The 55700-nt window shown below is 73.7% G+C and carries 48 protein-coding genes, 1 tRNA gene and 5 pseudogenes (1 of these 54 cut by a window edge); 17 read left to right on the forward strand and 37 right to left on the reverse strand.

The genetic code is table 11. The features are described from left to right. Positions 1-89: 89 nt before the first annotated feature. Positions 90-701, reverse strand: coding sequence for a hypothetical protein (locus ACFXI4_RS12750; RefSeq protein ID WP_384989913.1), 612 nt, complete (start codon positions 699-701; stop codon positions 90-92). Between the two features lie 226 nt (positions 702-927). Here ACFXI4_RS12750 and ACFXI4_RS12755 point away from each other — a divergent pair, with 226 nt between their 5' ends. Further along, the gene (locus ACFXI4_RS12755; protein WP_384989915.1) at positions 928-1623 is read left to right on the forward strand and encodes a glycoside hydrolase family 75 protein; all 696 of its coding nucleotides are present in this window, start codon (positions 928-930) and stop codon (positions 1621-1623) included. A gap of 51 nt (positions 1624-1674) precedes the next feature. Here the strand turns inward: ACFXI4_RS12755 and ACFXI4_RS12760 are convergent, their stop codons facing one another. Continuing rightward, positions 1675-2376 (reverse strand): SDR family oxidoreductase, encoded by a 702-nt coding sequence (locus tag ACFXI4_RS12760; protein WP_362729968.1) that lies wholly within the window; start codon positions 2374-2376, stop codon positions 1675-1677. Positions 2377-2467: 91 nt separating this feature from the next. Further along, a complete protein-coding gene (locus tag ACFXI4_RS12765) occupies positions 2468-3421 on the reverse strand; it encodes a class I SAM-dependent methyltransferase (RefSeq protein WP_384990042.1) in 954 nt (317 codons plus the stop codon). A gap of 123 nt (positions 3422-3544) precedes the next feature. Here ACFXI4_RS12765 and ACFXI4_RS12770 point away from each other — a divergent pair, with 123 nt between their 5' ends. Further along, positions 3545-4321: a phytanoyl-CoA dioxygenase family protein gene (locus ACFXI4_RS12770; protein ID WP_384990044.1), complete on the forward strand. Its 777-nt coding sequence runs from the start codon at positions 3545-3547 to the stop codon at positions 4319-4321. 27 nt (positions 4322-4348) lie between these two features. Here ACFXI4_RS12770 and ACFXI4_RS12775 read toward each other — a convergent pair. Then, positions 4349-5038: pseudogene (locus ACFXI4_RS12775) on the reverse strand (glycoside hydrolase family 6 protein); the annotation flags it as partial. Positions 5039-5174: 136 nt separating this feature from the next. Next, on the reverse strand, positions 5175-6221 hold the full coding sequence (gene selD / locus ACFXI4_RS12780) for a selenide, water dikinase SelD (protein WP_384989917.1): 1047 nt from the start codon (positions 6219-6221) through the stop codon (positions 5175-5177). Between the two features lie 85 nt (positions 6222-6306). Between selD and ACFXI4_RS12785 the strand changes: the two genes are divergently transcribed. Then, positions 6307-6399, forward strand: a tRNA-Sec gene (locus ACFXI4_RS12785). Positions 6400-6422: 23 nt separating this feature from the next. On the opposite strand, the gene ACFXI4_RS12790 is transcribed toward ACFXI4_RS12785, so the two are convergent. The 11 genes and pseudogenes from ACFXI4_RS12790 to ACFXI4_RS12840 all read right to left on the reverse strand — a co-directional run bounded on the left by ACFXI4_RS12790 (position 6423) and on the right by ACFXI4_RS12840 (position 20888). Then, positions 6423-8204 carry a SelB C-terminal domain-containing protein gene (locus ACFXI4_RS12790; RefSeq protein WP_384989918.1) on the reverse strand — a complete coding sequence of 594 codons (1782 nt, stop codon included), beginning with the start codon at positions 8202-8204 and terminating at the stop codon, positions 6423-6425. Between the two features lie 3 nt (positions 8205-8207). Next, on the reverse strand, positions 8208-9563 hold the full coding sequence (selA, locus tag ACFXI4_RS12795) for an L-seryl-tRNA(Sec) selenium transferase (RefSeq protein WP_384989920.1): 1356 nt from the start codon (positions 9561-9563) through the stop codon (positions 8208-8210). A gap of 237 nt (positions 9564-9800) precedes the next feature. Beyond that, positions 9801-10802, reverse strand: a complete 1002-nt coding sequence (gene nrfD / locus ACFXI4_RS12800) for an NrfD/PsrC family molybdoenzyme membrane anchor subunit (RefSeq protein WP_384989922.1) — start codon at positions 10800-10802, stop codon at positions 9801-9803. Further along, on the reverse strand, positions 10799-11827 hold the full coding sequence (locus ACFXI4_RS12805; RefSeq protein ID WP_362727026.1) for a 4Fe-4S dicluster domain-containing protein: 1029 nt from the start codon (positions 11825-11827) through the stop codon (positions 10799-10801). The genes nrfD and ACFXI4_RS12805 overlap by 4 nt, the downstream gene beginning before the upstream one ends. Beyond that, the gene (fdh, locus tag ACFXI4_RS12810) at positions 11827-15138 is read right to left on the reverse strand and encodes a formate dehydrogenase (protein ID WP_384989924.1); all 3312 of its coding nucleotides are present in this window, start codon (positions 15136-15138) and stop codon (positions 11827-11829) included. The genes ACFXI4_RS12805 and fdh overlap by 1 nt, the downstream gene beginning before the upstream one ends. 70 nt (positions 15139-15208) lie before the next feature. Then, a complete protein-coding gene (locus tag ACFXI4_RS12815; protein ID WP_384989926.1) occupies positions 15209-16417 on the reverse strand; it encodes a cysteine desulfurase family protein in 1209 nt (402 codons plus the stop codon). Positions 16418-16491: 74 nt separating this feature from the next. Beyond that, positions 16492-17700, reverse strand: coding sequence for a ferritin-like domain-containing protein (locus ACFXI4_RS12820; protein ID WP_384989927.1), 1209 nt, complete (start codon positions 17698-17700; stop codon positions 16492-16494). Next, positions 17697-18551, reverse strand: coding sequence for a phosphate/phosphite/phosphonate ABC transporter substrate-binding protein (locus tag ACFXI4_RS12825; RefSeq protein ID WP_384989929.1), 855 nt, complete (start codon positions 18549-18551; stop codon positions 17697-17699). Before ACFXI4_RS12825 ends, ACFXI4_RS12820 begins: the two co-directional genes overlap by 4 nt. Further along, complete coding sequence (locus tag ACFXI4_RS12830) at positions 18551-19693, reverse strand: acyl-CoA dehydrogenase family protein (RefSeq protein ID WP_384989930.1); 1143 nt, start codon at positions 19691-19693, stop codon at positions 18551-18553. Before ACFXI4_RS12830 ends, ACFXI4_RS12825 begins: the two co-directional genes overlap by 1 nt. 166 nt (positions 19694-19859) lie before the next feature. After that, a pseudogene (locus ACFXI4_RS12835) lies at positions 19860-20577 on the reverse strand (class I SAM-dependent methyltransferase). A 5-nt stretch (positions 20578-20582) separates the two neighbouring features. Next, positions 20583-20888, reverse strand: a complete 306-nt coding sequence (locus ACFXI4_RS12840) for a 4a-hydroxytetrahydrobiopterin dehydratase (RefSeq protein ID WP_384989932.1) — start codon at positions 20886-20888, stop codon at positions 20583-20585. A 128-nt stretch (positions 20889-21016) separates the two neighbouring features. Here ACFXI4_RS12840 and ACFXI4_RS12845 point away from each other — a divergent pair, with 128 nt between their 5' ends. From ACFXI4_RS12845 to ACFXI4_RS12875, 7 genes and pseudogenes are all read left to right on the forward strand, one after another. Next, positions 21017-21847 (forward strand): helix-turn-helix domain-containing protein, encoded by an 831-nt coding sequence (locus tag ACFXI4_RS12845; RefSeq protein WP_384989933.1) that lies wholly within the window; start codon positions 21017-21019, stop codon positions 21845-21847. A gap of 86 nt (positions 21848-21933) precedes the next feature. Further along, entirely contained in the window at positions 21934-22797 is an 864-nt protein-coding gene (locus tag ACFXI4_RS12850; RefSeq protein ID WP_384989935.1) for a helix-turn-helix domain-containing protein, read from the forward strand. A gap of 12 nt (positions 22798-22809) precedes the next feature. After that, a pseudogene (locus ACFXI4_RS12855) lies at positions 22810-23220 on the forward strand (SAM-dependent methyltransferase); the annotation flags it as partial. 53 nt (positions 23221-23273) lie between these two features. Continuing rightward, positions 23274-23555: pseudogene (locus ACFXI4_RS12860) on the forward strand (SAM-dependent methyltransferase); the annotation flags it as partial. A 247-nt stretch (positions 23556-23802) separates the two neighbouring features. Next, positions 23803-24243 (forward strand): annotated as a pseudogene (narY, locus tag ACFXI4_RS12865) (nitrate reductase subunit beta); the annotation flags it as partial. Next, on the forward strand, positions 24243-24737 hold the full coding sequence (narJ, locus tag ACFXI4_RS12870; RefSeq protein ID WP_384989936.1) for a nitrate reductase molybdenum cofactor assembly chaperone: 495 nt from the start codon (positions 24243-24245) through the stop codon (positions 24735-24737). The pseudogene narY and the gene narJ, both read left to right, overlap by 1 nt. Continuing rightward, positions 24734-24859 (forward strand): respiratory nitrate reductase subunit gamma, encoded by a 126-nt coding sequence (locus ACFXI4_RS12875; RefSeq protein ID WP_384989937.1) that lies wholly within the window; start codon positions 24734-24736, stop codon positions 24857-24859. Before narJ ends, ACFXI4_RS12875 begins: the two co-directional genes overlap by 4 nt. Positions 24860-25127: 268 nt before the next feature. Here the strand turns inward: ACFXI4_RS12875 and dnaK are convergent, their stop codons facing one another. The 6 genes from dnaK to ACFXI4_RS12905 form a co-directional block, all read right to left on the reverse strand. Beyond that, positions 25128-26975: a molecular chaperone DnaK gene (dnaK, locus tag ACFXI4_RS12880; RefSeq protein WP_384989939.1), complete on the reverse strand. Its 1848-nt coding sequence runs from the start codon at positions 26973-26975 to the stop codon at positions 25128-25130. 137 nt (positions 26976-27112) lie between these two features. Next, positions 27113-27538 (reverse strand): OsmC family protein, encoded by a 426-nt coding sequence (locus ACFXI4_RS12885; protein ID WP_384989940.1) that lies wholly within the window; start codon positions 27536-27538, stop codon positions 27113-27115. A 69-nt stretch (positions 27539-27607) separates the two neighbouring features. Then, positions 27608-29419 carry a hypothetical protein gene (locus ACFXI4_RS12890; protein ID WP_384989942.1) on the reverse strand — a complete coding sequence of 604 codons (1812 nt, stop codon included), beginning with the start codon at positions 29417-29419 and terminating at the stop codon, positions 27608-27610. After that, positions 29416-30477, reverse strand: coding sequence for a MoxR family ATPase (locus ACFXI4_RS12895; protein WP_362726814.1), 1062 nt, complete (start codon positions 30475-30477; stop codon positions 29416-29418). The genes ACFXI4_RS12890 and ACFXI4_RS12895 overlap by 4 nt, the downstream gene beginning before the upstream one ends. Before the next feature lie 184 nt (positions 30478-30661). Further along, positions 30662-32662, reverse strand: coding sequence for an alkaline phosphatase family protein (locus ACFXI4_RS12900; RefSeq protein WP_362726820.1), 2001 nt, complete (start codon positions 32660-32662; stop codon positions 30662-30664). A 131-nt stretch (positions 32663-32793) separates the two neighbouring features. After that, a complete protein-coding gene (locus ACFXI4_RS12905) occupies positions 32794-33225 on the reverse strand; it encodes a hypothetical protein (RefSeq protein ID WP_384989944.1) in 432 nt (143 codons plus the stop codon). 96 nt (positions 33226-33321) lie between these two features. Between ACFXI4_RS12905 and ACFXI4_RS12910 the strand changes: the two genes are divergently transcribed. Both ACFXI4_RS12910 and ACFXI4_RS12915 read left to right on the forward strand, forming a co-directional pair. Beyond that, entirely contained in the window at positions 33322-34095 is a 774-nt protein-coding gene (locus tag ACFXI4_RS12910) for an MBL fold metallo-hydrolase (RefSeq protein ID WP_384989946.1), read from the forward strand. A gap of 8 nt (positions 34096-34103) precedes the next feature. Continuing rightward, entirely contained in the window at positions 34104-34730 is a 627-nt protein-coding gene (locus tag ACFXI4_RS12915) for a DedA family protein (RefSeq protein WP_384990046.1), read from the forward strand. Between the two features lie 26 nt (positions 34731-34756). Here the strand turns inward: ACFXI4_RS12915 and ACFXI4_RS12920 are convergent, their stop codons facing one another. The 3 genes from ACFXI4_RS12920 to ACFXI4_RS12930 all read right to left on the reverse strand — a co-directional run bounded on the left by ACFXI4_RS12920 (position 34757) and on the right by ACFXI4_RS12930 (position 38052). After that, a complete protein-coding gene (locus tag ACFXI4_RS12920; RefSeq protein WP_384989948.1) occupies positions 34757-35914 on the reverse strand; it encodes an MBL fold metallo-hydrolase in 1158 nt (385 codons plus the stop codon). Next, a complete protein-coding gene (locus tag ACFXI4_RS12925; protein ID WP_384989950.1) occupies positions 35911-37191 on the reverse strand; it encodes an aminotransferase class I/II-fold pyridoxal phosphate-dependent enzyme in 1281 nt (426 codons plus the stop codon). Before ACFXI4_RS12925 ends, ACFXI4_RS12920 begins: the two co-directional genes overlap by 4 nt. 114 nt (positions 37192-37305) lie before the next feature. Continuing rightward, a complete protein-coding gene (locus tag ACFXI4_RS12930) occupies positions 37306-38052 on the reverse strand; it encodes a hypothetical protein (RefSeq protein ID WP_384989952.1) in 747 nt (248 codons plus the stop codon). A gap of 210 nt (positions 38053-38262) precedes the next feature. Here ACFXI4_RS12930 and ACFXI4_RS12935 point away from each other — a divergent pair, with 210 nt between their 5' ends. Both ACFXI4_RS12935 and ACFXI4_RS12940 read left to right on the forward strand, forming a co-directional pair. Beyond that, the gene (locus ACFXI4_RS12935; protein WP_384989953.1) at positions 38263-38643 is read left to right on the forward strand and encodes a DUF2795 domain-containing protein; all 381 of its coding nucleotides are present in this window, start codon (positions 38263-38265) and stop codon (positions 38641-38643) included. 61 nt (positions 38644-38704) lie between these two features. After that, complete coding sequence (locus tag ACFXI4_RS12940; RefSeq protein WP_384989954.1) at positions 38705-39241, forward strand: type 1 glutamine amidotransferase domain-containing protein; 537 nt, start codon at positions 38705-38707, stop codon at positions 39239-39241. Positions 39242-39256: 15 nt separating this feature from the next. Here ACFXI4_RS12940 and ACFXI4_RS12945 read toward each other — a convergent pair whose 3' ends face one another. The 3 genes from ACFXI4_RS12945 to ACFXI4_RS12955 form a co-directional block, all read right to left on the reverse strand. Beyond that, positions 39257-39514: a DUF6158 family protein gene (locus tag ACFXI4_RS12945; RefSeq protein WP_384989955.1), complete on the reverse strand. Its 258-nt coding sequence runs from the start codon at positions 39512-39514 to the stop codon at positions 39257-39259. 82 nt (positions 39515-39596) lie between these two features. After that, positions 39597-41216, reverse strand: a complete 1620-nt coding sequence (locus tag ACFXI4_RS12950) for an ABC-F family ATP-binding cassette domain-containing protein (RefSeq protein WP_384989957.1) — start codon at positions 41214-41216, stop codon at positions 39597-39599. Between the two features lie 125 nt (positions 41217-41341). Then, complete coding sequence (locus tag ACFXI4_RS12955; protein ID WP_384989958.1) at positions 41342-42001, reverse strand: histidine phosphatase family protein; 660 nt, start codon at positions 41999-42001, stop codon at positions 41342-41344. A 70-nt stretch (positions 42002-42071) separates the two neighbouring features. Here ACFXI4_RS12955 and ACFXI4_RS12960 point away from each other — a divergent pair, with 70 nt between their 5' ends. Then, positions 42072-43556: a bifunctional phosphatase PAP2/diacylglycerol kinase family protein gene (locus ACFXI4_RS12960; RefSeq protein ID WP_384989960.1), complete on the forward strand. Its 1485-nt coding sequence runs from the start codon at positions 42072-42074 to the stop codon at positions 43554-43556. A gap of 125 nt (positions 43557-43681) precedes the next feature. Continuing rightward, positions 43682-44497 (forward strand): class I SAM-dependent methyltransferase, encoded by an 816-nt coding sequence (locus ACFXI4_RS12965; RefSeq protein ID WP_384989962.1) that lies wholly within the window; start codon positions 43682-43684, stop codon positions 44495-44497. A gap of 57 nt (positions 44498-44554) precedes the next feature. Here the strand turns inward: ACFXI4_RS12965 and ACFXI4_RS12970 are convergent, their stop codons facing one another. The 3 genes from ACFXI4_RS12970 to ACFXI4_RS12980 form a co-directional block, all read right to left on the reverse strand. Then, positions 44555-45247, reverse strand: a complete 693-nt coding sequence (locus ACFXI4_RS12970) for a GvpL/GvpF family gas vesicle protein (protein WP_384989964.1) — start codon at positions 45245-45247, stop codon at positions 44555-44557. Positions 45248-45311: 64 nt separating this feature from the next. Then, positions 45312-47159 (reverse strand): transketolase, encoded by a 1848-nt coding sequence (locus ACFXI4_RS12975; protein ID WP_384989966.1) that lies wholly within the window; start codon positions 47157-47159, stop codon positions 45312-45314. A gap of 259 nt (positions 47160-47418) precedes the next feature. Further along, positions 47419-47880 carry a phage holin family protein gene (locus tag ACFXI4_RS12980; RefSeq protein WP_384989968.1) on the reverse strand — a complete coding sequence of 154 codons (462 nt, stop codon included), beginning with the start codon at positions 47878-47880 and terminating at the stop codon, positions 47419-47421. A gap of 87 nt (positions 47881-47967) precedes the next feature. On the opposite strand from ACFXI4_RS12980, the gene ACFXI4_RS12985 reads away from it, so the two are divergent. Further along, a complete protein-coding gene (locus tag ACFXI4_RS12985; RefSeq protein WP_384989970.1) occupies positions 47968-48318 on the forward strand; it encodes a VOC family protein in 351 nt (116 codons plus the stop codon). Here the strand turns inward: ACFXI4_RS12985 and ACFXI4_RS12990 are convergent, their stop codons facing one another. The 6 genes from ACFXI4_RS12990 to ACFXI4_RS13015 form a co-directional block, all read right to left on the reverse strand. Then, on the reverse strand, positions 48319-50292 hold the full coding sequence (locus tag ACFXI4_RS12990; RefSeq protein WP_384990048.1) for a DUF5107 domain-containing protein: 1974 nt from the start codon (positions 50290-50292) through the stop codon (positions 48319-48321). It abuts the gene before it with no gap. Between the two features lie 74 nt (positions 50293-50366). Continuing rightward, positions 50367-50921: a GNAT family protein gene (locus ACFXI4_RS12995; RefSeq protein WP_362731156.1), complete on the reverse strand. Its 555-nt coding sequence runs from the start codon at positions 50919-50921 to the stop codon at positions 50367-50369. Between the two features lie 31 nt (positions 50922-50952). Next, entirely contained in the window at positions 50953-51876 is a 924-nt protein-coding gene (locus ACFXI4_RS13000; RefSeq protein WP_384989972.1) for an LD-carboxypeptidase, read from the reverse strand. Next, positions 51873-53807 carry an LpqB family beta-propeller domain-containing protein gene (locus ACFXI4_RS13005; protein ID WP_384989973.1) on the reverse strand — a complete coding sequence of 645 codons (1935 nt, stop codon included), beginning with the start codon at positions 53805-53807 and terminating at the stop codon, positions 51873-51875. Before ACFXI4_RS13005 ends, ACFXI4_RS13000 begins: the two co-directional genes overlap by 4 nt. Positions 53808-53815: 8 nt before the next feature. After that, positions 53816-55120, reverse strand: coding sequence for a M20/M25/M40 family metallo-hydrolase (locus tag ACFXI4_RS13010; protein WP_384989974.1), 1305 nt, complete (start codon positions 55118-55120; stop codon positions 53816-53818). Further along, positions 55113-55700, reverse strand: partial view of a M55 family metallopeptidase gene (locus ACFXI4_RS13015; protein ID WP_384989975.1) — the 3' portion only. It continues 246 nt past the right edge of the window; the window shows 588 of its 834 coding nt (coding positions 247-834); its start codon lies off the right edge, out of view — the gene reads right to left on this strand; its stop codon occupies positions 55113-55115. The genes ACFXI4_RS13010 and ACFXI4_RS13015 overlap by 8 nt, the downstream gene beginning before the upstream one ends.

Genomic DNA, 55700 nt, shown 5'->3' on the forward strand with positions numbered 1-55700 from the left:
CCGCCCCCCGCCGCGCCGCCCCCCGCCCGCCGCGCCGTGGGGGGGCGGCCCCCCCCGTCCGCGTTCCCCGACGCCCGTGCGGGGGACCGTCAGTCGGAGTGCATGTCCGCGTGGACGACCTCGAACTCCTCCAGGGCGATCACGGTCACATGCGCCTTGGCCACGTCCTGTCGCCGCGCGGCCGCCTGGCAGCCGCGGGACGCGGCCATCGAGGCGCGGTCGACGAAGAGCACACCGGCCAGGCCCCGGCCCAGCTCCCGGTCCACGAACAGGGCGCACCGTGCGAACCCGGGCAGCGTCTCCAGGCGGGGTATCGCCGACGCGCGGAACGTCTCGACGAACAGGTCCGCGTCGGACGGGTCGAACTCCACCCTGGTCGTCCGCACTCCGCCGCCCACCCTCGGCGGCTGCGCCGAGCGGAAGACGGCCACCTCGTAGTTCTCGACGGTGACGGTGCCCGCGAACGGCTCCAGCATCGGCCCGCGCCGCTCGCGCATCACCTGGTCGCTGTTGCGCCGTGCCTCCTCGGAGCCCCACCAGCTCACCGCCAGCAGCTTGCCCAGCTCCCGGTCGACGAAGACGCCCGCACCCCGGTACCCGGGGCGCTCCTCCAGCAGACTGCGCCCCTCGCTGTTCAGCGCCCGGACGGCCGCGTCGATCCGCGCCGGATCGCCGGTGACGTACACGGTACGTACGAACATGACCCCTCGTCTCCCAGGAGCCACCGGAGCCACCACCCAACCCGCGCGCGGCTCCTGCGTAAATGTTCGGAATGTCCTGCACCACCAGTGTTCCCCGGGGCTCATTCGCCCGCAATGCATGACAATTCCCCGAGTTCACACTCAGGGGTTGACGCGGACATGCAGCTGGGGCCACCTTGTACGGCACCCGGTCAGGAAACTTTCCTAACAGAAGGGGACCCCCACAGTGCGCATCCGAACACTGACCCTCGCCGCGGCCTCCGGGGCCGCACTGCTGGCCGCCGGAGTGCTTCCCGCGAGCGCGTCCGGCGCCACCGTCCCGAAGTCCGCCCAGGAGGGCTCGGTCAGCGCGGCCGACCTGCTCGCCAAGGTGACCTCCTGCTCCCAGATCTCCAACGGCAAGTACCGGACCGACGACGAGACCTCGGCCACGGTCCCCGTGTGCGGCAAGAACGGCGCGGTGTTCTGGAAGTCCGACATGGACATCGACTGCGACGGCCAGCGCACCACCAACTGCAACGAGGACCGCGATCCCTGGTACCAGGACGACACGGCCTTCCACCAGTCCGACGGCAGCCCGCTGAAGGCGGAGACCCTGCCCTACGTGGTGGTGCCCAGCTCCAGCAGCATATGGAACTACTCCAGCGCCGGCATCAAGGGCGGCGGCGTGGTGGCCGTCATCTACAACAACAAGGTGGAGTACGCGGTGGTCGGCGACACCGGCCCCACGCAGATCATCGGCGAGGCGTCCTACGCCACCGCCCAGGCCCTGGGCATCGACCCCGACCCGGAGACCGGCGGCACCGACTCCGGCGTGACCTACATCCTGTTCAAGAACTCCAAGGTCTCCCCCATCGAGAGCCACAGCGCGGCGGTGTCTCTAGGTGACCAGTTGGCGAAGCAGTTCCTGAGCGCCAACTGACAGGCCGGGAGCGGGCTGGTCCCGGACAGGCCGGGACCAGCCCTGGACAGGTCAGTTGGGCTGCCCCAGCGGCCGTACGACGAGGGTGTTGACGTCCACGCCGGCCGGCTGCCGGATCGCCCACACCACCGAGTCGGCGATCTGGTCGGCGGTCAGCAGAAGACCGGGCGGCAGGCTGCCGTTGGCCTCCCAGAACGGGGTCTCCACCCGGCCCGGCGCGACCAGCGTGACGCCGATGCCGAAGTCGGTGACCTGGCGGCGGGTGTTCTCCGCGAGCCCGGTGACCGCCCACTTGGTCGCGCCGTACAGGTTGCCGGGCGTGTTCACGAACCCGGCGACGCTGCCGACCAGCACGATCCGGCCCCGGCTCGCCTTCAGGGCGTCGACGGAGGCCCGGATCAGCAGGGCGGGGCCGAGGACGTTGGTGAGGATCATCTCGGGCCAGCCCGCCGGGTCGCCGTCCACCACGGTGTCATGGGTGGCGAAGCCGGCGTTGGCGACGACTGTGTCGAGCCTGCCGTACGTCTTGAGCGTGCGCTCGACCGCCGCCTGCACGTCGGCGTACTCGGCGGTGTCCCCCACGACGGTCAACAGGCCGTCCGGGTCGCCGAGTTCGCGGGCGAAGGCGCGCAGCCGCCGCTCACCGCGGCCGGTGACGGCCACCCGGTGACCGGCGTCGAGCAGTTGCCGTGCGACGGCGGCGCCGATGCCGCTGCCGCCACCGGTGACGAGCGCGACCGGAGAGTCGGTCATGATGTTTCCCCCTGGTGACTGGACGATCGACCCGGAGTCCATCACTTCGAGTGCTCTCGATGTCAACCGCCGTCCGCGTCATGGGCGTTGCTCAATCCGGCACCGCGGCTTCCCGAAGCCTCCGGGCCGGCGCGGCCCGCCGCCGCCGGACGGGCCGTACCGCCGTGTGCACGGTGCGGGCGCCCAGGACGAACACGTCCGGCCTGCGGTGCGCGCTCGCCGGGTCCGCCGGGTCGAGGAGGCGGTCCAGGGTGGCACGGTCATCGGCGTCAAGCCCTTCGCCGACCGTGTCCCGCAGCCGGGAGAGGATCTCGGTCACGTAGGCGCGGGCCTTGCCGGAGGCCGGGGCGGGCAGGTCGATGAGGAAGGTGCGGCTGCGGGCGTACCTGAGCCCGGCGGAGCCGAGCAGCGCGGGCCAGTCCTCGGGCTCGGCGACGGTTCCCGCCAGGTCGGCGCGCATCCGCGCGAACCACTCCTCCTGGAGCGCGTCCAGCCGTGCCTGGAGCCCGGGCCGTCCGAAGCCGAGGTCACGGGGCAGGAAGCGGCTGGGCAGCCCCCCTTCGAGGATGGCCAGGGTGCCACCCGGGGCCAGCCGCTCGCCGAAGGCGGTGAGCGCCGCCCGCTGGTCGCCGAGGTGGTGCAGGCTGTGCCCGGCCCACAGGAGGTCCGCCGGGTACTCCAGCTTGTCCAGCACGCCGGGGAGTTCACCGGCGAGGACGCCGAAGCGGTCCGCGACGCCCAGGCGCGCCGCGCGGGCCGTGGCCAGGTCCAGGAGCGGTTCGCTGCCGTCCACGGCCACCACCCGGGCGCCCGGGAAGGCCTCGGCGAACAGGCACGACACCACACCGGGCCCGCTGCCCGCGTCGACGATCAGCCCCGGCTCGGTGACCTCCGTGCCGAGCCAGCCCAGGGCGTTCTCGTAGAGCGGGGCGAACAGCTCCGCCTGCGATTCCAGGTGCGGGGCCATCTCGGCCCAGTCGATGTCCGTGTGGGAGTGCGGGTGGGCACGGCTGTCGGTGTGCTGGTGGTGGTGATCGTGCGCCATGGGAGCGGCCTCTCGTCCGGGTGCCGCCAGCCTGCGCCGACATGCCCCCCGAAGGCCAGTCCCGTTGCCGGGGCGGCAAAAAACAGGATGCGGACGGCAAGGCCGGCGGGCCACGATGGCCGGATGGACGACGAGCTGGCCGAGCGCTTCGTGACCGACGGCTTCGTGAAGATCGAGGGCGCCGTCGCACCCCGTGTCGCCGAGGGCTGCGCCCGGCGGCTGTGGCGGGAGACGGGGTACGACGCCGAGGACCCGGCCACCTGGAAGGACCCGGTGGTCCGGGTCGGCGGACTGGCCGACGGCCCGTTCGCCGCCGCGCCCAACTCCCATGTGCTGCATGAGGCGTTCGACCTGCTGGTCGGTGAGCGGCGCTGGGACCCTCGCTACTCGCTGGGCGCCTTTCCGCTGAGGTTCCCGCACCGGGAGGAGCCGGACGACGCGGGCTGGCACATCGACACGAGCTTCATGCCGGAGGGTGCCACCGACTGGTACGCCAACCTGTGGTCCAGGGAGCGCGCCCTGCTGATGCTGTTCCTGTTCAGCGAGGTGACCGACCAGGACGCCCCGACCCGGATCCGGGTCGGCTCGCACCTGGACGTGCCCCGGATCCTGCAGCCCTACGGCGCCCGGGGTGCCACGCTGCGGGAGCTCGGCGCACAGGTGGCGGCGGCCTCCGCGCACCGGCCGGTCGCTCTCGCCACCGGCCGGCCGGGCGACGTCTACCTGTGCCACCCCTTCCTCGTCCATGCCGCGCAGCCGAACCACGGCACCCGTCCGCGCTTCCTGGCCCAGCCGCCGCTGTACCTGAACGCGCCCCTGGAGCTGGACCGCCCCGACGGGAACCACTCGCCGGTCGAGCGCGCCGTCCGCCGGGGCCTGGCCCTGGACTCCCGGGGCTGACCCCAACGGACGGCCGCCGTCCCAGGACAGCGGCGGGCAGGCGTTCGCCATCAGCTGCTGGAACCGGGCGGAGAACCAGTGCCCGGACAGCGGCGCGTTGGGCAGCGCGCCCGAGAGGTCGTCGCCGTTGCGGGCGTTGCCCGTGCAGGTCGGGCCGCACATCCGGTCGAAGCCCTTGTCCTCGTCGTCGGCGATGGCGGTGCTGGACCCGTCGGACTGGCCCGGAGGCTTGATCCAGACGTAGGCGTCGATCCCGGTGACGGGGCTGGCCTGCGGACGCTCGCCGAGACCGGCTCCGGACTGGTTGCACCAGTTGCCGATGTGGATCCGGCGGTCGTAGCGCCCGCCGTCGACATAGCTGTCCACGCTGGTCCTCGCGCCGGGTCCGGCCGGGCGGGCGCTGCCGCCCCAGCCGTTGCGGAAGGTGTCGATCGGCATGCCGATGCCGGAGTTGAAGCCGACCGAGACCAGCGACTGGCGGACGGAGGTGCCGTTCACCGTGTCGTTGGCGGTGAAGTTGGTCTCCTTCAGGGCGCTGTGGCTGGCCGTGTCGGTGATGAAGCCGGCCACGTCGTCGGCGGTCGCGCCCGCGCTGGTGGCCGCCTGCTTGACGATGGCGGCCGCGGGGGCGAAGTTGTCGTCCCAGGCGAGCCGGCCGTGGTGCCCGGCGTCCAGGTAGTTGCAGACGTGCGGGATCGCGCCGAGCCTGGCGAGGGCGCGCTGCGCCCGCACCTGCTTGCCGGGCCCCTCGCACGGGGCCCGGCACCTCTCGCACCGGCCGGAAGGCGCTTTCCGCTCACACCGGAACGGCCCCGGGCCGCTGCCCCGCCCTCCGGCCGCTCGACGGGTCCGGTCAGCGTACGACCAGCCGGTGCGGTCCCGGCGGGACCAGTTCGCCGACGACCGGGGCGCCGGGGACCTCGCCGGCGACGAGGAGGCCGCCGGAGGTCTGGGCGTCGGCGAGGAGGAGCCGGGTCAGGTCGTCGGTGCCGCCGAAGTCGGTGTGCGGGGTGACCCATGCGAGGTTGCGGCGGGTGCCGCCGCTGATGTGTCCGGTGCGGGCGGCCTCCCGGGCACCGTCGAGGAACGGCACCGCGGCGGAGTCCACGACGGCCGTCACGTCCGATGCGCGGGCGAGCTTGTACAGGTGTCCCAGCAGGCCGAAGCCGGTGACGTCGGTGGCGCAGACCGCCCCCGCGGCCAGCGCGGCGCGGGCCGCGTCGCGGTTGAGCGCCACCATCGTCTCGATCGCCTGCGGGAAGACCTCGCCGGTCGCCTTGTGCAGGTTGTTGAGGACTCCCAGCCCCAGTGGTTTGGTCAGCGACAGTGGCGTCCCCGGCCGTCCCGCGTCGTTGCGCAGGAGGCGGTCCGGATCGACGGTGCCGGTAACCGCCATGCCGTACTTGGGTTCCGGATCGTCCACGCTGTGGCCGCCCGCCACGACACAGCCCGCCGCCGCGGCGATGTCCAGTCCGCCGCGCAGCACCTCTCGTGCCAGGTCGAACGGAAGCACGTCCCGGGGCCAGCACAGGAGGTTGACCGCCACGAGCGGGGTGCCGCCCATGGCGTAGACGTCGGAGAGCGCGTTGGCGGCGGCGATGCGGCCCCAGTCGTAGGGATCGTCGACCACCGGTGTGAAGAAGTCCGCCGTGGCGACGGCGGCGGTCGCCCCGGAGGTGCCCGGCAGCCGGACGACCGCCGCGTCGTCACCGGCTTCGAGCCCCACGAGCAGGTCGCCCCTCGCGACGCCGGGCGTCCCCGGGACCGTCAGCGCGGCGACGATCTCCTCGAGTTCGCCGGGGGGAATCTTGCAGGCGCAACCGCCGCCGTGGGCGTACTGCGTGAGCCGCGCGGGGCCCTGCTGCAGTGGCTCCTGGACACCGGTCCGGATGTCGGTCATGGGTGCATCAGTCCTTGCGGGTGAGGGGGAGCGCCGTGTGGCGCGTTGACTTGCCCGGGAATGCGACGGTTCGATGGCCCGACGGGGAGACGTAAGGGTGCCTGGTGGCCCTCCCGGTCTTCAAAACCGAGGTGTCCGAGCAACTCGGGCAGGCGGGTTCGATTCCCGTCCGTCTCCGCCGGCCGGCGCGTTCGGGCCCCGTCACCGGCCGTCCGGGCCGGGTGCGGGGCAGCGGCGCAGCGCGGCGTCCACCCGCACGGTGTGACCGTGCCGGTCCAGGTGTTCCAGCAGCGGAACGGCGACCCGGCGCGTGGTGTCCAGCGCCCGGCGTGCCTGGCTGGTGGTGAACGGCTGCGCCAGCCGGGCGAGGACGGCCGCGGCCCGTACGTCCGCGTCCGGAAGCAGCACGATCCCCGGGCCGATCCGCAGCAGGGTTCCCGCGGCCTCGGCGGCCGCCAGCAGCTGGGGAGTGAGGCCGAGTTCGCGCAGCCGCCCGGCGTCCGGGGCGTGGAACGGAGCACGCGCGAGGTCCGCGCGTACGGCTGCCACCGCGGCCTCGGCCGCGGGCGGCAGGGTGGGGCCGCCGTGGCTGCCGTAGAGCCGGCCGTCGCGGTACCGCAGGGCGGGGCAGTGTGCCCGGAGCGCGTCGACGAGGCCGCGGTCCGGCAGTGCGAGCGTCCGGCGGGCCGCCTCCAGGGGCATGCCGGGTTCGAGGGGGTTGCGGACGGCGTACTCCTCGACCGCCTCGGCCAGGCGCTCGCGCAGCGCCGCCCAGTGGGCCGGGTCCGCCAGCCACTCCCCCGCGACCGGTTCCACGGGGGGCCGCACGCCCATGGCGAGCAGCTCGGAGCGGTGGATGAGACCGCGTCGGCGCAGTTCTCCCGCGCCGTCGGCGTGTTCGGCGACCGCCCCCAGTTCCCTGGCCCGGGCCGCCGCCGCACCGCGCCGGGCAAGCCGCGGCGGGCGGACGTCGAGCACGGTGACCCCGGCCGGGACACGGTGCAGCCCGGGGTCGCGCAGCAGCGCGCCGTCGCCGACGCGCAGCGGCAGCGGTGCGGCCAGTCGCAGGCGGGCGGTGTCCGTGCCGAGCGGACGGACCGTCACCGGCACCGCCGCGGAGCCCGCGTGCAGCGTGAGGTCGCGGGGCAGGTCGCGGGCCGCGTCGCCGCGCAGGCGTACGTCCGTGACGCCGGTGATCAGCCAGCGGTCCGGGGTGAGCAGCGCGTCCCCGCGACGCAGGTCCGCGGCGCCCGGCCCGGTCACGTTGACCGCCACCCGTGCGACCGCGCCGGCCTCCTGGCACTGCTCCTTGAGGCACTCCAGCCCGCGTACCCGCAGCGTCCGCCCGTCGCGGGCGAGCCGGAGCCGGTCACCGACGCGCACGGTCCCCGCGCCGAGAGTGCCGGTGACGACCGTGCCGTGGCCGCGCACCGTGAACGCCCGGTCCACCCACAGCCGTACGTCCGCGGTGAGGTCGGGGGCGGGCAGGCCGCCGGTCATCCGGACCAGGGCGGCGCGCAGCGCGTCCAGGCCGGCACCCGTCACCGCGCTGACGGCCACGCTCGGCACGTCGCCGAGGGACGAGCGGGCGATCCGGGCGAGCGCCCCGGCGCGGGCCGCGTCCGGTGCGGCAAGGTCGCGGCGGGTGACGGCGAGGACGCCGTGCCGTACCCCGAGCGCGTCCAGGACGCACAGGTGCTCCTCGGACTGCGGTTGCCAGCCCTGGTCGGCGGCGACGACGAAGAGGACGGCGGGGACCGGGCCGACCCCGGCCAGCATGTTGCCCACGAGGCGTTCGTGCCCCGGTACGTCCACGAAGGCGATGTCACCCGCGCCGGGCAGGCGCGTCCACACGAACCCGAGGTCCAGTGTCATGCCCCGGCGCCGTTCCTCCGCCCAGCGGTCGGGCTCCATCCCGGTCAGGGCGCGCAGCAGCGCGGACTTGCCGTGGTCGACGTGTCCCGCGGTGGCGACGACGTGCACGGGTCAGCTCCCCGTTCCCGGCCCCGCCGCCCCGGGCGGGACCTCGGCCAGGCGCACCGCCCGCGCCACGAGCGCGTCGGCCTCCGGCGGCAGCGCCCGCAGGTCCAGCAGGCAGCGGCCGTCCTCGACGCGGCCCATGACGGCGGGGTCGGTCGCGCGCAGCGGGGCCGCGTAGGCGGCGGGCAGCGAGACGGCGGCGCTCGGCAGCGTCACGCCCGGCGCGCCGCCGCCGCCGACCACCGCCTCGGTGTCGACGGCACGGCTGTCGAAGCCGTCCGCGCGCAGGCCCGCGGCGAGGTCCCGGGCGCGTTCCCGCAGCCGTACCGGGTCGGCGCGCAGCGCGGTGACCGTCGGGGAGAGGGGGCCGCGCACGGTCGCCTCCAGGGCGGCAAGGGTCAGCTTGTCCACCCGCAGGGCACGGGCCAGCGGGTGCCGGACCAGCCGCCGCACCAGTTCCGCGTCGCCGAGCACAAGCCCGCACTGCGGTCCGCCGAGCAGCTTGTCGCCGCTGGCGGTGACCAGGGACGCCCCGGCCCGCAGCCAGGTCGTCGCGTCGGGCTCGCCCGGCAGCGCGGGTTCCGGGGCGAGCAGTCCGGAGCCGATGTCGGCGACCACGGGCACGCCGAGCGGGGCCAGTTCGGCCACGAAGGTCTCCCGCGTGAAACCGGTGACCCGGAAGTTGGACGGGTGGACCTTCAGGACGAAGCCGGTCTCCGGACCCAGGGCCGCCGCGTAGTCGGCGGGTGTGGTGCGGTTGGTGGTGCCGACCTCGCGCAGCCGGGCGCCGGTGGCGACGAGCAGGTCGGGCAGCCGGAAGCCGTCCCCGATCTCCACCAGCTCGCCCCGGCTGACGACGATCTCCCGGCCCTGGGCGAGCACGGTCGCGGCCAGGACGAGCGCCGCCGCGCCGTTGTTGACCACGTGGGCGGCCTCGGCGGCCGGCACGGCGCGCAGCAGGGCGTCGAGTGCCGCTCGCCCCCGCCGGGAACGGGTCCCGGTCACGAGGTCGAGTTCGACGTCCGCGGTGCCGGACGCGGCCAGTACGGCGTCCCGGGCGGCCGGCGAGAGGGCGGCCCGGCCCAGGTTGGTGTGGAGCAGTACGCCGGTGGCGTTGACGACCGGGCGCAGGGCGCAGGCGGTGGCGGGAAGGGCGGCCACGGCACGGTCGGCGATCTCGTCGACGGGTACCTCGCCCGCCCGGGCCCGGGACTGCACTGCCGCGACCACGTCCTTGACCAGCTCCCGCCCGAGCCGCCGCGCCGCCGCGGTCAGCCGGGGATCGGCCAGCAGCACATCGGTACGCGGCAGTCCGCGCCGCCCGTCGACGGGCGCCCCGGCGTCCGCCTGCTCGCGCGCCATCCCGTGCACCTCCGCTCCGGCCCTGCTGACGGCAACCCGGCCAGGCTAGGTCGGCGACCGCTTCCGCAGCCCGCGCCGCACCGTGAGCGTCCCCTCCCTGACCTGCCCGGCTCATGCCCCCACCAGGATCGCCACCCGGCCCGCCGACCCGGATCGGACCGCGCCCAAAAACCGCGCCGCACCCCGCACGGCCCACGCCCCCGCCGGGATCGGTGCCCGGTGCTGATCGTGACGGGGTCAGGCGTCGCCCTCGGACTCCTGGCGGGCGTCGAGGCGTTCGCGTTGTGGTTTCACCACGTACGCCGGGTCCTTCGTGGACGCGACGCCCGCCTCGAAGGTCCCGAACCGCTGGAACCCGCTGCCCGCCAGGAGCGCGAGGCCGCCGAGCGCGGCGGCGACCCGGCTGCGGCGGGCGAAGGTGAGGGCGGCGCACGCCCCGCCGATGGTCAGGTACTCCGACGCCCTGCGCATCCGGTGGGCGGCACCGTGGGTGAACGCCGAGGTCTCGAACTGCGGCCTGCGGTCGATGCGGTGGGCCGCCACGAGCTCGATCGCGGCCCCGAGGAGAGCCAGCCGGCGGGCCGGGGCCGCCTCCGCCGGCGGGGCGCAGATCATCGCCAGACCGGCGCCGCTCGCCGCGGCGGACCCCGTGAAGACGAACGGCAGCTCCCGGTAGGCCTCGTGCCAGGCCGGCACCGCCGTCTGGGAGAGCAGCACGGCCGTGTACGAAGCGAGCGCGGGGGCGATCGCGGCCGCGGAGACGCCGCCGAGCCGGGCGGCCCACTTCACGGCGGTGGTGAGCCCCGCACGGTCCAGCCAGGGCTTCGGCACGAGTTCGGCGATGCCGGCCAGGGAGCAGCCGGGGCCGTAGGACATCAGGATCCAGGTGCCCATCGACATCGGGGAACTCGGCTTCGCCACCCGCATCATGTGGTGGAAGCGCAGTGGCCGGCCGAGGTCACCGATGAGGAAGTAGCTGCTGGCGAGCAGTGCCCCGAAACTGCCGACCCGGCAGGACCTGCGCGTCTCGGGCCGCCCGGTCAGGTCGGCGCCGACGGCCAGCAGGGCGGCGCCCGCCGACAGGCCGCCGGCGAGGAGGTAGGCGGGGACCTTCCACTCCCAGACCGGCGGCTTCAGCACCGGACGTCCGTAGTAGGAACGGAACTCCGCGCGCGGGACCATCGGCTCCTCGCCGGCGCCGCCCCCGCGGTGCTTCCCGCCCGCGCCGCGTCCGGTCATCGACGGCCTGCCTTGACGAACACCGAGGCGGACGCGGCCATCATCATCCCCGCCGCAACCGCCGCGTGCTTCCACATCGATCCCAGGTCGCGGGTGGTGACGACCGGGTCCGGTGGCAGCCCGTAGACCTCCGGCTCGTCGAGGAGCAGGAAGAACGCGCCGTCGCCGCCGACCCCGTCGTCGGGGTCACGGCCGTAGAGCCGGGCCTCGGGCACGCCTGCCTCGTGGAGCTGTTCCAGGCGGGCGTCGGCGCGCTCGCGCAGTTCGTCGAGGACGCCGAACTGGATGGAGTCGGTCGGGCAGGCCTTCGCGCAGGCCGGTTCCAGACCTCCCTTGAGCCGGTCGTAGCACAGGGTGCACTTCCAGGCCCGGCCGTCGTCGGGGCGGCGGTCGATGACGCCGTAGGGGCAGGCGGAGACGCAGTAGCCGCAGCCGTTGCAGATGTCGGGCTGGACGACGACGGTGCCGAACTCGGTCCGGAAGAGCGCCCCGGTGGGGCAGACGTCCAGGCATCCGGCATGGGTGCAGTGCTTGCACACGTCCGACGACATCAGCCAGCGGAAGTCGGTGCGGGTCTCCGCGCCGCTCCCGGCGCCGGGCAGGTCGAAGCTCGGGAAGCCCAGGTCGACCGGCTCCGTGCCGAGTTCGGCGCCGGCACGGTGGCCCGCGTCCTGCAGCGCCTCCGCGACCACCTCGCGGGTGGTCTCCGTCCCGGACGGTCCGGTGGGCAGGCCGACCAGGCCGGAGTCCTGGTCGCCGAGGCGCAGGTCCTGCTCGATGAAGGCGACGTGCCGCCAGGTGCTGGCGCCGAGCGAGCCGGTGTTGTCGTAGGACATGCCGAGCAGGTCGAAGCCGTCCGTCGGAACACCGTTCCACTCCTTGCAGGCCACCTCGCACGCCTTGCAGCCGATACAGACGGAGGTGTCGGTGAAGAAGCCGACCCGGGGCGGGTGGTCCTCGGGGTGGCCGGCGTCCCCGGCCGGGTCCGCCAGCGGGCCGAAGAAGCTGTTCTCGTGCTCGCTCATCAGGGTTCCTCCGGCCCTTCAGTGGTGGCCGGGCGGCCGTCTTCGTCCGGTCCGTCCGTCCGGTGGCCGTGGGCCGTCACCTCGCTGGTGCCGGTCCTCGTGGTGATCCCCGCGCGGCGCCGGTACTCCTCGACGTACGCGAGGAGCGCGGGGCCGCGCGGGCGCCGCCCGGGCCGGATGTCGCAGGTGAGCACCTTGCTCTCCTGGATCAGTACGTTGGCGTCGGCCACCACGCCCATCAGGTCGTTGACGACGTCGCCGGTGGTGATGCCGCGGCCGCCCCAGTGGTAGGGCATCCAGATCTGGTGGACCGTGTGGCCGTCGAGCCGCAGCGGGGCCAGCCGGTCGGTGACGACCACCTTGGCCTCCACCGCGGTCCGGCTGGTGATCACGTGCGCCCAGTCCATGTGGTGCAGCCCGCGCTCGGCGGCGAGTTCCGGCGAGACCTCCACCGTCAGTCCCGGCTGGAGTTCCGAGAGGCAGGGGAGCTGACGGCTCATCGCGCCGGCCGTGTGGTGCTCGGTGTACCGGGAGGCGGTGAACACGTACGGGAACACGTCGGTGTGCGGCTCGGGGGGCGAGGGATTGTACGGGTTGTCGGTGCGCGGGTAGGTGAGCCGGGTCGGGTTGGACTGCTGTGTGTAGAGGGCGTTGCGCACCGGGGACTCTTCGGGTTCGTAGTGGGTGGGCAGCGGCCCGTCGACCAGGCCGGTCGGTGTGAACAGCGCCGCCTTCCCGTCGCCCATCATGATGAACGCGTCGTCCCCGGCCAGCGCGTCCGTACCGGTCGCCTGCGGCGGCGGCTGGTGGTGCGGCGGCTTGTGGCGCTGGAAGTCGGGCACGTCGTTGCCGGTCCACTCACCGCGGTCCGCGTCCCACCAGACCAGGGCCTTGCGCTCGCTCCACGGCCGTCCGTCCGGGTCGGCGGAGGCCCGGTTGTAGAGGACCCTGCGGTTGAGCGGCCACACGAAGGCCCACTGGTTGTCCGTGATCGGGTGCTCGAACCGCGAGGTGCGGCGGCGGGCCTGGTTCGTCTCGTCCGCGAAGACGCCGCTGTAGATCCAGCAGCCGCACGCGGTGGTCCCGTCGTCCTTGAGCTCCTCGTAGGAGTTGACGGTCCGTCCGGTGGTGAGGTCGATGCCGTTGATGTGGCGCAGGACGTCCTCGGCGGACGGTTCGTCCCCGTGCTCCAGCGCGTAGTCCCAGGCCAGATCGAGGACCGGTCGGTCGCGTTCGTCCTCGGACCCCGCCAGCTTCTCCCGGACGAGCCGCCCGAGGTGGTAGAAGAACCACAGGTCGGAGCGGCGGTCGCCGATCGGTTCGAGCGCCTGGTCGCGCCACTGGACCATGCGCTGGGTCTGGGTGAACGTGCCGCACTTCTCGACGTGCGAGGCGGCGGGGAAGAAGAACACCTCGGTCCTGCAGGTCTCGGTGGAGATCTCACCCGTCTCGATCTCGGGCGCGTCCTTCCACACCGTCGCGCTCTCGATCATCGCCAGGTCGCGGACGACCAGCCACTCCAGGTTGGCGATGCCGAGCCGCTGGAGCCGTCCGTGGGCCGATCCCACCGCCGGGTTCTGCCCGACCAGGAAGAAGCCGTGGACCGTGCCGGCGATCATGTCCATCGCGGTGCGGTAGGTGCCGTGGTCGCCGTTGATCCGCGGCAGCCAGTCGTAGCAGAAGTCGTTCTCCGCGGTGGCCGCGTCACCCCAGTACTCCTTGAGCAGGGAGACCATGTACGTCCTGGCGTTCGCGAAGTACCCCTTGCGCATCACATGGCGTACGTCGTCCACGAACCTGGTCAGGCTGGTGTGGGTGACGTTGGGCATCGGCAGGTAGCCGGGCAGCAGGTTGTACAGGGTCGGGATGTCCGTGGAGCCCTGGATACTGGCGTGACCGCGCAGCGCCAGGATGCTTCCGCCGGGCCGCCCCATGTTGCCCAGCAGCAGCTGGACGATGGCGCCGGCCCTGATGTACTGGGCGCCGACGGAGTGCTGGGTCCAGCCGACGCTGTAGACGAGCGAAGTGGTGCGCTCCCGGCCGGAGTTCTCGGTCCAGGCGCGGCACACGTCGAGGAACTGCCGCCGGGGGATGCCGCAGACCCGCTCCACCATCTCCGGGGTGTACCGGGAGAAGTGCCGTTTGAGGATCTGGAGCACGCAGCGCGGGTGCCGCATCGTGGGGTCCGTGACGATCCGGCCGGCGGTACCGGGCAGGTCCTCGTGGCCGCCCGCCGACTGCGCGGGGGTTGCGGAGATGAGGGTGCTGCCCTGCCTGCCGTCGCCCTCGCCGCCCACGCACTCGTACGCCCAGCTGCTGCTGTCGTACGTGCCGGTCTCCGGGTTGTAGCCGCTGAACAGCCCGTCCAGGTCCTCGGTGTCCCGGAAGTCCTCGCGGACCAGGAACGTGGCGTTGGTGTAGGCCCGTACGTACTCCTCGAAGTGGAGGTCGTGGGAGAGGATGTGGTTGACGACTCCGCCGAGGAAGGCGATGTCGCTGCCCACCCTGATCCGCACGTGCTGGTCGGCGTGCGCGCTGGTGCGGGTGAACCGGGGGTCGATGTGGACCACCCAGGCCCCGAGTTTCCTGGCCTCGACGACCCACTGGAAGGCGACCGGATGGGCCTCGGCCATGTTGGAGCCCATGATGACGATGCAGTCGGCGTCCGTCAGGCTCTCCGGGGTGTCCGTGGCACCGCCACGGCCGAGCGAGGTTCCCAGACCGGGAACCGTGGCGGAGTGTCAAATGCGCGCCTGGTTCTCGATCTGCAGGGCGCCCAGGGCGGTGAACAGCTTCTTGATGAGGTAGTTCTCCTCGTTGTCCAGCGCCGCTCCGCCCAGACTGGCGAAGCCCATGGTGCGGCGGAGCGGGTTGCCCTGTGCGTCGGTGTCCTGCCAGCCCCGGCGGCGGGCGTCGAGAACCCGGTCGGCGACCATGTCGAGGGCCGTCTCCAGGTCCAGGTCCTGCCACTCGGTGGCGTACGGGGCCCGGTAGCGCACCTTGTCCTCGCGCTGCGGTCCGGTGACCAGCTGCTTGCTGGAGGAGCCCTTGGGGCACAGACGGCCGCGGGAGACCGGGCTGTCCGGGCTGCCCTCGATCTGGGTGACGTGCTCGTCCTGGACGTAGACGTTCTGCGCACAGCCGACGGCGCAGAAGGGGCACACCGAGTGCACGACCCGGTCGGCGTCCTCGGTGCGGGGCGCGAGCTTCCCGGACCGCTTCGACTCGACGGCCCTGCCCCGGCCCAGCCGGTCGGCTCCGGTGATCTGCCGGTACACGGGCCACAGGTCCGCCCACCGCTTCACGCCCATCCGCCCGCTCCTTCGCGTCAGGGCCCCCGGCCTCCCCTCCAAACTACCCGCGGGGTGGGCCGCGGCAAGTTCAGGGCGCCGCGGACCCGGCCCCGGCCCGGCCCGCGGTGGCGAGCGAGCGTGCGGCGCCGGCCAGTATCCCGGCCGCCCGGTCCACGTCCGCCGGTGTCGTCCAGCGTCCCGGCGACAGCCGCACGGCGGCCAGTGCCCGGGGGTCATCGAGGCCTATCGCGCGCAGTACCGGTGACGGCGTGTGCGTCCCGCTGTGGCATGCCGAGCCCGTGGAGGCGGCGAGCTGCGGCACGGCGGCGAGCAGGTCGTGGCCCGTGGTGCCCTCCACGCTGACGTTCAGGGTGCCGGGCAGGCGGTGGACGACGCTCCCGTTCAGGCGCACCCGGCCGGGGAGCGCCTCGGTGAGGCTCCGGTGCAGGCGGTCGCGGAGTGCCTCGACGCGCCGGGCACCGCCCTCGGCGAGTTCGGCGGCGGCTAGTTCGGCGGCGGCGCCCAGCGCCACGGCGAGGGCGACGTTCTCGGTGCCGGCGCGGAGCCCGCCCTCCTGGCCGCCGCCGTGAACCAGAGGTTCGAGGCGGACGCCGGCCCGTACGCGCAGCGCGGCCACGCCCTTCGGGGCGTACATCTTGTGGCCCACGACGGTCAGCAGGTCGGCGCCGAGCGCCCGTACGTCCACCGGGACCTTGCCGGCGGCCTGGGCGGCGTCGCAGTGGAACAGCGCGCCGTGGTCGTGGGCGAGCCGGGCCAGTTCGGCGACCGGTTGCAGGGTGCCGGTCTCGTTGTTGGCGGCCATGACCGAGACCACCGCCGTCCGCTCGTCGAGCGTCGCGGCCAGGTCGGCGGGATCGACCAGGCCCTCCCCGTCGACGGGCAGGCAGGTCACGTCCACGCCGTGCAGGCGGTGCAGGGCACGGCAGGTCTCCAGCACCGCCGGGTGCTCGGTGACCTGCGTGATCACGCGCCGTCTGCCGGCGGCGGAGGCGAGGACGGCGCCGCGCAGCGCGAGGTTGTTCGCCTCGGATCCGGAGCCGGTGAGTACGACCTCCCGCGGGTCGGCTCCGACGAGCGCGGCGATCTGCTCCCGGGCCCGGGCCAGGGCGGTGCGCGGTTCCCGCGCGTAGGCGTGTGCGCTGGACGGGTTGCCGAAGCAGTCGGTCAGGAAGGGGAGCATCGCCTGCACCACCCGCGGGTCGACGGGGGTGGTGGCGTTGTTGTCCAGGTAGATCGGAGCGTCGCCCCGGCCCGGGGGCTCCGGTGTGTCGGTCATGGTCCCTGCGCATTCGTTCGGTCGCGGACGGAGCCGGGCCCCGGGTGCGGGTGCGGGTGCGCCGCCCCGGAGCGTCACATGAAGTTGCGCGTGTGCAGTGCGGACAGGGCCGCCGCCTCGTCGTCGGGGAAGCCCAGGCGTCCCAGGCGGTGGCGGCGTCCTTCGTCCATCTCGTTGCGCAGCCGCTGCACCGCCTGCCAGCCCCGGGCGATGTCCCCTGGCGCCCAGGAGCCGGCGGCGAGCAGCACCAGGGAGTCGGAGACGTCCTGGTTGAGTCCCGCGGTGCCGGTCAGGGCGTCGTGGCGCCGCTCCACCGCGGCACGCAGCCGGCCGTGCAGCAGCGGGTCGACCGCGGCCCGGTGCTCCAGGTGCCCGACACCGAACGCCACGTGCCGCGCCTCGTCCTGGCGCACCAGACGGCTGATGCGGCGGGTGACCGGATCGGGGGCGTGCCGCTCCAGGAAGGACAGCAGGTTCAGGAAGCTGCCCTCCCCGAGCACCGACAGCAGGAAGGAGGCGACGGAGAAGTCCGGTTCGGTCAGCAGGCTCGCCAGGGAGGCCCGGCCGCCCACCGAGGAGGTTCCCATCTCGCCGCCGCGCAGCAGCGCCCGCCTGGTGAAGACCTCCACGTGCCTGGCCTCGTCGGCCGCCTGCACCGCGAGCAGCTGGAGCACCTCGCGGAAGTGCGGATGGACCTGGACCAGCAGCCGCCCCGGGATCACCAGGGCGGCCTGCTCGTTCTCCACCAGGTAGGTCATCACCTGGACGACGGCGGCCTCGATCTCGTCGGGCAGGGTGAAGTCCTCGTCCCACTCCACCGCGCGGTGGGGGTCCCACTGCGCGGCGACGGCCTGCCGGTACAGGCGGGGCGCGAGATCGGTCCACGCCACGTCCCTGTCGACGACGGCGAAGGGCACGTCCGGCCCGCCCGCTTCCACCAAAGCTCCGCGCGCGGCGAGGCCCCAGTGCAGGGGCGCCCGGTCCGCGATCCCCCTGACCGACACGCCCCCGGCGCGTTGGGCCCCGTGCAGGCGGGCGTCCGCGGCAGGGCCCGCCCGCACGTGTGCGACCACCGGCGCCTCCCACGGTTCCGCGGCCTCCAGCTCGTGCCCCTCGTGGCGGCACCACACGGCCAGATGGGGCAGCAGCGCCGGGTCCGTCCCGAGCACCTCGACCCGGGTTCCGGGCGGTGCCTGCCGCAGGACGCGGCTCAGCAGCAGCCGCGCGCCCTGCTCGAAGCCGAGCGCGCCGAGGTCGGCCGAGACCGGGCCGGGATCCGTCACGGCCGGTAGCCGGCCGCGGTGATCCGGCCGCTCGCGTCGTAGAAGCCGGTGGCGTCGACGGCCGCGGTCAGCAGGCCGAAGCCGGACTGCCGGCCGGGCAGCCACCGGGTGAGCCCTTCCAGGTCCAGGAGCCGGCGGACCTCCGGATCGCTGTACGACATGGAGAGCAGCAGCGTCGAGAACCGGTCGCCGGGCTCCTTGTCCAGGGACGGTCCGGCCGCCAGTACGCAGTGGTCGTAGGGCTCGGTGCGCGACAGCAGCCGGGTGCCGCCGGGCGGCAGGGTGCCCTCCTGTCCGAACAGCAGGTGGCTGGCGTCGATCATGCAGGCGGCGTCCGCCTCCCCCGCCGTCAGCGCGCGGGCCGCGTCGCGTTCGCCGCCGATGTGGTCGCCGTGCAGGCCCACGCCGGTGTCATGGCGGCGCACCTCGAAGTCGGTGCCCGCGGCCAGGCCGAGGTCGGCCAGGTGGTGCAGGGGAATGAGGGTCGACTGGGGTGAGTCGACCGCTCCGACGGCGACCTTGCGGCCCTTCAGGTCGGCCGGCGCGCGGATCTCGCCGTCCGCCCGGACCACCACCACGGAGGTCAGGTCGCGGTCGGTGTCCCGCATCACGAGCGGGGTGACCTCCGCGCCCGCCGCGGCGGCCAGCCGGCGGGTCCGCAGCCAGGCCAGCGGCGAGTGCCAGGCCGCGTCGATCCGCCCGTCGACCAGGTCCTGTGCCTGCCGCTCGTACTGGGCGTAGAGCACGAAGTCGAAGGGCAGACCCTGCGTGCGGAGCCAGGACCGGAACCCGGACCAGATGGTGACGACCTTCGGGTCGTAGGCGACTGCGCCGAGGAGCAGCTCTCGCATCAGGCCTCCTCGAAGAGCGGCAGGCCCAGTTCCACACGGCCGCAGAAGTCGTGCAGCGCCTCGGTGGTGGGGGCCATCACCCGGGCCGCGAGAGCGTCCCGGAACCGTCGCTCCACGCCCGTCGCGCGGCGGAAGGCGGCCCCGCCGCACAGCCGCATCGCGCCGTCCGCGACCTCGGCGGCGGTCTCCGCGGCGAGGGCCTTGATCTGCAGCACCCGCAGCGTCGCCTCGGGCCGTGCGGTCTCCGTCGCGGTGAGCGTCTCGTCCAGCAGGGCGCGCAGCGCGTCGGCGCGCAGACGCAGCCCCGCGAACTGGTTGCGGGTCGTCGGCTGCTGGGCCAGCGTCTGGTCCAGGTGCGCCAGGCGGGTGTCGCGCAGGTGCGCGGAGGTGAGGCCGAGCAGCGCCTCGGTCACGCCGAGCGAGAAGGCCGCGCTCAGCACGAGGAAGCACGGCAGCACCACTTCGAGAGCGGTGCCGAGCCCTTGCCCGTCGGTGCCCAGCAGCGCGGACCGGGGCACGGCGACGGCCGTCGCCGACACGGGGCTGGACGCGTTGCCGCGCAGGCCGAACCCGTCGTAGTCGCCGTGTACGTCGAGTCCGGCACTGCCGGCGGGCACCAGCCACAGCGACATCGGGCCGTCCGCCCGCAGCGGCCTGCTGGACCAGACGTAGCTGTCCGCCTCGCCCGCCGAGGTGACCCAGGACTTCTGTGCGTCCAGGCGCACCGCGTCGGCGCCCTGGGGCTCGGCGGTGCTCACCGGCGCCCAGAAATGGCTGCGGGAGCCGCGCTCGGAGAACGCCAGGGTGGTCAGATGGCGGCCGGCGGCGATCTCGCGCCGGACGTCCTCGGGGGCGTGCCGGTCGAGGACGGTGACGGCCGAGTAGTGCATGAGCAGCACCATGGCCGTCGACCCGCACGCACCCGCGAGCCGTTCGATCACCTGGGCCGCCTCACGCAGTCCCGCGCCCGCTCCCCCGTTCTCCCGCGCGCTGAGCAGCCCCAGCAGCCCGGCGTCGCCCAGTGCCCGGATCCCCTCGCGCGGGAAACGGCCCGTCCGGTCCACCTCGTCGGCGAGCGGCCCGACGATGTCCTGGACCAACGCGTCGAAGGCGTCGGATCGGAGCTTCGGTGATTCGGTCATGACGGTCTGCACGATGTGACACCCTGACGTGAAGTAGTTACTGAATGTCCCGTTCCGCGGCCAGTCAAGCATTCCGGCGGGCACAGGCGACGGAGCGCGCGCCGAGCCACCGGACGCAACCGGTGCGGCACGGCGGCACACACGTCGCCGGGCGCGTGACCGCCCGTCAGCCGGTGCCGTCCGCCGCCGAGCCGCCGTACCCCGCGGCCAGTTCGGCGACCGTCCGGGCGATGCGTTCACGCAGCCGTACGGCTCCAGGCGCCGCCGCACATCGGCGGGTTCGCGCCGGCGGCGGTACCGGCCGTCCAGGGCCGGGCCGACCCGGACGGTCTCGGCCACCACGGGGAGGTACGGGGGCGATGGCGGAGCGGGGGCTGCGGCCCTGCCCGTGGCCGTGGAAGGCGGCCTGCCCGGCAGGCGTCAGTCCGCTCAGCGCGGCGTGCGCGGTGACGGCGACGGCCGCGTCCGGGGCGGGACGGCGCGGGCGTTCGGCGAGGACCGCGTCGATGTCGCCGCCGACGTCGTGCGCGGCGGCTTGTCGACGGTGGTCACGTACACCCCGCCGGGCCGCAGCACCCGTGCGCACTCGGCGGCGTCGGCGATGAGGTGGAGCAGCCAGACGGTGCTCACCGCATCGAACGTGCCGAACGTGCCGTCGTGAAGGGGAGTCGGCGGCTGTCGGCCAGCAGGACCGACCCCGGCAGCCGGGCGGCGGCGAGGCGCCGGGTGACGATGCCGGTGCCGCAGGCGAGGGCGAGGAGACGGCCAAAACGGTCCGGGCGGCCGGGGATCAGGCCGGGGACGGCGTCGGCGGCCGCCTCGGCGCGCGCTTCGCCGCCGCGCGTCGCCTCGTAGGCACCGGCTTGCCTGTCGTGGTCGAGCACATGGCTCAGTGTGCGCCGTGGCCTGGGGCGATGTCCTCCACCCTGCGGGCGAGTTCGAAGTCCAGGGCGGTGACGGCACCGCCCACGCTGTGCGTGTTCACGGTGAGGGTGACCGTGTGGTAGCCGAGGGTGAGGTCGGAGTGGTGGTCCAGCTCGTCCTGGATCCGGGCGATGTGCAGGACGAGCGCGGCGGCTGCGAAGTGCGAGTCGAGACGGTAGCCGCGGGCGAGCCGGTCGCCGTCCAGCGACCAGCCGGGCAGCTCGGTCAGCCGGTCCTCGATCTCCTGCTGCGCCAGCGGTGCGACGGCCATGGTGCGGCTTCCTTCCCTCAGGTGCCCGGAGGCGTACGTGGGTTCAGCCTGCCACGACCGGCCCCTGCGGGCGCGCCCGCATCGCGCGGCGCGCCTGCCCCGCACCCTCCTCGGCTACGGTCGTCGGCATGACCGCTGCCTCCTCCGGCCCCGCCGCCTCCCCGCCCGCCCCCGACGGGAAGGGTGCCGGTCCGCTGCTGCGCGCCTGGCGGGAGCGGCGGCGGGTCAGCCAGCTGGAGCTGGCACTGCGTGCCGGCTCCTCCGCGCGGCACATCAGCTTCGTCGAGACCGGCCGGTCCCGCCCCAGCGAGGAGATGGTGCTGCGCCTGGCCGAGCACCTGGACGTGCCGGTCCGGGAGCGCAACGCGCTGCTCCTGGCGGCCGGTTACGCCCCGCACTACCCGCAGACCCCGCTGGAGGACCCCGCGCTGGACGCGCTCCGCGACGGCATGCAGCGGCTGATCCAGGGCTACGAGCCCTACCCGGCACTGGTGGTGGACGCCACGTACACGGTGGTCGCCGCCAACCGGGGCATCTCGATGCTGCTGGAGGGGGTACCGGAGTCCCTGCTGACGCCCGCGCCGAAGGCGATGCGGCTGACCCTGCACCCCGAGGGCCTGGCACCGCGCATCCGCAACCTGCGCGAGTGGCGTGGACACCTGCTGGAGCAGATGGCTCGGCGGATCGCGCTGCACCGCTGCGACGCGCTGCGGGAGTTGTACGAGGAGGTCACCGCCTACCCGGCCCCGGCGGGCGCGGACGACGGGCGGCCCACGGAACCGGCCGTCTGGTTCGCGCTGCCGATGCGGATCGAGCACGAGGGCCGGGTGCTGTCGTTCGTGTCGTCCATCTCGACGTTCAACACCCCGATGGACGTGACGGTCGCCGAACTGGCCATCGAGACGTTCCTGCCGGCGGATCCGGCGACCGCCAAGTACCTGCAGTCGTTGGCAAGTTGACTCAAGAGGTTGCTTCGACCAGATGTGCGAGGCGGCATCGCGTGACACACTGCTCCCCGTACTTGTGCGCGTAGGGGAGGCGTGGCGTGAGTGAGCGGCGTGCTGCGCCCACCGTAGGGCAGGTCGTGCTCGGCAAGCGGTTGCAGGAACTGCGGGAGGCCGCGGGCCTCGGCCGGGACGAGGCCGCGCGGGTGTTGCGGGTGGCGCAGGCGACCGTGCGGCGGATGGAGATGGCCGAGGTCGCGCTGAAGATCCCCTACGTCCAGGTGCTGCTGGAGACGTACGGGGTGCCCGAGGAGGAGCACGCGGCGTTCGTGCGGCTGGCCGAGGAGGCCAACCAGCCGGGCTGGTGGCAGCGGTTCCACGACGTGCTGCCGGACTGGTTCAGTCTGTACGTGAGCCTGGAGGGCGCGGCCCGGGTGGTCCGCTCCTACGAACCGCACTTCGTTCCCGGCCTGTTGCAGACCGAGGCCTACGCGCGGGCCGTGCTGGAGGCCGGCACCATAGGCCACGGTGACCCCGCGGCCGTGGAACGGCATGTGTCGCTGCGCCTGACCCGGCAGGGGCTGCTGGAGCAGGACGATCCGCCGCACCTGTGGGTGATCATGGACGAGACGGTGCTGCGGCGCCCGGTCAGCGCCGACTGCGAGGTGATGCGCGGCCAGGTCGACAAGCTGCTCGCCTTCATCGCGCGCGACCGGATCACGCTGCAGATCGCCGAGTTCGCGAGCGGCCCGCACCCGGGGACGTACGCGCCGTTCACCCTGTTCCGGTTCGCCGAGCCCGAGCTGCCCGACATGGTCTTCACCGAGTACCTGACCGGCGCCCTGTACCTGGACTCCCGCGACGAGGTCGGCGCCCACCTGGAGGTGCTGGACCACATGACGGCCCGGGCCGCCTCCGCGCAGCGCACCGAGGAACTGCTGCGGGAGTACCGTGACGACCTCTGAGGAGCAGCGACCGTGAGCGCACCCGAGCCCGCGCTCCCCGCCGTCGGCACCAGCCGGCCGCATCCGGCGCGGGTGTACGACTGGTGGCTGGGCGGCAAGGACGACTACCCGGTGGACGAGGAGTTCGCCCGGAGGATCCTCGCCGTGGACGGCACGGTGCTGCGCGGGGCGCGTGCCAACCGCCGGTTCATGCAGCGGGCCGTGCGCGCCGTCGCCGAGTCGGGGACCCGGCAGTTCCTGGACATCGGCACCGGCACCGGCACCCCCACCGAACCGAACCTGCACCAGGCGGCGCAGGGCGTCGCGGCGGAGTCGAGGGTGGTGTACGCGGACAACGACCCGATCGTGCTGCGGCACGCGGAGGCCCTGCTGCGCGGCACGCCCGAGGGCAGCACCGCCTACGTCCACGCCGACGTCCGCGACCCCAGTTCAGCAGGCCGTGGACGTCGTCGCCGTCCGGGTCGTCGTCGAGGTAGCGGTACCTCGACGCGCTCGCGCCGGGCAGCCACCTGACCCTGTCCCAGGTCACCCCCGATCTCAGTCCCGGGGCCGTCGCGCAGGCGGCCGCGCACTTCCGGCGTGGCGGCACCCCCTTCCACCCGCGCCCGCTGACCGGCTTCCTCCGCTTCTTCGACGGTCTGGAACTGCTCGGGCCCGGGGTGATCCCGGTCTCCGGCCGGCGACCGGACCTCGAGGACGTGGCCCTCCAGGAGGAGGGCATCGCACCGGTCTACGGGGCCGTCGCCCGCAAGGCCTGAGCCGTTCGGGTGTCCCGCCCGGCGACACGTGCGGATGTCCTGGACAGGTGAGCCCGCGCGGCTCGGCCGGTGACCCGTTCGGATCCTCTGGACAGGTGCGTTCCCACGCCCGCCCCTAGCGTCGAAGCGACGGGTGAGCGAGGGAGCGCAGGTGACCGACACGGAGACACCTCCCAGGGAGCCCGGTGCGGCGCCGCTCGGTGCCGCCCGGTTCTTCCACCGGGACCGCTGGAGCGACGACAGGGTCATGGTCCGGTACATCCCGCCCCTGTCCCCCGTGGTGCACGCGCCGTCCGGGACGGGCCACGACGGAGAGGACGCCCAGAACCCCTTCGCCGCCATCGACACCCTGCTCAACCTCGGCGCGGAGCCGGACGCGGGGACCGCCGCCGCGCTGGGCATGACCTCGGCGGAGATCGAGACGCTGTACCGGCTGCCGGCGATCGTCAAGTACGAGGACCGGTACGTGATCCCGACCTCGGCGGTCGGCGACGCACGCCGGCTGGAGGCGTCCGCGCTCCCGGAAGGGTGCGGCCTCGACCACGGCGGCGGCCCCGGCCCGGGCGGCGACGGACCCTTCCGCCAGGACTCGGGCCGGAAACTGCTCCCCCTGGTGTCGGTGGAGAACCTCCACCTGCCGCGCGTACGGCAGACCGCCGACACCCCGGACGAGGCGAAGGAGACCTGATGTCCACGGACGCGGTGTTCTACCAGGCGGCGGCGCTCTGCCTCACCTGTCCGGACGACGACTTCGTCGCCCGGCTGCCGCTGCTGCGCGAAGCGGCGCCGCAACTGCGGGAGTTCACCGACCACGCGGCGGTGACCCCGCTTCAGGAACTGGCCGCGCACTATGTGCAGGTCTTCGACTCCAAGAACCGGCACAGCCTCTACCTCAGCCGGTGGCACGACGGCGACACACGCCGCCGGGGCATGTCACTGGTGCGCTTCAAGGAGGTCTACGAGGCGTACGGCATGGAGTTCACCGGCGAGGAACTGCCGGACTTCCTGCCCGCCGTCCTGGAGTTCACGGCCCGCACCGGTAACACGGACCTGCTCACCGAGCACCGCGACCGCCTGGAGCAACTGCGGCGCAGACTGGGTGACTTCGGCACCCCTTACGCATGTGTGCTGGACGCGGTCTGTGCGGCCATGCCGATCGCAGGCACCGGAACTCGCCCATGAGCATCCTCCTGCGGGGCGCCCTGCCCTGCGTCGCGTTCGCGCTGCCGGCGGCCGGCCTGGCCTGGCGGTACCGCCGCGACACGCACGGCTGGACGACCCGCTCCTGCCAGATCCGCCAGTAGAGGCTCCTCGACACCGCCTCGCCCGTCCTCCACTGCGGCTTCCTGTGTTGCGCGCCACGACGGCCGACGGCAGCCTGTTCACCCTCCGGCCGAGAACGGCCGTCATGGCGGACGTCCGGGTCCTCCACCGGATCCACGCCGTCATCGGCACGGCCGTGATCGCCCTGGTGCCTCGTCCTCCCCTACCCGGTCCGCCGCAGCCGGGACCGCCGTCGGCCGGACCCCCGCCCGGACCGCCGGGGCCGGGAGACGACCACCCGCCGCTGACTCAGCCGGCCTCTCCCCTGGCGTCGTCCACGATCTCCGCGTCCACCACGCCTCCCTCGTCGGCGTCGGCCGGACGCCGCTCCTCGGCCGAACCGCCGGAGACACCCGCGTACATGGCCTGGCCCATGCGCTGGCTGACGGTCGCCAGGTGCTCGACACCCCGGCGCAGCTCCGCGGTGTCGGCGTCGCGGTCCAGCAGGGTCCTGAGTCCACTGATCGCCGACTCCACATCGGTCCTCGTGTCGGGCGGTACGCGGTCCTCGTTCTCGCGGATGAACTTCTCGGTCTGGTAGGTGAGCTGCTCGGCCTGGTTGCGGGTCTCGGCGGCCTCGCGGCGCTTGCGGTCCTCCTCGGCGTACTGCTCCGCCTCCCGCATCATGCGGTCGATGTCGTCCTTCGGGAGGGCGGAGCCGCCGGTCACGGTCATCTTCTGCTCACGCCCGGTCGCCAGGTCCTTGGCCGAGACGTGCATGATCCCGTTCGCGTCGATGTCGAAGGCGACCTCGATCTGCGGGACTCCACGCGGTGCCGGCGGCAGGCCGGTGAGGTCGAAGACGCCGAGCTTCTTGTTGTAGGCGGCGATCTCGCGTTCGCCCTGGTAGACCTGGACGCCCACCGAGGGCTGGTTGTCGGCGGCGGTGGTGAAGATCTCCGAACGGCGGGTCGGGATCGTGGTGTTGCGCTCGATCAGTCTGGTCATGATGCCGCCCTTGGTCTCTATGCCCAGGGACAGCGGAGTGACGTCCAGCAACAGCACGTCCTTGACGTCACCGCGGATCACGCCCGCCTGCAGGGCGGCGCCGACCGCCACCACCTCGTCCGGATTGACGCCCTTGTGCGGGTCCTTGCCGGTGAGTTCCCTGACCAGGTCGGTGACGGCGGGCATCCGGGTCGAGCCGCCGACCAGGATCACGTGGTCGATCGCGGACACCTGCACGCCCGCGTCCTTGACCGCCTGGTGGAAGGGCTTCTTGCAGCGGTCCAGCAGATCCGCGGTCAGCTCCTGGAACTGGGCTCGCGTCAGCTTCTCCTCCAGGTGCAGCGGGCCCTCCGCCGAGGCCGTGATGTACGGCAGGTTGACCGACGTCTCCGTGGACGAGGACAGCTCGGTCTTCGCCTTCTCGGCGCCCTCGCGCAGGCGTTGCCGGGCCATCTTGTCGTTGCCGAGATCGATGCCGTACTGCCCCTTGAAGCGTTTCACCAGGTGCTCGACGATCCGCTGGTCCCAGTCGTCGCCGCCGAGGCGGGTGTCGCCGTTGGTGGCCTTGACCTCGATCACGCCGTCGCCCATCTCGAGCAGGGAGACGTCGAAGGTGCCGCCGCCGAGGTCGAAGACCAGGACCGTCTGCTCCTCGCCCCGGTCGAGGCCGTAGGCGAGCGCCGCGGCGGTCGGCTCGTTGATGATCCGCAGCACCTTCAGGCCGGCGATCTCCCCGGCCTCCTTGGTGGCCTGCCGCTGCGAGTCGTCGAAGTACGCGGGTACGGTGATCACGGCATCGGTGACGTCCTCGCCGAGGTACGCCTCGGTGTCCCGCTTGAGCTTCTGCAGCACCCGCGCCGACAGCTCCTGGGCCCGGTACCGGGTGCCGTCCACGCTCCCGCTCTCCGGGAACCGCCAGGTCCCGTCGCCCATGTGCCGCTTCACCGAGCGCGCGGTGCGGTCCACGTTGGTCACCGCCTGCCGCTTGGCGACCTCGCCGACCAGCACCTCGCCGTTCTTCGCGAAGGCCACCACCGACGGGGTGGTGCGCGCCCCCTCGGCGTTGGCGACGACGGTGGGCTCACCACCCTCCAGCACGGCCACCACCGAGTTCGTCGTACCGAGGTCGATCCCGACCGCACGTGCCATGTCCGTCCCCTTCCGCCCGGCCACTTCCCCGAATCCAGCACAAAACCAACAGCGAGCGGTTGTCAATGCCGGGTGCGCCGTGAACGACGAAGCCGCGCCCCGTGGCGGGGACGCGGCATCCGAAGGAGGAAGGACGGTCAGGCGAGCTTCGCGTCCAGGGTGATGGTGGTGCCGGCCAGGGCCTGGCTGACCGGGCAGTTCTTCTTGGCGCCCTCGGCGGCGGCCTCGAAACCGGCCTCGTCCAGGCCGGGCACCGTGCCCACGACGGTCAGGTGGATCCCGGTGATGCCCTCACCCGGCTGGAAGGAGACGTCGGCCTTGGTCTCCAGCCTGGTGGGCGGGGTGCCGGCGCCGGCCAGCGCGTGCGAGAGGGCCATGGAGAAGCAGCTGGAGTGGGCGGCCGCGATCAGCTCCTCGGGGCTGGTCTTGCCGTTGGACTCCTGGGAGCGCGAGGCCCACGTGACCGGCTGCTCGCCGATACCGGAGGAGTCGAAGCTGATGACACCGTTGCCCTCGAGGAGGTTGCCCTCCCACACGGTGTGCGCGATGCGCGTGACGGCCATGGTTGTTCCTTTCGGCGTACGAAGGCGAGTGAACCGGTTTCGCTCACTCCCATCCGATCACATCCCGGCTCACCGCACGCGGAAGACCGGCCCACGGGGGGTGAACGGCAGGCGACGGCCGTCGGGGACGAGGTAGGCGTGCTCGCGCCGCACCCGCAGCACGTCGCACCAGCCGTCGGTGATCACCAGCACCGGTGCGGCCGGCGGGAAGTCGTCCGCGCGCTGCAACAGGTCGATCCCGGGCTGCAGGACGGTGCCGCCGCGGCCGTGCACCCGTACCCTTCCGGCGATCTCGGTCGTCGGCAGGTACCCGGCGTCGTGCGGGGCGGCGTCGCAGAACACCACCCGGGCCGCCGGCACGTCACGGGCCTCGGCGTAGGAGGCGATCGCGCCGAGTGCCTTGCCGAGCAGGGTGCGGTCCATGGAACCGGAGGTGTCCAGGACCACGCCGAAGGTGCAGCGGGCGACCTCCTCGGGCGGGAACCAGCGGCCGGCACGCGGGATGTCCGGGGTGGACGACTGCCGGCGGGAGGGCCGCGCGTACGACCGTACGGCTTCCGGCCGGGGCACGAACTCGTCGAACCAGCGGGCCAGTCGGGCGTCCCAGGGCAGCGGCGGATGGCTCAGGGCGCGGATCTCCTCGACCAGGCCGCCGGGCAGGACCCCGCGCTCCTGCGCCCGGTGCAGGTCGAGACCCTGGCCGAGGCCCCGGCGGTAGAACTCGTCGAGGTCGACCGAGACGCCGGGCGGCCCGAGCGGCGCGCCCAGGACATCGCCGCGCCCCTTGCCGCGCAGGGTGGCCAGGCGCCGCATCCGGCGCAGGTCGACGGCGATCCGGTCGTACACCTCCTCCGCTGAGAGGTCCTTCAACTCGGGGTCGTGCAGCAGCCCTTCGGGCATGGTGCCGACGCGCATCTCGACCAGCCAGCCGTTGATGACGTAGTCGCAGGCGACGTTGAAGAGGTAGGGATCGCGGCCGCCGAGTCGGTCGCCGTGGCGCAGTGCCGCGTGCAGCATCTCGTGGGCGAGGACGAACCGCCACTCCTCGTCGTCCAGGGTGCGCAGCGGGTTGACGTAGATCTCGCCGGCCTCCGGGTTGACGGCGGCCACCGCGATGTCGTGGGCGCGGGCGAGTTCGGCGTCGGCGACCAGCTTGATGCCGGCCGCGATCCCGCCGAGCAGCGGATAGGAGGAGACGAACCAGATGAGCGCCCGTTCCCAGGGGCGCAGCGGGGTCGGCGGCCCGGTCATGGAGGCACGGCGGCCACCGGCCAGGTCCATTGCCCGGGACATGGTCCGGGTCAGCGCGTGCGCGAACGCGACCTGCCAGTCGGGGACCTGGCCGGCCCACTTGTTCCAGGTCAGGAGCAGCTGGTCGGGTTCGCCGCCGCTGGTGCCGCCACGCTCGTAGGCGGCCGGGACGCTGCCGACGCGGCGCCAGCCGGCGGCCAGCCGGTCCTCGTCGCCCTCCGGGTAGGACGCGGGCAGGTGGTCCGGTGCCTCGCCGACCGGGAAGGTGGCCAGGAAGCGGTTGACGACGGTGCAGCGGGCGGCGAGGTCGTACTGGTCGGGCTCGGTGCGTGTCCCGGTGGCGGCGGGCAGGTGACCGAAGCCGAGATGGATCGTGCAGTGGGCCAACGCCCAGGCCCACTCGGCCGGTTCGGCGCGTCTGGTGGCGTGGGCGTGCAGGACGCCGTCGGAGTCGGCCCGTACCAGCCCCTCGTGGGGCGCCAGTTCGCACTTCTCGTGTCGGCAGATGGTGAACTCGACCGCCCGCAGGGCCGGGTTGGCGCGCAGCAGCTCGACGCCGGCCGCGAAGTTCTCCGCGGCCGGGTCCTTCTTCGGTGCCTTCTTCTGGTCCTTGCGCCCGCTGGGGCTCATCGTCGGGCCTCCACCAGCCGGGGCATGTCCCGGGCGGCCTCGATCAGGAACCAGGAGGGCAGAACGGGGTTGCCTTCGGCGTCGGAGGCGATGACGGTCTGGGCGACCTCGACGGAGATCTCGGCGAGCTGCACGAGCAGCGACTTGGCGCGGTACGCGGTCTGCCGGCCGTTCGCCGACATGTGCTCCTTGGCGGCGGGCAGTTCCTTGACCAGCCGCCCGCGGAACGACTCGGCGAGGTAGTACAGCAGGTCGCGGTCCTCGATCCGGTGCGGCCAGCCGGCGTCGCCCCGGAGGATCGCCTCGATGCCGAACCGGCTGCGCACGATCTTGACGTAGCCGCAGAAGGCGGTCGCGTGGGCCGGGGTGAGCATGCCGTGCGCCAGGACCTTCAGGGTCTCCTCGTCGAGGTCGCGCCCGAAGGAGTGCAGGGCGTCGGAGAGCATGTGCCAGGAGCGCGGGGTGGAGAACGGCTCCTCGGTCTTCGGCGGCCTGGACCACAGGTGGTCGGTCCGGTCGGTGAGGTGGTCCAGGACCCACGGGTGGATGCCGTTGCCCGCGGCCCAGGCGAGCCAGTCGTGGGCCGAGGCCTCCAGGTGGACGTGGGCCAGCCGGTTGACGAGCGCGGAGGCGATGGGCCGGGCGAGGGCGTTGTCGGTGGCCCGGTTGCCGGCGCCGATGACGATCGACCCCTTCGGCAGCTCGTAACTGCCGATCCGGCGGTCGAGGATCAACGAGTAGAACGCCTTCTGCACATCGGGCGTGGCCGCGTTCAGCTCGTCGAGGAAGAGGCAGTACGGCTCGTCCCGGGCGATCGCCTCGGGCGGGCAGAAGACGGACCGGCCGTCCCGGATCTGCGGAACGCCGATGAGATCCTCCGGAGCGAGCTGGGTCCCGAGCAGGCTCACACACTCCAGCCCCAGCGACTCGGCGAACGCCCGCACCAGCGAGGACTTCCCGATCCCGGGCGCCCCCCAGATGAACACGGGCCGCACGGTGGCGAGACCGAGGAGCAGCTCGGGGATACGGGCGGGCGTGACGGCGACGGCAGCCTGCAAGAGGCGTCTCCTTGGGGGGTGTTCGAGAGGTTCGCGACTCGAACAGTGTGAGCCGGGGCCGAGCGGAACGCAGCCGATTTATCCGGGGCCGGGCTGAAGCGCCGCGCCAGGGACGCGGGGCTGTGCCGATATACGGCCCCGCCGCGTGGGCGCGAACAACCCCCACTGGCCCGCAGTGAACGGACTACGCGGCCGTCTCCTCGCCGGCGGGCACCGGCACCTGCGGCCCGTCCGCCTCCCGCAGCCACCGCCTCAGCACCCCGTGCACCGCCTCGGCCCCCACCAGCTCCTCGCCCTCCGCCACCGGTTGGGAGACGCAGACCGGCGACAACAAGAACGGCCTGCCCTGCGCTCCCCCCAGGCCCCCGTGCGACCCGATCTGCTCCTCGAAGGCGAGGACCTCGCCGCCCTCCGGGTCGTACCACGAGTTCACCATGATGTCGGCGGTGTGCGGGAAGGAGTGCGTCCGCCGCACCGCGTCCGCCGTGCCCGCTCCGAAGGCGGCCAGCGGACCCGGATGCCCGTCGAGCCGGTCCAGCGGTATCTCCGCGCCGTACGCCCCGAGCACCACCCCGCCGTGCTCCTCGCTGCGCACCAGCAGGAACCCGACACCGGGATGGTTGGCGAGGGTGGTGAGCAGCGCCGGGTACCGGGCGTCGATCTCCTCCTTGGTCATGCGGTGCGGCACGTCCGGGAAGGAGACCAGGCCGAGGTTGCCGGAGGCGAGAACGACCGGTTCGGAGCCCCGGGCCGGCCGGTGCTTCTCGCCGCCCTCCTCGACCGGCCTGCGCAGCGCCGCGCGGACGGCGGCCCGGGCCTCGGCCCCGCTGTGCGTCCGCTCGGCCCGGCGCGGCACGTGCAGTCCGCAGCCGGCCCGGACCAGGTCGCCGAGGGTGAGGCCGTACCGGGAGCGGAAGGTCTCGCCGGGGCTCTGCCCGTGGTCGGAGAGAACGACGATCCGGTAGGGCCGGGGCGCGTGCTCGGCGACCTTCCCGATCAGCGCGAGAGCCCGGTCCAGGCGTTGCAGCACCTTCTCGGCGTCGCGGCTGTGCGGGCCCGAGTGGTGGGCGACCTCGTCGTAGGCGACGAGGTCGGCGTAGACGGCGGTGCGGCCGGCGAGCAGGTCGCCCATGACCGCGGCGACGACGACATCGCGTTCGACGACGGTGGCGAAGGCGCGCACGAAGGGGTAGAGACCGCCGCGTCCGACGCGCGGCCGCTGCTTGCGCATCCGGGCCGTGACGGACTGGCCGATCTCACGGCCGGCCTCGGCGAAGAAGGAGAGCGCGGTGCGGACCGCGTTGGCCGGGTCGGAGAAGTAGGCGAAGTACCCGGCGCGGGAACGGTTCTCCCGTCCGCGGCGCCGGGTGGCTATGGACAGCACGAGGGCCTGTTCGTCGGCGCCGCCGCTGAAGAGGTTGCCGCGGCTGGCGCCGTCCAGGGTGAGCAGGCCCCCGTCGGCCGTGTGCTCGACGGCACGGCGCTGGAGTTCGGCGGCGCTGGTCGGCCGGTTGCAGACCATGACCTCCCGGCTGTCCTTCTCGTACCACCGGAAGGCCGGGACGTCGAAGGTGGAGCCGTGCAGGATGCCCAGCTGGCTGGCGCCGGTCTGGCTGGACCAGTCGGTGCGCCAGGGGGTGAGCCGGTGGGTGGAGTCCAGCCATCCCGCCGTCGTGGGCATCAGGCCCTTGGCGACGGCGGCGGTGAGGACGTCGTGGCCGACACCGTCGAACTGGAGGAAGAGGGTGCCGGGGGTGGCCGCGCAGGGCGGGCGGGAACCGCGGCGCCGGGTGGCCAGCCGGGAGAGCCGGCTGCGGTAGGCGTCGTCGTCGCGGACGGCGAGGGCACCGCCGGTCGCGGAGGCGACGGCGGACATCACGGCGGCCACGATGACGGCGGTCTCCGGGGCGGCCTCGCTCTGCCCCGAGGGGTTGATGCGCAGGGCGACCAGCAGGAGGGAGCCGTTGAGGAAGAAGACCAGCAGGCCGAGGACGAGGGCGGGCACCAGCAGCAGGAGACGTACGAGAAGGGGCCATACGACGGCCGACAGCACACCGAAGGCACCGGCGCCGAGGGCCGCGGTCACCGCGATGCGGGTGGCGCTGTCACCGTCGGCGGACTGGAGCTGGAAGTCGGGCAGGATCCCGGCGAGGACCAGCATGGTCAGGGTGGACACCGCCCACACCACGACGCTCCGCCCGATCTGACTGACGACCCGCCGCCACCGCACGCCCCACCGACCTCACGTCCGCGACCCGCCCCGGCAGCGGGTCTGCTGCCGCCAACCCTGTCACACGGCCGTGGGCGCGAGCGGGCTCACCTCCCGTCGTACCCTGCCGTCGGCATCGACAGTCGCCGGTGGACCCGCGCCTTCATCTGGGCGTCGTAGCAGGGCTCGGCCCGCCCCACCGTCTCCACCCGCACCCCGCGTCTCGCGCATTCCGCCGTGAAGTCCTCGACCGAGGACAGCGCGCTCTCCAGCACCCGTCTGCTCGGCGCGACGAAGACGTCGAGGCCTGGCCGGACGCCCGCCCACAGGGCGCTGTGGTCGTGGCGCAGCCCCCGGACCAGCAGTTCCCGCGCGATGACGTACCCGTGTTCCACGGCCCAGCGCGCGCACATGGCGTGCTGGCTGCGGGAGTCGACCAGGAAGGGGTCGATCTCCAGTTCCTCCAGGGGCGTCAGACTCGCGATGGCGGTCACCCGCACCGGCGCGAGCCCGCCCCGGGCACCCCGCGCCTGTCCCATGGCGTCCCCCCTCACCTCCGGCCTCACCTCCGGGTTTCGCCGCCGACCCTACTCCTGCACGTAGGCTTCGGGGAGTCGCGCGAAGGAGGCAAAGAGGTGCCGGTGGAGATCACCTGGTGGGGTCACGCCACCTGCACGATCGAGGATTCGGGCGTACGCCTGCTCACCGATCCTCTGTTCGCGCGCCGGCTCGCGCACCTGCGCCGCCGCCGGGGTGCCCCGCCGCCGCCCGAGGCCCGTCGTGCGGACCTCGCGCTCGTCTCCCACCTGCACGCCGACCACCTGCACGTGCCCTCGCTGACCGGGCTCGCCCCGGGCACGCGCCTGCTCGTGCCCCGGGGCGCACCACGCGCGGTGCCCGCGCTCCGCCGGCTCCGGCAGCTGCGGATCACCGAGGTCGGCGTCGGGGACGAGATATCCGTCGGCCCGCTGGTCGTACGCGTCGTGCCCGCACGTCACGACGGGCGCCGGCTGCCGGTCGGCCCGCACCGCTCCCCCGCCCTCGGATATGTCGTCGAGGGCGCGGCACGGACGTACTTCGCCGGGGACACCGGGCTGTTCGACGAGATGGCCGAGGCGGTCGGTCCGGTGGACGTGGCCCTGCTGCCGGTCGGCGGCTGGGGGCCCCACCTCGGGGAGGGGCATCTCGACGCCGGACGGGCGGCGCGGGCGCTGGCCCTGCTGGAGCCGCGCAGTGCGGTGCCGGTGCACTACGGGACGTACTGGCCGATCGGTATGGACGGGGTGCGCCCGCACGAGTTCCACGCGCCGGGCGACGAGTTCGTTCGCCTCGCGGCGGAGTACGCGCCACGGGTGGCGGTGCACAAGCTCGGTCACGGGGAGGGCGTGCGACTGGAGGCCGCACGGTGAGACTGCTGATGGTGGTGACCGCCGCCGGTGCCACGGCGGCCACCTCGTCGACCGAGTCCGCGCAGCAGGCGATCGGCTATCCGACGCTGTTCCTGCTGGTCCTGATCGGGGCGCTGGTGCCGGTGGTGCCGACGGGGGCGCTGGTGAGCTCGGCGGCGGTGGTGGCCTTTCACCAGACGGCGCCCTTCGCGCTGGCACTGGTGCTGGTGACGGCGTCGCTGGCCGCCTTCCTCGGGGATGCCGCGCTGTACTGGCTGGGGCGGCGCGGGATGAGGTCGAAGAACGGGTCGCGATGGCTGGCGGCGATCCGGTCGCGGGCACCGGAGGACCGGCTGGAGCAGGCGCAGGCGAAGTTGTCCGAGCACGGCGTGCTGGTGCTGGTGCTGTCGCGCCTGGTGCCGGCCGGGCGGATACCGGTGATGCTGGCGTGTCTGCTGGCGGAGTGGCCGCTGCGGCGGTTCGCGCGGGGCAACGCGCCGGCCTGTGTGGCCTGGGCGGCGACCTATCAGCTGATCGGGATCCTGGGCGGGTCGTTGTTCCCGGAGCCGTGGGAGGGGGTTGTGCTGGCGGTCGCGCTGACCGTGATCATCAGTGTGGCTCCGAGTCTGTGGCGGCGGGTCCGGCCCGCCGCGTGACGGTGCGCGCGGGGCGCAGGTGCACCTCAGTCAAGGGCGCGTTCGACCGGAGTCCGTTCGAGCACCCTCGACCCTCCTACCGGCAGGTCCCACAGGTCCTCCCGGTCCAGGCCCGCCTTCTCCCAGGCCGCCCGCACCCGCGTCAGCGGCTCGAGGACCGGCTCCGCGGAGAGGATGAAGGTGCCCCAGTGCATGGGGGCCATCCGTCTCGCCCCCAGGTCCTCCGTCGCCCGGACCGCCTCCTCCGGATCCAGGTGGACGTCGCTCAGCCACCAGCGGGGGTCGTAGGCGCCGATGGGCATCAGGGCCAGGTCGATACCGGGGTAGCGGCCGCCGATGCGGGAGAACCAGTGGCCGTAGCCGGTGTCGCCGGCGAAGTAGACGCGCTGCCCGTCGGCCGCGGTGAGGACCCAGCCGCCCCAGAGGCTGTGGCAGGTGTCGGTGAGCGTGCGCTTGGACCAGTGGTGCGCGGGGACGAAGTCGAAGCGGACACCGGACAGTTCGGCCGCCTCCCACCAGTCCAGCTCGGTGACGGTCGTGAAGCGGCGGCGCCGGAACCAGCGGCCCAGGCCGGCCGGTGCGAACACGGGGGTGTCGCGCGGGAGGCGACGCAGGGTGGGGGCGTCCAGGTGGTCGTAGTGGTTGTGGCTGATGACGACCGCGTCGACCCGCGGCAGGGTCTCCCAGGCGACGCCGACCGGGGTGACCCGGGCCGGGGTGCCGATGATGCGGCGGGACCAGACGGGGTCGGTGAGGACGGTCAGGCCGCCGATCCGCACGACCCAACTGGCGTGTCCCGCCCAGGTGACGGCGACCGTGCCGGCGTCGGCGCGGGGCGGCGGCCCCGGCTCGTACGGCAGCCGGGGGATGTCCGCGAGACCCTCGCGACCGGGGCGGACCGAGCCCTCACGGGCGAACCGGGCCATGGCCTTGAGGCCGGGCAGGGGTGCGGTCAGACGGTCGTGGAAGGTCCGCGGCCAGAAACGGAGTTCGCCCAGCGGGCGGGGTTCGGCGAGCGACGGGAGCGCGGGCGGGCAGGGGGTCGGTGCCGGGGCGGTGGCGGCGTCGTCCCGGGCCGTGGTGGCGGGCGTCGTGACCGTGGCCGTGGATGCGGTCGTCGTGGGGGCGGTCGTCGTGGGGGCGGTCGTCGTGGCGGACCCTGACTCATGCGTCTGCTGCGTCATCGAGGAGGCTCCCATCGCTGAGCGTCGTCGCGGAGTTCGTCGAGTACCGATCTCAAGGACATCAACGCACGTTGCACGTGTGGCAGTTCCAACGGTGCGGGGGACGTGAGGCATTCCAGCCGTTCCGCGTCGGTGCCGCCCAGCAGTGGCCCGGTGGCGAGCCGGACCCGCAGCGCCTGCAGGTCGTCGCCGAAACGGTGGCCGCCGGGCGCGGGCCTGCCGAGCCGGGCGGTGAGGAAGTCCTCCAACTCCTGTGCGTCGCCCACCCCCTGGACACCGAGCGCGGCGCGCAGGGGTTCCAGGTCGGCGTACAGGTGCCGGCCGGCCTGCGGGGGCCGGGCCACGCCGCCGCCGTCGACCACCGTGGCGTGCAGGGCGGCGGCCACCCGCGCGTGCAGGCGTACGACGGCTTTCCGACGGGTGGTGACGGGCTCGGGCTCGCCGAGTGCGTAGGCGGCCGCGACCGCGACCGGTCCGGCGAGCCGGGCGCCGAGCGCGGTGAGGACGTCGAGCACGCGCGCGTGCAGGGCACTGCCGGTGTCGCCCTCGGGGAACCGGGCGACGGCGGCGGGCCAGCCGGCCGGCAGCAGGGCGCCGGCCAGGTCGGTGACGACGGTGACCCGGTCCGGGACCATCTCGGCGGGGCTGAGGAGCACGGTGGCGTGCGGGGCGTGCAGGGTGTCGCGCCAGGTCTCGTCGCTGACCAGGTGGAGTCCCTCGCCGGTGGCCGCCTCGACGGTCGCGTGCAGCAGTTCGGGCGGTGCGACGGTGGCGGTCGGGTCGTCGGCGACGGAGAGCACCAGGAGCCGGGGGTCGCCGCCCTCGTCCCGGACCCGGCGCACGGTCTCCAGCAACGCGTAGGGGTCGGGCACTCCCCCGGACTCGGCGGGGGTGGCCACGTGGAAGGCGGGCCGGCCGAGAAGCCGGGCGTACGGGGCCCACCAGGCGGCGCAGGGACGCGGCACCAGGACGTCGCCGCCGAGCGCGGCGGTGAGGGCCAGCAAAAGCGCGGGGGCGCCGGGTCCGGCGGTCGCCCACGCGGGCGTGGTGGGCAGCCCGCGGCGCTCCCAGTAGCCGCGGGCCGCGTCGAGCAGTGCCGGCCCGCCGCCGACGGGTTCCTCCCCGCCACGGCTCGCGGCGGCGGCCAGCGCGGCGGAGAGTTCGGGCAGGACGGGCAGCCCGTCGTCGGGCAGCGGCGGCCCGTACCGTACGGGTCCGTGGCCCCGCGCGGGCGTGTCCCGGGCCGGCCTCCGGCCCTCGGGATCCGTCCGCCGCATGTCCGCCTCCGCGCAGTCCGTGGTGCCGTGTGCCGTCCGGGCCGGGCCGTGCTCCTCGTCGGGTGGCCCGTACGGTGCCGGAGCGGTCGCCCCGGGTACCCGCCGGCGGCCGTCTCATCCGTCCGCGCGTGACCTCACGCCGGACAGCCGGTACACCGCGCCGGCGCCCGCGGCCGCGATCAGCACGGCGCCCGCGACCAGTGCGGGAACCGAGTCCGTGAAGGTGCCGCCCGCCCCGGCCTCCACCCCGTGCTCCACCGTCGGCGCGTCGTCGGCGCAGTGGCCGGAGCCGGAGGAACGCGAGGAACGGGAGGAATCGGAGGAGGCGCACTCGCGCCCGCCGCCCACGTCACCACGAGAACCCGTGGCGTCGTCACCGCGCCCGCCCGTACCCGTGTCACCCCGCCCGCCCGTACCCGTGTCACCCCGCCCGCCCGTACCCGTGTCACCGCGGGCAGCCGTGCCGTCGTCCTCGCCCCGTGCGCCCGCGCCGCTGTCGCCCCAGGGCACGGTGGAGTCGTCGCCGCGCGGGGCCACCGCGCCGTCGTCGCCGCGCGGGGCCACCGCGCCGTCGTCGAGGCGGGATGCCGTGCCGTCATCCCCCAGGGAGACCGCGCCGTCCTCACCGGCCACCACGGGGCCGTTTCCGTGGGGCACCCCGCCTTCCTCCCCCTGGACCGCCCCGCCGTCGGCCGGACAGTTCGCCCCGGCGGGCCCGCAGGTCCCGGAGACGGTGGTCCCGGGCCACGCCACGCCGGGGCTGGGCTCGGCGGCGGGGCCGGCCGCGGAGGCCGTACCGGCGAGGCCGAACGCGGCACCCGCCAGGACGGTGACGGACAGGGCGCGAGCGGTACGGCGCATGGGGTGGCTCCTCGGAACTTACGACTCCGGGGACACGCGGCTGGTGCCCCCGCAGCCATCACAGCCCGCGACACGCGGGGCCGCGCGCGGCCGACCCCCATTCGCGCGACACGCCGACTCGTTCGGGTGACGGCTCGGGCCGAGTCCGGCGTGTCGGCCCGTTGCCCTCGGGTACGCGTCCGGCGCACCCCGAGCCACCTGGAGGGAGACATGCAGCGAGGCAGCGACCGGCTGAGTGTTCACCGGGACGACGAGATGAAGCACGAACTGCGGGGCCTGCTCAGGTCCCGGCATCCGACCCGCACCGAGGAATGGAGCGACCCGGAGCCGCCCGCCGAGGACGACCCGGAGATGTACCGCGCCCCGATGCTGCCGTGGGGCAGCGAGCGGCCGTCACCGGCGAGCCTGCGGCTGGAACTGGCCCGCTCCCTGACCCGCCACGACTTCCCGGCGCAGCCGAGCGAGCTGGTGCGGGTGCTGCGCCGGGGCGACGCCCCCGACGCCCTGGTCCACCGGGTGTCCCGGTTGCCGCGTTCGACGCGCTACCGCAACCTGCTGGAGCTGGCCGAGGCCGTGGCCGGCGGGGAGTGAACCGCGACACCGGGCGGGAAGTCGACAGAGCGACAGAGCGACAGAGCAAGGAGCGAACATCATGCGTATCGCGTTTCTGACCGCGCCCGAGGGCGTCGAGCAGGTGGAGCTGACCGAGCCGTGGAAGGCGGTCTCCGACGCCGGGCACGAGCCGGTGCTCGTGTCGACGGAGCCGGGGCGGGTCCAGGGCTTCGACCACCTCGACAAGGCGGACACGTTCCCCGTGGACGAGGTGGTCAAGGACACCTCGGCTGACTCGTTCGGGGCGCTGGTGCTGCCCGGCGGGGTCGCCAACCCGGACATCCTGCGGACGGACGACAGGGCCGTGGCGTTCGTGAAGGGTTTCTTCGAGGCGGGCAGGCCGGTCGCCGCGATCTGTCACGCGCCCTGGACGCTCGTCGAGGCCGGAGTCGTGCGCGGCCGGACCCTGACCTCGTGGCCGAGCCTGCGGACCGACATCGGCAATGCCGGCGGCACCTGGGTCGACGAGCAGGTCCAGGTCTGCGCGGCCGGTCCGAACACGCTGGTCACCAGCCGTAAGCCGGACGACCTCAAGGCGTTCTGCGAGGCCCTCCTCACCGCGGTCGGCAAGGCCTGAGGCCGAGGAGGCGGGTCAGCTCGCGGAGGCGCGCGGTGACGTCGTCTCCGCGCAGTTGCGCTCCCGGGCGCCCTCGCGGGTGCGGCCGGCGGCGACGATGCGGCGCGGGTTGCGGCGCAGGTACTCGCCCTCCAGCTGGGCCATGCGCTCGTTGTGGGCGCGCAGTGCGTCGTTGGAGCCGTGCAGCAGCGTGTCGTGGCGCGTCCGGTGGATGGTCTCCAGCTCCTTCATGAGCTGCTGGTCGTCCAGTCGGCTGGGGTCGACTCCGGTCATGGTGGTACCCCGCTCGTCGTGTCCGTACCGGCGGTCCGGATCCCTGCCTCCACTGTACGAAGGTCCGGGCCGCCGGGCCTGTCTAGCGGGCGCGCTCCACCCGGCGCTCGTCCCAGACCGGCTCCGGGGTCTCCCGGACCCGGCCGTCGGTACCGAAGACCAGGTAGCGGTCGAAGGCACGGGCGAACCAGCGGTCGTGGGTCACGGCGAGCACCGTGCCCTCGAAGGCCTCCAGCCCCTCCTGGAGGGCTTCCGCGGACTCCAGGTCGAGGTTGTCGGTCGGCTCGTCGAGCAACAGCGCCGTCACACCCTCCAGCTCCAGCAGGAGGATCTGGAACCGGGCCTGCTGGCCGCCGGAGAGCCGCTCGAAGGTCTGTTCGGCCTGGTGGGTCAGCTCGTAGCGGCGCAACCGGGACATCGCGGCGCCGCGGTCCTGGGAGTGTTCCGTCCACAGGATGTCGAGGAGGGTACGGCCCTGCAGCTCGGGGTGGGCATGGGTCTGGGCGAAGTGCCCGGGCACCACCCGCGCACCCAGCTTCCACTGACCGGTGTGCGCCACCTCCTCCCCGGCCAGCAGCCGCAGGAAGTGCGACTTGCCGGAGCCGTTGGAGCCGAGGACGGCGACCCGTTCGCCGTAGAAGACCTCCAGGTCGAAGGGTTTCATCAGGCCGGTGAGTTCGAGGCCCGCGCAGGTCACGGCCCGCACGCCGGTACGGCCGCCGCGCAGCCGCATCCTGATGTCCTGGTCGCGCGGCGGCTCCGGAGGCGGCCCGGCCTCCTCGAACTTGCGCAGCCGGGTCTGTGCCGCCGCGTACCGGGACGCCATCTCATGGGAGACGGCGGCCGCCTGACGGAGGTTCAGCACCAGCTTCTTCAGCTGGGCGTGCTTCTCGTCCCAGCGGCGGCGCAGTTCCTCGAAGCGGGCGAAGCGTTCGCGCCGGGCGTCGTGGTAGGTGGCGAAGCCGCCGCCGTGCACCCAGGCGTCGGCGCCGGTCGGCGAGGGTTCCACGGAGACGATCTTCTCGGCGGCGCGGGCGAGGAGTTCCCGGTCGTGGGAGACGAACAGGACCGTCTTACGGGTCTCCCCCAGCTGTGCCTCCAGCCAGCGCTTGCCGGGGACGTCGAGGTAGTTGTCCGGCTCGTCGAGCAGCAGCACCTCGTCGGTGCCGCGGAACAGGGCCTCGAGGACCAGCCGCTTCTGCTCGCCGCCGGAGAGGGTGCGCACCTGCCGGAACTGGGCCTTGTCGTAGGGCACGCCGAGCGCGGCCATCGTGCACATGTCCCAGAGCGTCTCGTGCTCGTAGCCGCGCACCTCGGCCCAGTCGGCCAGTGCCTGCGCATAGCGGAGCTGGGCGGCTTCGTCGTCGACGGTCATGATGCCGTGCTCGGCCCGGTCCACGGCACACGCGGCGTCCCGGATGCCGGGGGGTGCCACCGAGACCAGCAGGTCACGCACGGTGGTCTCGTCGCGTACGGAGCCCACGAACTGGCGCATCACGCCGAGGCCGCCGCTCACGGTCACGGTGCCGCCGTGCGGCTTCAGCTCGCCGGAGATCAGCCGCAGCAGGGTGGTCTTGCCGGCGCCGTTGGGTCCGACGAGGGCGACCGCGGCACCCTCGCCGACCCGGAAGGAGACATCGCCGAGCAGCGCCCTCCCGTCGGGGAGGTAGTACTCGAGGTGCGCGGCTTCCAGATGTCCCATGGTCAGGGATTCTGCGCGGCGCCCCTGGCCGGGGGCAAACCGTTATCTGTGCGACGTCCTCGTCAGCGGGCGCGGCAACCCCCACCGGGCCCGAGGCCGAGGACATCCGCCCCCAGTGACGCAAGTCACTGGGCGCTGGACGGCACCGGCTCCCCCGCCGGCCCGCTCTCCCCCGTCGCCTCCACGACCGAGCCCTCCCAGGACACCGCCTTCCAGACGTCGGCCGGGGAGCCCTCCAGGACGACCACGCCGGTGTTGCCGAGGGGGCGGGCTGCGGCGAAGGCCACGTCGACGTTGTCGGCGCGGGCCGCCGCCCACAGCCGGATCGCGGCGCCGTGGCTGACCACGGCCACCGTCCCGGCGCCGCTCGCCGCGGCCTCCGCGATCACCGCGTCGTAGCGGGCCAGCGTCTCGCTCCCGGTCTCCCCGCCGGGCATGCGCAGCGCGGTGTCGCCGGCCGCCCAGGCGAACACGGTCCGCATGTACTCCTGGCCGCGCTCGGAGTGGCCCGGCAGCAGCTCCAGGTCGCCGGCGGAGACCTCGCGGACGCCGTCGCGGACGAGGGGCACGAGACCGCGGGCCGCTGCCAGCGGCGCGGCGGTGAGCTGGGTGCGGGTCAGGGTGGAGACGTAGAGGGCCTCGATGTCCTCGTCGGCCAGGGCCTCGGGCAGGGCCGCCGCCTGCTGCCGGCCGAGCGTGGTCAGACCGGGGCCCGGCACGGCGGTGTCGAGCAGGAAGTCGACGTTGGTCGGGGTCTGCCCATGACGTATGAGGAGCAGGCGCATCCAGGGGTCCTCTCACTCGACCGCACCGGGTACCGGCACGAAACAGCCACTTCAGGGTAACCGGACCCGCATGAGCCCAGATGTTGACCTGACCGTCCTGAAGCCCGGCCGGCACGCGCTGCGCGACCGGCTGCTCGCTCTCGACCTGAGGCTGTTCCAGGTGGCGGCCGAGCGGAACTGGCCGTTCGCCGAGCCGGTGCTCCCCCGGCTGAGCCGCGGCGCCAACCACGGCCTGCTGTGGTTCGCGGCGGCGGCCGGGGTGGCGGCGTCCCGCACCCCCCGGGCGCGGCGGGCCGCCGTCCGCGGCCTGGCGTCGCTCAGCCTGGCCTCCCTGACCATCAACACCCTCGGCAAGCGCTCGGTGCGCCGGTCCCGGCCGGTTCTGGACCCGGTGCCCGCGGTACGGCACCTGAAGCGGCAGCCGATCACCACCTCGTTCCCGTCCGGTCACGCCGCGTCGGCGGCGGCGTTCGCGGCCGGGGTCGCCCTGGAGTCCCCGGGATGGGGCGCGGTGGTGGCGCCGGTGGCGTTCTCCGTCGCGATGTCCCGCGTCTATACGGGCGTGCACTTCCCGAGCGATGTGCTGGCGGGGGCGGCCCTGGGTGTGGGTGCCGCGTTCGTCGTGCGCCGGCTGGTGCCGACCCGGGGCCAGATCGGGCCGCCGCCCAAGCCCCGGGCCGAGGCTCCGGCGCTGCCCGACGGGGAGGGGCTGGTGGTGGTGGCCAACCGGGCTTCGGGCAGTTCCGACCGGGTCCGGGCGCTGCACGACGAGTTGCCGAAGGCCGAACTGGTGGAGTGCGAGCCGGCCGAGGTGCGGGCCGAGTTGGAGAAGGCGGCGCTGCGGGCGCAGGCGCTCGGGGTGTGCGGCGGCGACGGCACCGTGAACGTGGCCGCCCGGATCGCGCTGCGGCACGGCCTGCCGCTCGCGGTGCTGCCCGGCGGCACCCTCAACCACTTCGCCTATGACCTGACCGTGGAGGGGGGTCGGGGCCTGGGCCGTGCGGTGCGCGACGGCGAGGCGGTCCGGGTGGACGTCGGCCGTTTCGCCTGCGAGGGCAAGGAGGGCATCTTCCTCAACACGCTGAGCCTCGGGGTGTATCCGGAGCTGGTGCGCGAGCGGGAGCGCTGGGCGCACCGCATCGGCGGCCGGCCCGCCGAGGTGCTGGCGGCGCTGCGCGTGCTGCGCACCGACCAGCATCCGCTGGAGGTCGAACTCGGCGGTTCGGCCCACCCGTTGTGGCTGCTGTTCGTCGGCAACTGCGTCTACCACCGGATGGGCCTGACGCCGGGCCGCCGTACCGACCTGGCGGACGGGCAGCTGGACGTGCGGGTGGTGCACGGCGGCCGGCATCCCGCGCTGCGCCTGCTCTCGGCCGCCGTCGCTGGCGCGTTGAGCCGCTCCCCCGCGCACGCGGAGGTACGGGTGAGCCGACTGCGTCTGACCGGTCTCAAGACCGGCACCCCGCTCGCGTACGACGGTGAGGTCACCGACGTGAAGGGCGAGGTGACGATCGACAAGCTGCCTGCGGCACTGACCGTCTACCGTCCGCACTGACTGGACGTCAGTCCACATAGTAGAACGCGGGTCTCATCATTCGGCATGCGGGCGTAGCGTGGCGGACACCGCGGGACGGGGCCGTCCGGCCCCGTCCGCCTGGTGTGAAGCGAAGGGGCTGAGCCATGTCGAAACCGCAGGAGACCGCCGTCTACACGCACGGGCACCACGAGTCGGTGCTGCGTTCCCACACCTGGCGCACCGCCGCCAACTCCGCGGCCTATCTGCTCGGTTCGCTCAAGCCCCACATGCGGATCCTGGACATCGGCTGCGGCCCCGGCACGATCACCGCGGACCTGGCGGAACTGGTCCCGGACGGCCGGGTCACCGGCGCCGACCACGCGCCGGGCATCCTGGAGCAGGCCCGGCGGACCGCCGCCGGACGCGGGCTGACGAACGTGGACTTCACGGTCGCCGACGTGCACGCTCTGGACTACCCGGACGACACCTTCTGCGTGGTCCACGCCCATCAGGTGCTCCAGCACGTGGGCGACCCCGTGCAGGCGCTCCGCGAGATGCGCCGGGTCACCAAGCCCGGCGGCTTCATCGCCGTACGGGACTCGGACTACGCGGCGATGACCTGGTACCCGGCGGTGCCGGGCCTGGACGACTGGCTGGAGCTGTACCGGCGGGTGGCCCGGGCCAACGGGGGTGAACCGGACGCCGGACGGCGGCTGAAGTCCTGGGCGCTGGCCGCGGGACTGACCGACATCACCGCCACCTCCGGCACCTGGACGTACAGCACGGCCGAGGAGCGGGCGTGGTGGGGCGGGCTGTGGGCCGACCGCACGGTCGCCTCCGCCTACGCCGAGCGGGCCACGGAGGGCGGCCACGCGACCGCCGGGGAGCTGCGGGCCGTCGCCGGGGCCTGGCGGGAGTGGGCGGTCCAGGACGACGGCTGGTTCACCGTCCTGCACGGCGAGATCCTCTGCCGCAAGTGAGTCCGCTCCCGCGGCCCGAGGCCAAGTTCTCGGCCTCGGGCCGCGGGAGCGGTCTCCTCAGGTCTTCGCGAAGGCCTTGGTGAAGTCGCCGGTGAACGAGTAGGCCGCCCAGGGGCCGCCGAGTTCCACACGCACGCCCGGTTCCTGGTCCTTCCAGCGGTCCACCAGTTCCACGAATCCCTCGCAGTCCGCGCGCGCCACCAAGTAGGCGGCGTTCAGCAGATGCCCTTCCGGAACACCGGCCGGCACCGCGCTCGGCGCGGGATGCAGCCGGACATCCGCGGCCTGCCGGGAGAGCCGCTCGTGCAGGGTGCGGGCGAATTCCGCGGCGGGCGCCGCCTCGGGCGGGTCGGCGTACAGCGTGACGCCCCATTCGACCATGCCGTCGAGCCGGTCGAGGGTGTGCAGGATGTCGGCCTCGTGGGTCTCCATCATGGTCCGTACGGCGCTGTCGTCGGGGAAGACCGTGGCGGGCCGCAGCGGCAGCGGGGTGGTGACCGTGCTGAGCGCGCAGACCACGCCCTGGTGGGCGCGGGTGGTCGCGGCCAGCCAGTCGCGGTCCGCCAGGTGGTCCCGCAGGGGCGCCTCGCCGAAGTCGCCCTCGGGGACCGTGCTGACGACGGCGACCAGGCCGTGGTGCCTGAGCAGCCCGGGCGGGGCGCCGGCCACGCCGGTGAGCTCGGCCTGCAGGGCCGCCGCGAAGGGGCGGCAGAGGGCGTAGACGTACCGGAGTCCGCTCTGTCGGGTCATGGGCCCTCCTCACGTCGCGGTCCGCGCCGGGCCGTCGGCGCCACCACCGCCGCGGCGCCGCCGGTCATCGCACGACCGCCTCTTCGACCAGCATCCGGCCGGCCGTCGCGATGGCCTCGGCGTCGATGCCCGCCGCGTGCAGCTGCTGGTCGGGCGCGGCCGAGCCGGGCATGGTCCGCACGGCGAGCCGTACCAGGCGCGGTACCGGCCGGCCGTCCGCGAAGGCCTCGGCGACCGCGTCGCCGAGCCCGCCCTCCTCGTGGTGGTCCTCGACGGTGAGCAGACAGCCGGTCTCCTCGGCGGCCAGGCGCAGGGTCTGCCGGTCGACGGGCTTGACGGAGTACAGGTCGACGACCCGGATCCGGATGCCGTCCTCGGCGAGCGCGTCGGCGGCCTTCAGCGCCTCGTGCAGGGTGACCCCGGCGGCGACCACGGTCAGCCGGTCCGCGTCGGAGGAGCGCAGCACCTTGGATCCGCCCACCGGGAACTCCTCGTCCGGTCCGTAGATCACCGGGTGCGCGCCGCGCGAGGTGCGCAGGTAGCGGATGCCCTCCAGCCCGGCCATGGTCGCGACGAGCTTGGCGGTCTGGTTGGCGTCACAGGGGTAGAGCACGGTCGAGCCGTACAGCGAGCGGAACATCGCCAGGTCCTCCAGGCCCATCTGGGAGGGCCCGTCCTGGCCGATGGCGACACCCGCGTGCGAGCCGACCAGGTTGATCCCGCTGCCGCTGATCGCGGCCATGCGGACGAAGTCGTGGGCCCGGGTGAGGAAGGCGGCGAAGGTGGCCGCGTAGGGCACCCAGCCGCGGACGGCCATGCCGACCGCGCCCGCCACGAGCTGCTGTTCCGCGATGTAGAACTCGAAGTAGCGGTCGGGGTGTTCCTTACCGAAGAACTCGGTACGGGTGGAGTCGCCGACCTCGCCGTCCAGCGCGACGACGTCGGCGCGGGCGGTGCCGAGCGCGGCCAGCGCCTTGCCGAAGGCGTCGCGGGTGGGGACCTCGTCCCCCTCCTCGTAGCGGGGCAGTTCGAGCGCGCCGGTGGGCACGGAGTGCAGGGCGCGGGCCGCCGGAGGCTCCTGCACATGGAGGCGGAGGTCCCGCATCCCGCCCAGTTCGGCGATGGCCTCCTCGGGGTCCGGCAGCGGCTTGCCGTGCATGCCCTCACGGTCCTCGACGGCGGCGACGCCCCGGCCCTTGCGGGTGCGGGCGAGGATCGCGGTGGGCTGTCCCGCGGTGGCCGTGGCCTCGGCGCAGGCGCGGTCGACGGCGTCCACGTCATGGCCGTCGACCTCCACGGTGTGCCAGCCGAAGGCCTGGAAACGGCGGGCGTAGGCGTCCAGGTCGTGGCCGTGCCGGGTGGGTCCGCGCTGGCCCAGCCGGTTGACGTCGACGATCGCGATGAGGTTGTCGAGATGCTCGTACCCGGCGTGCTCGGCGGCCTCCCACACGGAGCCCTCGGCCATCTCGCTGTCCCCGCACAGTACCCAGACCCGGTAGGGGCCGTGCTCCAGCCGCTTCCCCGACAGCGCGATGCCGACGCCGACCGGCAGGCCCTGGCCGAGGGAGCCGGTGGCGGTCTCGACCCAGGGCAGCCGGCGCGGGGTGGGGTGCCCCTCCAGGTGGGAGCCGAGCTTGCGGAAGGTGAGCAGTTCGGCGTCGTCGATGGCGCCGACCGCCTTGTACGCGGCGTACAGCAGGGGTGAGGCGTGCCCCTTGGAGAGGATGAGGCGGTCGTTGCCGGGGTGGGCGGGCCGGTCGAAGTCGTAACGCAGATGGCGGGCCAGCAGGACGGCCATCAGGTCGGCGGCGGACATCGACGAGGTCGGATGCCCGGACTCTGCCGCGGCGGCCGCCCGCACGCTGTCCACACGCAACTGCTGGGCGAGTTCGACGAGTTCGGCGGTGTTCATGAGACTCCTTCGGAGGGAGTGTCCGTAGCGGTTCCGGAGGCTTTCGACGGCTCCGGCGGACCCGGTACAGGCGGTCACGGTCCGGGGTCGGCGGCTCACGGTGCGCCTCCGGGAACGCGTCCGGGTTCCGAGGCTTCCCACGTAACCGTAGGCGGGACCGTCAAACGCCGCCCGCCGAGAGCGCCCCGCCCGCCGCACGCCGAGCCGTGCGGCCGGCCGCGCGCGTGCGCGGCCCGCCACACGGCGGGGGTGCCGGGCCTCAGACCGGACGGCGCGGTGCGTCCGGGCCGGCGTCGGGCGTGACCGGGGTGACCGGCGTGATCGGCGGTACCGGCGGCTGCGCCGGCACGGGCGGGTACGGCAGACCCAGCCCACCGGGCGGCCCCGCGGGGGCGCTGCCGCCGATGACCCGGCGGGGAGCGTGCGGGTGGCTGGGCCGGGCGGCCTTCCGCAGCAGCGCGGCGACCGCGCCCAGGAGTGCGGCGGTGACCAGCGCCGCGGCCCACCCCGGCAGCACGGTCGCCAGCGCCAGGCCCACGGCGGCCGACACCGCCGCGCCGGCGTACAGGGCGACCGCACCGGAGGCGCCGTAGAGCAGGGCGGTGCGCCGCCGCTTGCGGCCCTGCTCGCGGAGCTCATCCCGTACGGTCTCGCGTGCGACCTGTGCCAGTTCGTCGACGAGGTCCTTGTCCAGATGTTCGAGATGATCCAGATGTTCCATGCGCTCCGGGTACCCGGACGGGAAAAGCCGTAACAGGAGATCACCGGAGGTGGCCTCTTCCCGCCCGGCGCCAACTAGGCTCGTCGCATGGAGATTCTGGGCGCCTCCCTGCGCATCTGCGTCGACGACCTCGAAACCGCGATCCCGTTCTACGAACGCCTCTCCGGGGGCAGAGCCCTGCGTTTCGAACGCGGGGGCGTCCAGGTCGCCGCGGTCGGCTCCTTCCTCCTGATGAGCGGCCCGGAGGCGGAGCTGGAGGTGCTGCGCAAGGTGACCGCGACGATCGCGGTGCAGGACGTCGAGGCGGCCCACCGGCTGCTGGACGACCTGGGCGCCCGCATCCTCGCAGGGCCGGTGCCCACCCCGGCCGGCCGCAACCTGCTCGCGATGCATCCCGACGGCTCGGTCTTCGAGTACGTCGATCAGCACCCTGCCTGATCAGGGGTTGCCCGGCCGCATCCGGAAGTCGTAGCGGCCGGGCAGCGGCCCGTCACCGAGCCGCGCCCACAACCGGTCGACGGTTTCGGCCCCTTCCCGCAGGTCGGCGACCTCGAACCCGTCCTCGAACACGGCCCGGGCCGCGGCCCGCCGCCCCTCGGCGAGCAGCAGCTCCGCCTGGAGGAGCCGGAACCGGCCGCGCTCCCGGACGGCCGGGGGCAGGGCCTCCCAGACGGTGCGCGCGTCCGCGGCCCGGCGCACCCGCAGCAGCGCTTCGAGTGCCTCGCGGCCGAGCGCGGCGGCCGCCGCCGTCCAGGCCTCGCCGTCGTCGCGGCGCTCCCGGCTCAGGTCGTCGAAGGCGTCGGCGTACCGTTCGGCGGCCCGCTCGTGGTGCCCGTACTCCTGGTCGGCGACGGCGAGACAGCGCAGCAGCGGCCACAGGGACGGTGCGAGCCGGAGGGCCCGCTCCCAGCTGCGGACGGCCTGGGCCCGGTCGCCGGCGTGCCACTGGGCGACGCCGAGGTGGTACTCGGTGTGCGGGGTCGCGGGGGCCGTCTCCAGCATGTCCCGCCAGTGCGGGGCGACCAGGGTGGGGCCCGGCGGCCGGACCCGACGGGGTTCGGGCAGCGTGCCGGTGTGCAGCAGCTCCCGCCAGGGCCGCTGCTCCTCGCCGAGCGTCGACTCCGGGAACGGCGTGCCGGGCAGCTTCCAGTCGGTGCGCAGGACTTCGAGGGCGCCCCAGCCGGAACCGGTCGCGAGGATCTCGCCGGGTGCGGTGTCGGCACACGGCTGCCAGGCCGCGTACGCGGCGTCGAGCGCGCCGCGGGGCAGGGCGTCCGCCAGCCTCGCCTCGACCCTCTGCGTGACCGGGTCCGCCGCCGTCCCCGGCGCCACGGACAGCGGTCCGTACGCCTCCAGCCAGGAGACCTCGCTCTCCGCCTCCAGCCGGACGTGCTCCAGCTGGGTGCGGGCCGGCCCGGCCTGGATCTCGCGGTAGCCGCCGGTACCGGGCCCGCCGAGCCATTCCTGCCAGCGCCTGCCGCCGGGGCCCGAGCCCCACACGAACAGCTTCCGGCCGCGCAGTCCGTCGGTCGAGGTCTGCACCAGCCCGTGCCCGGCCGCGTCCAGCGCGGCGATCCAGCGGCGCCGGCCGTCCGGCAGGTCGTAGAAGTAGTCGGTGGCGTACGGGTGCGGGGTGTCGTACGGCGGAACGGGCACCCGGCGCAGCCTGCGGTCCGGTCCGAACTCCCAGGCCTCCGCGGCCGGCACCACGACCCGGCGGTCCTCCGGAACAGCCGTGTTGGACCACCAGTACAGCGGCGCCGGGCGTTCGTGCGGATTGCGGACGCGGACGCCGACGTACAGGAAGTCGGAGCCGTCCGGCAGCCACAGGTCGACCTGGAAGGGCAGGTCGCGCAGCCGCTCCCACTCCCACAGCCGGAGCATCTCACCGCCGTCGGGGGCGGGGACCCGGGCCGCGTGCAGCGGGGCGCAGGAGAGCGTGGTGTGGCCGGTGGCACCGATGTTCCATTCGATGCCACCGGCGTACCAGGCACCGTTGAGGGCGAAGTTGGCCGGCTGGAACACCGGGTTGCGGTAGAGGAGTTCACGGCCGGTGGGCAGCTGGACGAGGGAGGCGACACGGCCGCCCAGGCCGGGCAGGACGGTGGCGCGCAGCCGGTCGTTCTCGATCACGAGCGCGTCGAGGGCACGGGGTGCGCGGGTTCTGCCGTAGCCGTCGCGGATCCGTACCGGCAGCAGGCTGCGCAGCGGCTCGTAGCCGATCTGCCGGGCCATGTCCGCGGGCAGGTCCTCCCGGTCGCGTTCGTCGACCCGGTGGTCCCCCACCGCCCCAAAGGCGTGAGCGGTGCCCCCGTCGTCGAGGGGGCGGAGCGGGGGGAGCGGGTTGTCCGGGCCCAGCTCCGCCGCGGGCAGGTTCAGTACCTCACGTCGGATCCTCGTCACGATCGCCATGGAACCGGGCACGGGGCGAGCTGACCAGGGGAGCTGCCGGTCAGGATTCCGCAAAGGCCGCTCCGGTGGCTCGGTCAGCGCATCTCGGCGGTGATCGCCCACCGCTCGTGGTCGCGCCAGGCCCCGTCGATGTAGATCATCTTGGGTGAGAAGCCCTCCAGCCGGAACCCGGCGCCGCGCGCGAGCGCGATGGAGGCGGCGTTGCCGGGCTGGACGTTGATCTCCAGCCGGTGCAGCCGCATCGGTCCGAAGGCGTGGTCCACGACCAGCCCCATCGCCTCCCGCATCAGCCCGCGCCCGGCCGCGTGCGCGAACACCCCGTAGCCGAGGGCACCGCACTGGAAGCCGCCCTCGACGATGTTGTTGATGTTGATGAACCCGGCGATCGCCCCGCCGTGCTCCGCTCCGTCCTTCTCACAGACCAGGAACCCGGCCTTGGTGCGGTCCTCGATCAGCCGGCCCGCGTAGCCGGCGTAGGCGGCGTCCGTGGTGGGCGGGAACAGCCACGGCTGGTGGAGGTCCTTGCTCTCCCGGGCCCGGGCGATGAACTCGGCGCCGTCCTCGTAGCTGTAGTGGCGGATGCCCACGCGAGGGCCCTCGGCGAGATGACGGGAAGCGATGTGCGGCATCCGGCCACCCTATGCAAGGCCGGCCACGGCGTCACCGCAGCGCCGGTTCCACCAGGGTGAGTGTGCCTGCGTCCGCGTCCAGATCCGCGGCCACGCCGAGCGGCACGGTCAGGGCCGACTCGCAGTGCCCGAAGCCGAACTCCTCCACCACCGGTACCCCGAGCCCGCCGAGCCGGTCGGCGAGCACCGCCCGCACCCCCTCGTACGGCCCGCACCGGTCCCAGGACCCGAGCAGGATCCCGGCCACGCCGTCGAGCCGGCCGGACCGCAGCAGCTGGGTGATGCTCCGGTCGAGGCTGTACGGCTGCTCGCCCACGTCCTCCAGCAGGAGCAGCCCGCCGCGCGCGCCGGGGTGGGTGTGCGGGGTGCCGATGCCGGTCGCGAGCAGGCGCAGGCACCCGCCGACCGTGACACCCCGGGCCCGGCCGGGCACCAGGGAGCGGCCCCGGCCGGTGACGGTGCGGACCGTCTCCGGGGCGAACAGGGTGGCCCGCAGGTGCTCCTGCGCCTCGGTGCTCTTGACGAAGTCGGCGCCCGCGGCCACCGGCCCGTACAGGGTGGCGAGCCCGAGCCGGACGGCGAACGCCTCGTGCAGCACGGTCGCGTCGCTGAAGCCGACGAACACCTTCGGCCCGGCGGCCCGCATCGCCCCCCAGTCGAGCAGGTCCACCAGGCGCTGGGCGCCGTAGCCACCGCGCGCGCAGAGCACGGCGGACACGGTCGGGTCGCACCAGGCCCGCTGGAGATCGGCGGCCCGGTCGGCGTCGGAGCCCGCGAGGTACCCCAACTCGCCCCCCTCGGCTAGCACATGGGGCGCCACCACCGGGTCGAGATCCCAGCCGCGCAGGATGTCGAGGCCCGCCTGGAGCCGCTCCTCCAGCACCGGCCCGCTCGGCGCCACCACGGCGACCCGGGCTCCGGGGGCGAGTCTCGACGGCCGTACCAGCTCTCTCACTTCACCAGCTCCAACTCGGGGATGCCGGACACGCTCAGCCCGAACACCTGGGCATACAGGGCGAGTTCGGCCTCCAGGGCGCGCACCATGGTCTCGGCGCGGCGGAAGCCGTGGCCCTCGCCGGGGAAGGTGAGGTACGCGTGCGGCACCCGCCGTCCGTCGAGGCTCGCGAGGAAGCGTTCGCACTGCACGGGCGGGCAGATCACGTCGTCCAGGCCCTGGAGCAGCAGGAAGGGCGCGCTGAGCCGGTCGGCGTGCTCGCTGGGCGAGCGTTCCGCGTACCGCTCGGGGACCTCGGCCAGCGGCCCGATCAGTGACTCCAGGTACCGGGACTCGAAGTCGTGGGTCTCCCCCGTGCCCCAGCCGGTGAGGTCGAGGATGGGGTAGGCGATGGTGCCGCAGGCGTAGACGTCGGTGCCGGTCAGTGAGGCCGCGGCGGTCCAGCCGCCGGCGCTGCCGCCCCGGATCGCCAGCCTGGCGCGGTCGGCGGTGCCCTCCTCGGCGAGGGCGAGGGCGACGGCCGCGCAGTCCTCCACGTCGACCACGCCCCACTGCTCGCGCAGCCGGTTGCGGTACTCCCGTCCGTACCCGGTGGAGCCTCCGTAGTTGACCTCGGCGACCCCGATGCCACGGGAGGTGAAGTAGCCGATCGCCAGGTCGAGAACGAGGGGCGCCCGGCTGGTGGGACCGCCGTGGGCCCAGACGACGTACGGTGGCAGCTCGCCCTCGGGGGCGGTGTGGCCGGGATGGTGGGGCGGGTAGATGTGGGCGTGCACCTCGCGGCCGCCCGGGCCGGTGAAGGTGCGGACCCGCGGCTCGGGGTAGTGGGCGGGGTCGACCGGATCCCGGTGCGCGGCGCCGACGACCCGGGCACGGCCGCTCGCGGTGTCGAGTTCGATCACCTCGTACGCGGTGCGCGGGCTCGCGCCGACCGCCACGACACGGGTCCCGTGCGCCGCGAGGGTGGGGGCGAACTCGGTCCAGGGACCGGCGGCGTCGACGAGTTCGCCGGATTCCGGGTCGAGTATCCCGAGTCTGGTAGACCCCCGGCCGTGCACGACGGCGATCAGCCCGCTGTCCAGGGGGGCGAACCAGCGCTGGCCGAGCTTCCAGAGCGGCCCGGCGAACTCCTCCTCGCGCGGGCAGAGCGGGGTGCCGTCGCGGTAGAGGTTCCACCAGCCGCTGCGGTCGCTCGCGTACAGCAGCCGGCCGTCCTTCGACCACTCGGCCTGCGCGACCGACTCCTCGGGGCCGCCCGCGACCGTGCGGACGGCGTGCAGCGCGCCGTCGTCGCCGACCTCGCCGACCAGCAGCTCCGTGCCGTCCCACGGCATCCGCGGATGGTCCCAGGCGAGCCAGGCGGCTCGCCGCCCGTCGGGCGACAGACGCGGACCGGTCACGAACCGGTGCCGGTCGCCGATGAGTTCGCGTACGGCGGCCCGGTCCTCGGCGGCCGACCCGTCCAGCGGGACTGCGGCGATCACCCGCCGCACGTCGCCGGGGCCGTCACCGGTGAACTCCTCAAGGACGCACCAGACCTCGCCCCGCTCCGGCAGCAACCGCGGTTCGGCGAACCGGAGCCCGGGCGGCGTCAGCGGGCGGGGCTCGGCGCCCGCCTCGTACCGGTACAGGCGCTGGTCGTCGAAGTGGACGAAGACCAGCAGCGGTTCACCGCCGGCCGCGGGCACCGCACCGGCCCAGGGCTGCCCGCCGTACTCGATGACCCGGCTGCGGACGTTCCACGGCGCGGGCAGCACGGACTCCCGGGTGCTGCCGCGCACCAGGGTCCGGCGCCCGCCCTCCCGCGGGCGGGGTTCGGTCCACCAGGTCTCGCCGCCGACGAAGCCCACCCATTCGGGGCTGCCGTCGTGCGACGCGGCCAGGGCCGCGTCGATGGGCGAGGGCCAGGAGCCGTACGGCTTCGTCTCCACGATGTCTCCTATGCCGTGCGCAGGAAGCGGTCCAGGACCCGGACGCCGAAGTGCAGGGCCTCGACGGGGACGCGTTCGTCCACGCCGTGGAACATGGCCTGGTAGTCGTAGCCCTCGGGCAGCCGGAGCGGTGTGAAACCGTAGCCGGTGATGCCGAGCCGGGAGAACTGCTTGGCGTCGGTGCCGCCCGACATGCAGTAGGGCACCACATGCCCTTCGGGCGCGAACTTCTCGACGGCGGCGCGCATCCGGGCGTACGTCGGCGAGTCGAGGGGTGCCTGGAGGGCGACCTCGCGGTGGTGGAACTCCCAGTCGACGTCGGGTCCGGTGAGCCGGTCCAGAGTGTCGCGGAACTCCTCCTCGGTGCCGTGCAGATGGCGTCCGTCGACATAGGCGACGGCCTCGCCGGGGATGACGTTGACCTTGTAACCGGCGGTCAGCATGGTCGGGTTGGCGCTGTTGCGGACGGTGGCCTCGACCAGCTTGGCGGCCGGCCCGAGCTTGGCGAGGAGCAGGTCGACCTGGGTGAGGTCGGGCTCGACGCCGTAGAGGGCGGCCAGTTCGGTGAGGGCGGCGGTGACTGTCGGGGTGAGCCGGAGCGGCCAGCTGTGCTCGCCGATGCGGGTGACGGCGGCGGCGAGCCGGGTGACCGCGTTCTCCTTGTTGACCTTGGAGCCGTGTCCGGCGCGCCCGTGCGCGGTGAGCTTCAGCCACCCGGTGCCGCGCTCGCCCGCCGCGATGGGGTAGAGCTCCCGGCCCAGGCCGTCGTGGAAGGTGAAGGCGCCCGACTCGCTGACGCCCTCGGTGCAGCCCTCGAACAGCTCGGGGTGGTGGTCGGCGAGGAACCCTGAGCCGTCCCTCGCGCTGGCCTCCTCGTCGGCGGTGAACGCGACGACGATGTCCCGGCGCGGCCGTACCCCCTCCCGGGCCCAGGCCCGCACCACGGCCAGGATCATCGCGTCCATGTTCTTCATGTCGACGGCGCCCCGGCCCCAGACCACCCCGTCGCGGACCTCCCCCGAGAAGGGGTCGACCCGCCAGTCCGCGGCCTGTGCGGGCACCACGTCGAGGTGACCGTGGACGAGGAGCGCGTCCGCGGCCGCGTCCGTCCCCTCGATGCGGGCGACGACGTTGGTACGGCCCTCGGTCCGCTCCAGGAGGATCGGCTCCAGACCGGCTCCCGCCAGCTGTTCGGCCGCGTACTCGGCGGCGGGCCGCTCCCGGCATGCGCCGTCGCCGAAGTTGCTGGTGTCGATCCTGATCAGCTCGGAGGTGAACCGGACCACCTCGTCCAGCGCCTGCTCGTCAGCCATACTGCTCCTCCACCGCGGACGAGACGATCGTGGTGACCGCCTTGAAGGTGCGGATGCCGTCGTACATGGTCTCCTCGGTGTACGCCACCTTCCGCTCGCCGGTCCGCTGCACCCCGGGCACGACGGTGGCGGAGAGGGCGAGGTGCTCGGCGTCGAACTCGAGGGCGACCGTGAACGGCCCGCCGGTCACGGGTTCGTGGCGCACCGCGAGCCCGGCCGCGTCCCTGGCGGCGGCGCGGATGTCGGCTGCCGTCCTGGCGGGCGTCCGGCACTTGGCCGCGTACCTGGACACATGGTCCTTGACAGCGACCTTGAGGGCCTCGGGCGCGTAGCCGAGGGCGTCCTCGCAGGCCAGATCGTCGCCGGTGACAAGGACGACCGGGACGCCGTACTCGGCGACGACGTGGGCGTTGAGCAGTCCCTCACTGGCGCGCACGCCGTTCAGCCAGACGCCGGTGATGGAGTTGGCGAGATAGGTGTGGGCGAGGACGCCCTCCATGCCGGCGCCGGTGTGGTAGCCGATGAAGGCGATGCCGTCGACGTCGCCGTGCTGGACGCCCTCCACCATGGAGAGGGCCTT

The organism is Streptomyces sp. NPDC059224, assembly GCF_042754285.1.
Classification (GTDB): Bacteria; Actinomycetota; Actinomycetes; order Streptomycetales; family Streptomycetaceae; genus Streptomyces.

Excerpts from the sequence above, each read along its gene's own strand:
- ACFXI4_RS12770 (WP_384990044.1), top strand. The coding sequence starts at position 3,545 with ATGGACGACGAGCTGGCCGAGCGCTTCGTGACCGACGGCTTCGTGAAG.
- ACFXI4_RS12885 (WP_384989940.1), bottom strand. The coding sequence starts at position 27,538 with ATGGCCGTCACGCGCATCGCGCACACCGTGTGGGAGGGCAACCTCCTC.
- ACFXI4_RS12950 (WP_384989957.1), bottom strand. The coding sequence starts at position 41,216 with ATGGGACATCTGGAAGCCGCGCACCTCGAGTACTACCTCCCCGACGGG.
- ACFXI4_RS12875 (WP_384989937.1), top strand. The coding sequence starts at position 24,734 with ATGAGCATCCTCCTGCGGGGCGCCCTGCCCTGCGTCGCGTTCGCGCTG.
- ACFXI4_RS13010 (WP_384989974.1), bottom strand. The coding sequence starts at position 55,120 with ATGGCTGACGAGCAGGCGCTGGACGAGGTGGTCCGGTTCACCTCCGAG.
- ACFXI4_RS12830 (WP_384989930.1), bottom strand. The coding sequence starts at position 19,693 with ATGACCGAATCACCGAAGCTCCGATCCGACGCCTTCGACGCGTTGGTC.
- ACFXI4_RS12980 (WP_384989968.1), bottom strand. The coding sequence starts at position 47,880 with ATGGAACATCTGGATCATCTCGAACATCTGGACAAGGACCTCGTCGAC.
- dnaK (WP_384989939.1), bottom strand. The coding sequence starts at position 26,975 with ATGGCACGTGCGGTCGGGATCGACCTCGGTACGACGAACTCGGTGGTG.
- selD (WP_384989917.1), bottom strand. The coding sequence starts at position 6,221 with ATGACCGACATCCGGACCGGTGTCCAGGAGCCACTGCAGCAGGGCCCC.
- narJ (WP_384989936.1), top strand. The coding sequence starts at position 24,243 with ATGTCCACGGACGCGGTGTTCTACCAGGCGGCGGCGCTCTGCCTCACC.
- nrfD (WP_384989922.1), bottom strand. The coding sequence starts at position 10,802 with ATGACCGGACGCGGCGCGGGCGGGAAGCACCGCGGGGGCGGCGCCGGC.
- ACFXI4_RS12845 (WP_384989933.1), top strand. The coding sequence starts at position 21,017 with ATGACCGCTGCCTCCTCCGGCCCCGCCGCCTCCCCGCCCGCCCCCGAC.
- ACFXI4_RS12970 (WP_384989964.1), bottom strand. The coding sequence starts at position 45,247 with ATGACCCGACAGAGCGGACTCCGGTACGTCTACGCCCTCTGCCGCCCC.
- ACFXI4_RS12935 (WP_384989953.1), top strand. The coding sequence starts at position 38,263 with ATGCAGCGAGGCAGCGACCGGCTGAGTGTTCACCGGGACGACGAGATG.
- ACFXI4_RS12945 (WP_384989955.1), bottom strand. The coding sequence starts at position 39,514 with ATGACCGGAGTCGACCCCAGCCGACTGGACGACCAGCAGCTCATGAAG.
- ACFXI4_RS12890 (WP_384989942.1), bottom strand. The coding sequence starts at position 29,419 with ATGAGCCCCAGCGGGCGCAAGGACCAGAAGAAGGCACCGAAGAAGGAC.
- ACFXI4_RS12920 (WP_384989948.1), bottom strand. The coding sequence starts at position 35,914 with ATGACGCAGCAGACGCATGAGTCAGGGTCCGCCACGACGACCGCCCCC.
- ACFXI4_RS12960 (WP_384989960.1), top strand. The coding sequence starts at position 42,072 with ATGAGCCCAGATGTTGACCTGACCGTCCTGAAGCCCGGCCGGCACGCG.
- ACFXI4_RS12825 (WP_384989929.1), bottom strand. The coding sequence starts at position 18,551 with ATGCGAGAGCTGCTCCTCGGCGCAGTCGCCTACGACCCGAAGGTCGTC.
- ACFXI4_RS12760 (WP_362729968.1), bottom strand. The coding sequence starts at position 2,376 with ATGACCGACTCTCCGGTCGCGCTCGTCACCGGTGGCGGCAGCGGCATC.
- ACFXI4_RS12805 (WP_362727026.1), bottom strand. The coding sequence starts at position 11,827 with ATGAGCGAGCACGAGAACAGCTTCTTCGGCCCGCTGGCGGACCCGGCC.
- ACFXI4_RS12985 (WP_384989970.1), top strand. The coding sequence starts at position 47,968 with ATGGAGATTCTGGGCGCCTCCCTGCGCATCTGCGTCGACGACCTCGAA.
- ACFXI4_RS12750 (WP_384989913.1), bottom strand. The coding sequence starts at position 701 with ATGTTCGTACGTACCGTGTACGTCACCGGCGATCCGGCGCGGATCGAC.
- ACFXI4_RS12995 (WP_362731156.1), bottom strand. The coding sequence starts at position 50,921 with ATGCCGCACATCGCTTCCCGTCATCTCGCCGAGGGCCCTCGCGTGGGC.
- ACFXI4_RS12925 (WP_384989950.1), bottom strand. The coding sequence starts at position 37,191 with ATGCGGCGGACGGATCCCGAGGGCCGGAGGCCGGCCCGGGACACGCCC.
- ACFXI4_RS12930 (WP_384989952.1), bottom strand. The coding sequence starts at position 38,052 with ATGCGCCGTACCGCTCGCGCCCTGTCCGTCACCGTCCTGGCGGGTGCC.
- ACFXI4_RS12990 (WP_384990048.1), bottom strand. The coding sequence starts at position 50,292 with ATGGCGATCGTGACGAGGATCCGACGTGAGGTACTGAACCTGCCCGCG.
- ACFXI4_RS12965 (WP_384989962.1), top strand. The coding sequence starts at position 43,682 with ATGTCGAAACCGCAGGAGACCGCCGTCTACACGCACGGGCACCACGAG.
- ACFXI4_RS12940 (WP_384989954.1), top strand. The coding sequence starts at position 38,705 with ATGCGTATCGCGTTTCTGACCGCGCCCGAGGGCGTCGAGCAGGTGGAG.
- ACFXI4_RS12905 (WP_384989944.1), bottom strand. The coding sequence starts at position 33,225 with ATGGGACAGGCGCGGGGTGCCCGGGGCGGGCTCGCGCCGGTGCGGGTG.
- selA (WP_384989920.1), bottom strand. The coding sequence starts at position 9,563 with ATGGCGCGCGAGCAGGCGGACGCCGGGGCGCCCGTCGACGGGCGGCGC.
- ACFXI4_RS12815 (WP_384989926.1), bottom strand. The coding sequence starts at position 16,417 with ATGACCGACACACCGGAGCCCCCGGGCCGGGGCGACGCTCCGATCTAC.
- ACFXI4_RS12915 (WP_384990046.1), top strand. The coding sequence starts at position 34,104 with ATGGTGGTGACCGCCGCCGGTGCCACGGCGGCCACCTCGTCGACCGAG.
- ACFXI4_RS12975 (WP_384989966.1), bottom strand. The coding sequence starts at position 47,159 with ATGAACACCGCCGAACTCGTCGAACTCGCCCAGCAGTTGCGTGTGGAC.
- ACFXI4_RS12955 (WP_384989958.1), bottom strand. The coding sequence starts at position 42,001 with ATGCGCCTGCTCCTCATACGTCATGGGCAGACCCCGACCAACGTCGAC.
- ACFXI4_RS12765 (WP_384990042.1), bottom strand. The coding sequence starts at position 3,421 with ATGGCGCACGATCACCACCACCAGCACACCGACAGCCGTGCCCACCCG.
- ACFXI4_RS12840 (WP_384989932.1), bottom strand. The coding sequence starts at position 20,888 with ATGGCCGTCGCACCGCTGGCGCAGCAGGAGATCGAGGACCGGCTGACC.